Source organism: Ruminococcus sp. J1101004sp1_RTP21198st1_B9_RTP21198_201120 (assembly GCF_040924245.1).
Lineage (GTDB): Bacteria > Bacillota > Clostridia > Lachnospirales > Lachnospiraceae > Blautia_A > Blautia_A faecis.
The window spans coordinates 1-57,671 of the sequence record NZ_JBCOMI010000018.1 but is presented as its reverse complement, the minus strand read 5'-3'; the positions used below and the strand labels follow the sequence as shown (position 1 = coordinate 57,671).

General features: G+C 40.9%; 58 protein-coding genes, 1 tRNA gene and 1 riboswitch (1 of these 60 running past the window's edge). Of the genes, 48 read left to right on the top strand and 11 right to left on the bottom strand.

Translation table 11 applies throughout. From position 1 onward, the window contains the following. Positions 1 to 1,816, bottom strand: partial view of a glutamine synthetase III gene (locus AB5618_RS13305; protein ID WP_368366839.1) — the 5' portion only. It extends 284 nt beyond the left edge of the window; the window shows 1,816 of its 2,100 coding nt (coding positions 1-1,816); the start codon lies at positions 1,814 to 1,816; the stop codon falls past the left edge of the window. A gap of 418 nt (positions 1,817 to 2,234) precedes the next feature. Here AB5618_RS13305 and purF point away from each other — a divergent pair, with 418 nt between their 5' ends. The 16 genes from purF to AB5618_RS13225 all read left to right on the top strand — a co-directional run bounded on the left by purF (position 2,235) and on the right by AB5618_RS13225 (position 25,112). After that, the gene (gene purF / locus AB5618_RS13300; protein WP_173769738.1) at positions 2,235 to 3,659 is read left to right on the top strand and encodes an amidophosphoribosyltransferase; all 1,425 of its coding nucleotides are present in this window, start codon (positions 2,235 to 2,237) and stop codon (positions 3,657 to 3,659) included. Between the two features lie 262 nt (positions 3,660 to 3,921). After that, a complete protein-coding gene (locus AB5618_RS13295) occupies positions 3,922 to 4,149 on the top strand; it encodes an HPr family phosphocarrier protein (protein WP_148462805.1) in 228 nt (75 codons plus the stop codon). A 1,089-nt stretch (positions 4,150 to 5,238) separates the two neighbouring features. Then, positions 5,239 to 6,867: a CTP synthase gene (locus AB5618_RS13290; RefSeq protein ID WP_173718946.1), complete on the top strand. Its 1,629-nt coding sequence runs from the start codon at positions 5,239 to 5,241 to the stop codon at positions 6,865 to 6,867. Positions 6,868 to 6,881: 14 nt separating this feature from the next. After that, entirely contained in the window at positions 6,882 to 11,429 is a 4,548-nt protein-coding gene (gltB, locus tag AB5618_RS13285) for a glutamate synthase large subunit (RefSeq protein WP_173770059.1), read from the top strand. A 14-nt stretch (positions 11,430 to 11,443) separates the two neighbouring features. Next, complete coding sequence (locus tag AB5618_RS13280) at positions 11,444 to 12,928, top strand: glutamate synthase subunit beta (RefSeq protein ID WP_148462912.1); 1,485 nt, start codon at positions 11,444 to 11,446, stop codon at positions 12,926 to 12,928. 337 nt (positions 12,929 to 13,265) lie between these two features. Beyond that, the gene (gene glnA, locus AB5618_RS13275; protein ID WP_148462972.1) at positions 13,266 to 14,588 is read left to right on the top strand and encodes a type I glutamate--ammonia ligase; all 1,323 of its coding nucleotides are present in this window, start codon (positions 13,266 to 13,268) and stop codon (positions 14,586 to 14,588) included. 19 nt (positions 14,589 to 14,607) lie between these two features. Further along, positions 14,608 to 15,162, top strand: coding sequence for an ANTAR domain-containing response regulator (locus tag AB5618_RS13270; RefSeq protein WP_118578478.1), 555 nt, complete (start codon positions 14,608 to 14,610; stop codon positions 15,160 to 15,162). Positions 15,163 to 15,266: 104 nt separating this feature from the next. Then, complete coding sequence (gene aspS, locus AB5618_RS13265) at positions 15,267 to 16,598, top strand: aspartate--tRNA(Asn) ligase (protein WP_148462913.1); 1,332 nt, start codon at positions 15,267 to 15,269, stop codon at positions 16,596 to 16,598. A 78-nt stretch (positions 16,599 to 16,676) separates the two neighbouring features. Beyond that, on the top strand, positions 16,677 to 16,970 hold the full coding sequence (gene gatC / locus AB5618_RS13260; RefSeq protein WP_118578476.1) for an Asp-tRNA(Asn)/Glu-tRNA(Gln) amidotransferase subunit GatC: 294 nt from the start codon (positions 16,677 to 16,679) through the stop codon (positions 16,968 to 16,970). A gap of 11 nt (positions 16,971 to 16,981) precedes the next feature. Continuing rightward, a complete protein-coding gene (gene gatA / locus AB5618_RS13255; RefSeq protein WP_226837886.1) occupies positions 16,982 to 18,454 on the top strand; it encodes an Asp-tRNA(Asn)/Glu-tRNA(Gln) amidotransferase subunit GatA in 1,473 nt (490 codons plus the stop codon). Then, positions 18,451 to 19,890 (top strand): Asp-tRNA(Asn)/Glu-tRNA(Gln) amidotransferase subunit GatB, encoded by a 1,440-nt coding sequence (gene gatB / locus AB5618_RS13250; RefSeq protein WP_148462915.1) that lies wholly within the window; start codon positions 18,451 to 18,453, stop codon positions 19,888 to 19,890. Before gatA ends, gatB begins: the two co-directional genes overlap by 4 nt. Positions 19,891 to 19,910: 20 nt before the next feature. After that, positions 19,911 to 21,125, top strand: a complete 1,215-nt coding sequence (locus AB5618_RS13245) for an LL-diaminopimelate aminotransferase (protein WP_368366832.1) — start codon at positions 19,911 to 19,913, stop codon at positions 21,123 to 21,125. Between the two features lie 83 nt (positions 21,126 to 21,208). Then, positions 21,209 to 21,538, top strand: coding sequence for a cupin domain-containing protein (locus tag AB5618_RS13240; protein WP_118578473.1), 330 nt, complete (start codon positions 21,209 to 21,211; stop codon positions 21,536 to 21,538). Positions 21,539 to 21,732: 194 nt separating this feature from the next. Further along, positions 21,733 to 22,995, top strand: a complete 1,263-nt coding sequence (locus AB5618_RS13235; RefSeq protein ID WP_148462917.1) for a M18 family aminopeptidase — start codon at positions 21,733 to 21,735, stop codon at positions 22,993 to 22,995. Beyond that, positions 22,988 to 23,857 carry an HAD-IIB family hydrolase gene (locus AB5618_RS13230; RefSeq protein ID WP_202017106.1) on the top strand — a complete coding sequence of 290 codons (870 nt, stop codon included), beginning with the start codon at positions 22,988 to 22,990 and terminating at the stop codon, positions 23,855 to 23,857. Before AB5618_RS13235 ends, AB5618_RS13230 begins: the two co-directional genes overlap by 8 nt. A gap of 61 nt (positions 23,858 to 23,918) precedes the next feature. Further along, positions 23,919 to 25,112: a M20 family metallopeptidase gene (locus AB5618_RS13225; protein WP_148462918.1), complete on the top strand. Its 1,194-nt coding sequence runs from the start codon at positions 23,919 to 23,921 to the stop codon at positions 25,110 to 25,112. Between the two features lie 9 nt (positions 25,113 to 25,121). On the opposite strand, the gene AB5618_RS13220 is transcribed toward AB5618_RS13225, so the two are convergent. Then, on the bottom strand, positions 25,122 to 26,066 hold the full coding sequence (locus AB5618_RS13220; protein ID WP_118578470.1) for an AEC family transporter: 945 nt from the start codon (positions 26,064 to 26,066) through the stop codon (positions 25,122 to 25,124). A gap of 157 nt (positions 26,067 to 26,223) precedes the next feature. Here AB5618_RS13220 and AB5618_RS13215 point away from each other — a divergent pair, with 157 nt between their 5' ends. The 3 genes from AB5618_RS13215 (at position 26,224) to ilvC (ending at position 29,206) form a co-directional block, all read left to right on the top strand. Continuing rightward, complete coding sequence (locus AB5618_RS13215) at positions 26,224 to 27,303, top strand: tyrosine-protein phosphatase (protein WP_118578469.1); 1,080 nt, start codon at positions 26,224 to 26,226, stop codon at positions 27,301 to 27,303. 194 nt (positions 27,304 to 27,497) lie between these two features. Beyond that, complete coding sequence (gene ilvN / locus AB5618_RS13210; protein WP_118578468.1) at positions 27,498 to 27,995, top strand: acetolactate synthase small subunit; 498 nt, start codon at positions 27,498 to 27,500, stop codon at positions 27,993 to 27,995. Between the two features lie 191 nt (positions 27,996 to 28,186). Beyond that, complete coding sequence (ilvC, locus tag AB5618_RS13205) at positions 28,187 to 29,206, top strand: ketol-acid reductoisomerase (protein ID WP_118578467.1); 1,020 nt, start codon at positions 28,187 to 28,189, stop codon at positions 29,204 to 29,206. Between the two features lie 135 nt (positions 29,207 to 29,341). Here the strand turns inward: ilvC and AB5618_RS13200 are convergent, their stop codons facing one another. Continuing rightward, positions 29,342 to 30,217, bottom strand: coding sequence for a LysR family transcriptional regulator (locus AB5618_RS13200; RefSeq protein ID WP_368366831.1), 876 nt, complete (start codon positions 30,215 to 30,217; stop codon positions 29,342 to 29,344). Between the two features lie 266 nt (positions 30,218 to 30,483). Between AB5618_RS13200 and leuC the strand changes: the two genes are divergently transcribed. The 9 genes from leuC to AB5618_RS13155 all read left to right on the top strand — a co-directional run bounded on the left by leuC (position 30,484) and on the right by AB5618_RS13155 (position 40,207). Further along, positions 30,484 to 31,752 (top strand): 3-isopropylmalate dehydratase large subunit, encoded by a 1,269-nt coding sequence (gene leuC, locus AB5618_RS13195; protein ID WP_118578465.1) that lies wholly within the window; start codon positions 30,484 to 30,486, stop codon positions 31,750 to 31,752. A gap of 15 nt (positions 31,753 to 31,767) precedes the next feature. After that, on the top strand, positions 31,768 to 32,256 hold the full coding sequence (leuD, locus tag AB5618_RS13190; RefSeq protein ID WP_118578464.1) for a 3-isopropylmalate dehydratase small subunit: 489 nt from the start codon (positions 31,768 to 31,770) through the stop codon (positions 32,254 to 32,256). Between the two features lie 334 nt (positions 32,257 to 32,590). After that, positions 32,591 to 32,664: transfer RNA gene (locus tag AB5618_RS13185), tRNA-Pro, on the top strand. A 514-nt stretch (positions 32,665 to 33,178) separates the two neighbouring features. After that, positions 33,179 to 33,364, top strand: coding sequence for a hypothetical protein (locus AB5618_RS13180; RefSeq protein WP_148462920.1), 186 nt, complete (start codon positions 33,179 to 33,181; stop codon positions 33,362 to 33,364). A gap of 202 nt (positions 33,365 to 33,566) precedes the next feature. Next, positions 33,567 to 34,922, top strand: a complete 1,356-nt coding sequence (locus AB5618_RS13175; RefSeq protein ID WP_148462921.1) for a hypothetical protein — start codon at positions 33,567 to 33,569, stop codon at positions 34,920 to 34,922. A 12-nt stretch (positions 34,923 to 34,934) separates the two neighbouring features. After that, a complete protein-coding gene (locus AB5618_RS13170; RefSeq protein ID WP_148462922.1) occupies positions 34,935 to 35,285 on the top strand; it encodes a hypothetical protein in 351 nt (116 codons plus the stop codon). A 250-nt stretch (positions 35,286 to 35,535) separates the two neighbouring features. After that, positions 35,536 to 35,997 carry a Panacea domain-containing protein gene (locus tag AB5618_RS13165; protein WP_148462923.1) on the top strand — a complete coding sequence of 154 codons (462 nt, stop codon included), beginning with the start codon at positions 35,536 to 35,538 and terminating at the stop codon, positions 35,995 to 35,997. A 48-nt stretch (positions 35,998 to 36,045) separates the two neighbouring features. Further along, positions 36,046 to 37,092 (top strand): hypothetical protein, encoded by a 1,047-nt coding sequence (locus AB5618_RS13160; RefSeq protein WP_148462924.1) that lies wholly within the window; start codon positions 36,046 to 36,048, stop codon positions 37,090 to 37,092. A 370-nt stretch (positions 37,093 to 37,462) separates the two neighbouring features. Further along, complete coding sequence (locus AB5618_RS13155; protein ID WP_148462925.1) at positions 37,463 to 40,207, top strand: Ig domain-containing protein; 2,745 nt, start codon at positions 37,463 to 37,465, stop codon at positions 40,205 to 40,207. Positions 40,208 to 40,780: 573 nt separating this feature from the next. On the opposite strand, the gene AB5618_RS13150 is transcribed toward AB5618_RS13155, so the two are convergent. From AB5618_RS13150 to AB5618_RS13140, 3 genes are all read right to left on the bottom strand, one after another. After that, positions 40,781 to 41,260, bottom strand: a complete 480-nt coding sequence (locus AB5618_RS13150) for an SHOCT domain-containing protein (RefSeq protein ID WP_148462926.1) — start codon at positions 41,258 to 41,260, stop codon at positions 40,781 to 40,783. A 68-nt stretch (positions 41,261 to 41,328) separates the two neighbouring features. Then, on the bottom strand, positions 41,329 to 41,805 hold the full coding sequence (locus AB5618_RS13145) for a hypothetical protein (RefSeq protein ID WP_148462927.1): 477 nt from the start codon (positions 41,803 to 41,805) through the stop codon (positions 41,329 to 41,331). A gap of 96 nt (positions 41,806 to 41,901) precedes the next feature. After that, positions 41,902 to 42,132 carry a helix-turn-helix transcriptional regulator gene (locus tag AB5618_RS13140; RefSeq protein ID WP_148462928.1) on the bottom strand — a complete coding sequence of 77 codons (231 nt, stop codon included), beginning with the start codon at positions 42,130 to 42,132 and terminating at the stop codon, positions 41,902 to 41,904. Between the two features lie 591 nt (positions 42,133 to 42,723). After that, positions 42,724 to 42,804, top strand: a riboswitch (cyclic di-GMP riboswitch). 88 nt (positions 42,805 to 42,892) lie between these two features. Here AB5618_RS13140 and AB5618_RS13135 point away from each other — a divergent pair. The 5 genes from AB5618_RS13135 to AB5618_RS13115 all read left to right on the top strand — a co-directional run bounded on the left by AB5618_RS13135 (position 42,893) and on the right by AB5618_RS13115 (position 46,531). After that, positions 42,893 to 43,297 (top strand): hypothetical protein, encoded by a 405-nt coding sequence (locus AB5618_RS13135; RefSeq protein WP_148462929.1) that lies wholly within the window; start codon positions 42,893 to 42,895, stop codon positions 43,295 to 43,297. 39 nt (positions 43,298 to 43,336) lie between these two features. Beyond that, positions 43,337 to 43,861: a zinc-ribbon domain-containing protein gene (locus AB5618_RS13130; RefSeq protein ID WP_368366830.1), complete on the top strand. Its 525-nt coding sequence runs from the start codon at positions 43,337 to 43,339 to the stop codon at positions 43,859 to 43,861. Positions 43,862 to 43,897: 36 nt separating this feature from the next. Next, positions 43,898 to 44,305 carry a hypothetical protein gene (locus AB5618_RS13125; RefSeq protein WP_148462930.1) on the top strand — a complete coding sequence of 136 codons (408 nt, stop codon included), beginning with the start codon at positions 43,898 to 43,900 and terminating at the stop codon, positions 44,303 to 44,305. A 73-nt stretch (positions 44,306 to 44,378) separates the two neighbouring features. Next, on the top strand, positions 44,379 to 45,923 hold the full coding sequence (locus AB5618_RS13120; protein ID WP_178090690.1) for an Ig-like domain-containing protein: 1,545 nt from the start codon (positions 44,379 to 44,381) through the stop codon (positions 45,921 to 45,923). A 365-nt stretch (positions 45,924 to 46,288) separates the two neighbouring features. Next, on the top strand, positions 46,289 to 46,531 hold the full coding sequence (locus AB5618_RS13115) for a hypothetical protein (RefSeq protein WP_148462932.1): 243 nt from the start codon (positions 46,289 to 46,291) through the stop codon (positions 46,529 to 46,531). A 533-nt stretch (positions 46,532 to 47,064) separates the two neighbouring features. Here AB5618_RS13115 and AB5618_RS13110 read toward each other — a convergent pair. From AB5618_RS13110 to AB5618_RS13095, 4 genes are all read right to left on the bottom strand, one after another. Beyond that, complete coding sequence (locus AB5618_RS13110) at positions 47,065 to 47,823, bottom strand: hypothetical protein (protein WP_148462933.1); 759 nt, start codon at positions 47,821 to 47,823, stop codon at positions 47,065 to 47,067. A 47-nt stretch (positions 47,824 to 47,870) separates the two neighbouring features. Beyond that, the gene (locus AB5618_RS13105; RefSeq protein WP_148462934.1) at positions 47,871 to 48,368 is read right to left on the bottom strand and encodes a hypothetical protein; all 498 of its coding nucleotides are present in this window, start codon (positions 48,366 to 48,368) and stop codon (positions 47,871 to 47,873) included. Between the two features lie 1,099 nt (positions 48,369 to 49,467). Next, positions 49,468 to 50,316, bottom strand: coding sequence for a zincin-like metallopeptidase domain-containing protein (locus AB5618_RS13100; RefSeq protein WP_148462935.1), 849 nt, complete (start codon positions 50,314 to 50,316; stop codon positions 49,468 to 49,470). A 173-nt stretch (positions 50,317 to 50,489) separates the two neighbouring features. Further along, positions 50,490 to 50,669 carry a hypothetical protein gene (locus AB5618_RS13095; protein WP_148462936.1) on the bottom strand — a complete coding sequence of 60 codons (180 nt, stop codon included), beginning with the start codon at positions 50,667 to 50,669 and terminating at the stop codon, positions 50,490 to 50,492. A 373-nt stretch (positions 50,670 to 51,042) separates the two neighbouring features. Between AB5618_RS13095 and AB5618_RS13090 the strand changes: the two genes are divergently transcribed. The 15 genes from AB5618_RS13090 (at position 51,043) to AB5618_RS13020 (ending at position 56,521) form a co-directional block, all read left to right on the top strand. Then, entirely contained in the window at positions 51,043 to 51,321 is a 279-nt protein-coding gene (locus AB5618_RS13090) for a hypothetical protein (RefSeq protein WP_148462937.1), read from the top strand. 45 nt (positions 51,322 to 51,366) lie between these two features. Further along, on the top strand, positions 51,367 to 51,555 hold the full coding sequence (locus AB5618_RS13085) for a hypothetical protein (protein WP_148462938.1): 189 nt from the start codon (positions 51,367 to 51,369) through the stop codon (positions 51,553 to 51,555). 101 nt (positions 51,556 to 51,656) lie between these two features. Continuing rightward, positions 51,657 to 51,824, top strand: a complete 168-nt coding sequence (locus AB5618_RS13080) for a hypothetical protein (RefSeq protein WP_178090692.1) — start codon at positions 51,657 to 51,659, stop codon at positions 51,822 to 51,824. 73 nt (positions 51,825 to 51,897) lie between these two features. Beyond that, positions 51,898 to 52,218 (top strand): hypothetical protein, encoded by a 321-nt coding sequence (locus tag AB5618_RS13075; RefSeq protein WP_148462939.1) that lies wholly within the window; start codon positions 51,898 to 51,900, stop codon positions 52,216 to 52,218. 179 nt (positions 52,219 to 52,397) lie between these two features. Then, a complete protein-coding gene (locus AB5618_RS13070) occupies positions 52,398 to 52,640 on the top strand; it encodes a hypothetical protein (RefSeq protein WP_148462940.1) in 243 nt (80 codons plus the stop codon). Further along, positions 52,637 to 52,798 (top strand): hypothetical protein, encoded by a 162-nt coding sequence (locus AB5618_RS13065; RefSeq protein ID WP_173770042.1) that lies wholly within the window; start codon positions 52,637 to 52,639, stop codon positions 52,796 to 52,798. The genes AB5618_RS13070 and AB5618_RS13065 overlap by 4 nt, the downstream gene beginning before the upstream one ends. A gap of 14 nt (positions 52,799 to 52,812) precedes the next feature. Beyond that, a complete protein-coding gene (locus AB5618_RS13060) occupies positions 52,813 to 53,079 on the top strand; it encodes a hypothetical protein (RefSeq protein WP_148462941.1) in 267 nt (88 codons plus the stop codon). Between the two features lie 14 nt (positions 53,080 to 53,093). Then, positions 53,094 to 53,249 carry a hypothetical protein gene (locus AB5618_RS13055; RefSeq protein WP_173770040.1) on the top strand — a complete coding sequence of 52 codons (156 nt, stop codon included), beginning with the start codon at positions 53,094 to 53,096 and terminating at the stop codon, positions 53,247 to 53,249. Positions 53,250 to 53,353: 104 nt separating this feature from the next. Continuing rightward, positions 53,354 to 53,692: a hypothetical protein gene (locus AB5618_RS13050; protein WP_148462942.1), complete on the top strand. Its 339-nt coding sequence runs from the start codon at positions 53,354 to 53,356 to the stop codon at positions 53,690 to 53,692. Positions 53,693 to 53,701: 9 nt separating this feature from the next. Then, positions 53,702 to 53,980: a hypothetical protein gene (locus tag AB5618_RS13045; protein WP_148462943.1), complete on the top strand. Its 279-nt coding sequence runs from the start codon at positions 53,702 to 53,704 to the stop codon at positions 53,978 to 53,980. Beyond that, positions 53,977 to 54,489 (top strand): HNH endonuclease, encoded by a 513-nt coding sequence (locus AB5618_RS13040; RefSeq protein WP_227199917.1) that lies wholly within the window; start codon positions 53,977 to 53,979, stop codon positions 54,487 to 54,489. The genes AB5618_RS13045 and AB5618_RS13040 overlap by 4 nt, the downstream gene beginning before the upstream one ends. A gap of 12 nt (positions 54,490 to 54,501) precedes the next feature. After that, positions 54,502 to 54,729 carry a hypothetical protein gene (locus AB5618_RS13035; protein ID WP_148462944.1) on the top strand — a complete coding sequence of 76 codons (228 nt, stop codon included), beginning with the start codon at positions 54,502 to 54,504 and terminating at the stop codon, positions 54,727 to 54,729. Positions 54,730 to 54,813: 84 nt separating this feature from the next. Beyond that, on the top strand, positions 54,814 to 55,050 hold the full coding sequence (locus tag AB5618_RS13030) for a hypothetical protein (protein ID WP_148462945.1): 237 nt from the start codon (positions 54,814 to 54,816) through the stop codon (positions 55,048 to 55,050). Between the two features lie 104 nt (positions 55,051 to 55,154). After that, the gene (locus AB5618_RS13025) at positions 55,155 to 55,700 is read left to right on the top strand and encodes a Uma2 family endonuclease (RefSeq protein WP_148462946.1); all 546 of its coding nucleotides are present in this window, start codon (positions 55,155 to 55,157) and stop codon (positions 55,698 to 55,700) included. A gap of 14 nt (positions 55,701 to 55,714) precedes the next feature. Then, the gene (locus AB5618_RS13020) at positions 55,715 to 56,521 is read left to right on the top strand and encodes a Uma2 family endonuclease (RefSeq protein ID WP_306797028.1); all 807 of its coding nucleotides are present in this window, start codon (positions 55,715 to 55,717) and stop codon (positions 56,519 to 56,521) included. A gap of 56 nt (positions 56,522 to 56,577) precedes the next feature. Here the strand turns inward: AB5618_RS13020 and AB5618_RS13015 are convergent, their stop codons facing one another. Then, complete coding sequence (locus AB5618_RS13015; protein WP_148462947.1) at positions 56,578 to 57,588, bottom strand: helix-turn-helix domain-containing protein; 1,011 nt, start codon at positions 57,586 to 57,588, stop codon at positions 56,578 to 56,580. Positions 57,589 to 57,671: the final 83 nt, after the last annotated feature.

The following is a 57,671-nucleotide window of genomic DNA, read 5'->3' as shown; positions in this document are numbered from 1 at the left end:
GGCTTGCTGTGCTTGCAATTTCTTCAATATAAGACATAACAGATGGAAGAAGGTCTTTCTGAACCATTTCAACCATTGTATTAGATTCGATGTTGATGGTCTTGGAGTAGTTCTCAAGCCAGATTTCATAACGGGAGTGCAGCTCTTCGCTGGTGAAAATGCTGTGCTTTGTGAACAGGTCGATATTCTTCTGGGCAATCCACATTGGGAGAGCATCCGGGGTAGACTTCAGGTTGTAAAGACCACGTTTTTCAGCCTCTTCAATCCACTCATCTGTATAACCGTTACCGTTGAAGATCACACGTTTGTGTTTCTTAATGGCTCTCTTAATCAGTTCATGAACTGCATGTTCCATATCTTCCGGAGCTACACCATCAAGCTCTTTGGCAAACTGGTCAAGAGCTTCCGCAACAGCTGTATTCAATACAATATTCGGGTTTGCAACAGAAGCAGCAGAACCAAGCATACGGAACTCGAATTTGTTTCCGGTAAATGCAAATGGTGAAGTACGGTTTCTGTCAGTATTGTCTTTTACAAAGTGTGGCAGAACAATTGCTCCGATATCCATCTGTACAGCGCCGTGAGAAGTAAAGTAAGTATCATTTTCGATAGACTTCAGAACTTCTGTAAGTTCATCACCAAGGAAAATAGATACAACTGCGGGCGGAGCCTCGTTGGCACCAAGTCTGTGATCATTTCCTGCACTTGCAACGGAGATACGAAGAAGATCAGCATATTCATCAACTGCTTTAATAACTGCCATTAAGAAGACAAGAAACTGAATGTTTTCAGATGGTGTTTTTCCAGGATCCAGAAGATTTACGCCATCATCTGTGATCATGGACCAGTTGTTGTGCTTACCACTTCCATTGATTCCCTCAAATGGTTTTTCGTGAAGCAGGCAAACCAGATCATGTTTGTCAGCAACCTTTTTCATGATTTCCATTGTCAGCTGGTTGTGGTCAACGGCTACATTTGTGGTATCAAATACAGGAGCCAGCTCATGCTGTGCAGGAGCAACCTCGTTATGTTTTGTTTTTGCAGGAATGCCAAGCTTCCAGAGCTCTACATCAAGATCATGCATGTAAGCTGCAACCTTTGGCTTCAGAGTTCCAAAGTAGTGATCTTCCATTTCCTGTCCCTTAGGAGCAGGAGCACCAAGTAAGGTACGTCCGCAGAATACAAGGTCTTTTCTTTCTTTATAAAGTTCCTTTGGAACCAGGAAGTATTCCTGCTCAGGTCCTACTGTTGTGGAAACATGTTTAATTCCCTTGTTTCCAAGAACGTGAAGCATGTTTACGGCTGCATTATTTAAGGTATCCATAGAGCGAAGGAGAGGAGTCTTTTTGTCAAGTGCCTCACCGCTGTAGGAACAGAATGCTGTGGGAATGTAAAGAGTTCCGTCTTTAATGAAGGCCGGTGATGTTGGATCCCATGCTGTGTATCCTCTTGCTTCAAAAGTAGCACGAAGACCGCCGGATGGAAAACTGGAAGCATCCGGTTCACCTTTTACAAGTTCTTTTCCGGAGAAATCCATGATCACCTGTCCATCGCCTGTTGGGGAAATGAAGCTGTCGTGTTTCTCAGCTGTTACATTTGTCATAGGCTGGAACCAGTGTGTATAATGAGTAGCACCATTTTCGATTGCCCATTCTTTCATGGCTACTGCAACGGAGTTTGCAACATCAAGCTCCAGGTGAGTACCATTTTCGATGGTCTTTTTCAGTGCTTTGTACATGTCCTTAGGTAATTTACTGCGCATAATCCTGTCGTTGAAAACAAGACTTCCATAGATTTCGGGAATATTCTGTGTCATAACGGATACGCTCCTTTCACTTTTCATGTCTTTCTTCATCCTTATTTTTGATAAAAGAAAAAGGCGCCTTGGATACATTTCTGTATTCCAAAGCGCCTTTGCTTTATGTTCTGTAGTATACTCAAAAAAAAACAGATGTCAATAGTTTTTTTGAAAAAAATTCCAAAAAGATTTTGCGGTTGACTGAAAAAAGTTCTTGCTCAAATTAGGATAGGCATACTTGACAAATAGGTTTCTTCCATTATAATTTTTGTTCAGAGCCAGGCAAATTTACAGTAAGATATGTGAGCGTGCTTGCATAACGATACGTCCTTGGCTGTAAATTTATTTGGCGATACGCAAAATCGACGAAATGGGATGCATTTTTGAGATTGGATTTGATCATTAAAATAAAACTCAGTACCGAGGAGGAAAACAAATGGCAGAGATTAAAGAAGAGTGTGGTGTCTTCGGAATCTATGACCTGGATGGAAATGATGTGACGTCTTCTATTTACTATGGTCTGACTTCTTTGCAGCACCGTGGTCAGGAAGCCTGTGGCCTGGCAGTATCGGATACTAAGGGACCTATTGGAAATGTTAAGTTTCACAAAGATCTTGGTCTGGTAAGCGAGGTGCTTCGCGAGGATACACTCCATAAGATGAGTGGTGATATCGGAATCGGACATGTACGCTATTCCACAACAGGAGCATCCGTTGCAGAGAACGCACAGCCTTTGGTTTTATCTTATGTAAAAGGAAGTCTGGCACTGGCACACAATGGAAACCTTGTTAACACTGGGACACTGAAATGGGAACTGATCCAGAGCGGAGCAGTTTTTCATACCACCACTGACTCAGAAGTGATCGCATTTCATGTAGCCAGAGAGAGGGTACATACCACCTGTGTAGAGGAGGCAGTTCTGAATACAGCCAGGAAGCTGCAAGGCGCATACGGTCTTGTGATCATGAGTCCCCGTAAGCTGATCGGAGTCCGTGATCCCTATGGCTTAAAGCCTCTCTGCCTTGGAAAAAGGGACAATGCTTACGTGCTGGCTTCTGAGAGCTGTGCACTTACTTCTGTAGGTGCCGAGTTTATCCGTGATATCGAACCTGGTGAGATGATTACGATCAGCCGCAAGGGCGTGAAGTCAGACATGACTCTTGCAGATACTGTGAAAAAACGTGCTCACTGTGTTTTTGAATATATCTATTTTGCAAGACTGGACAGTACCATGGACGGTGTAAAGGTTTATGACGCACGTATACGTGGCGGTAAATCCCTTGCAAAATCTTATCCTGTGGAGGCAGATCTTGTCACCGGCGTTCCGGAATCCGGTCTTCCTGCAGCCAAGGGATTTTCTGAAGAATCTGGTATTCCATTCGGATTTGCATTTTATAAGAACTCTTATATCGGCAGAACTTTTATCAAACCTACTCAGAAGGAGAGAGAATCCAGCGTTCATCTGAAGCTGAGCGTATTGGATGCAGTTGTAAAAGGAAAACGCATTGTACTTGTGGATGATTCTATTGTCCGTGGAACCACCATAGCAAACCTGATCCGCATGCTGAAAGAAGCAGGCGCTCTTGAAGTGCACGTAAGGATCAGTTCCCCGCCATTTTTACATCCATGCTATTTCGGAACCGATGTGCCAAGCAATGACCAGCTGATCGCAGCACAGCACTCCACAGAAGAAATCTGTAAGATGATAGGGGCAGATTCCCTTGGTTATATGGAGATTGATTATCTGGAGGGCATGGCAGGTGGACTTCCTATTTGCAAGGCATGCTTTGACGGAAAGTATCCGATGGTAATTCCAGATGAGAATAATTTACAAAATGATTTTGAAATTCATAAGATATAAGAGAAATAATTTTGCCTGTGCAGGTTGTCTCAGAACTTCCACAATAATAAAATAGTGCATAACTACCAATATACCGGTTGCATATTTGTGCAATCGGTATATTTATTTCTGAAATGTTACAAAAAAGTGTGAAAGAAAAAACTTGACAAATATCGAGACTTGGTGCATAATTTGCCTCAATCAAGGGAAAACGTTTTCAAGAGCCTTTGATTTTGATAGAAAAGGAAACTATAATTCCTGTAAAACAGAAAGGGTGATAACGATGTGTCAGAAGCAGATTAAGCTGAATGCGAAGGAGGATGTTCAGGAATTCGTAAAGGCAGCGGGTAAATGTGATTTTGACATAGATGTTTTCTATAACAGAATCATCATTGATGCAAAATCCATTCTGGGAGTTCTGAGCATGGATCTTACAAGGGTTCTTACTGTACAGTGCCATGGCGAGAGCAAGGAATTTAACCGTACATTACAGAAGTTTGCAGTTGCCTGATTAAGCAGTTGTAAACTGGCACCTTTTAAGGTGTCCATAAAAATCGTAAAAAACAGATATTGCCGGGAACGACTTGAAATATGAGACAGCATGGTATCCCGACAGCATCTGTTTTTTTTAACCCCAAATTGCTATTTAATGTGTTGAAAGTTGTTCAAGGCGGACGCATTCGGACAATGGTGATTGCTCACTCGCCGGCGCAACGCTCCAGCGAACTAACTGCTAACTGCGACTAAATCGTTCAGGAGAGCCTTCACGATTAAGTCTCCGTAAGCAGTGGATTTCGCTTACGCTAAAACCGCGCCTGAAATGGCTCGCTAGAGCAATCACCATTGCCCGAATGCTGTGTACTGGCTGGGACTTATTTGTACATAGGAACTTTCAACAGGTGGGGTGGGTGAGTGATTGGTTTCCCTATACTGTATCGGAAACGAAAGTTTATGGGAATCTTGCCGGAAATTAGCGGCTTTTATAATTTCTATGAAGTATTTGCACATTCTTAGGGCTGTTTTGCAAACAAAGAACTTGACATATTATTTTATGTGTCTTCGATACCCCATTTAGATGGTTGATACTTCGCAGCTTTATTGGTTTTACCTAATCTATCATTGGCAAGAAAGTATCGGGAAACCAATCACTCCCCCTCCCCTCGTTAAAAGTTCCTAAATAACCTCAGTTCCAGCCGACACACAGCATTTGGGCAATGTGTATTACTCCAGCGAGCCATTTCAGGCGCGTTCTTAGCGCAGATGAAATCCAGCGCTTACGAAGACTTATGCGTGAGGGCTCTCCCGAACGCATTAGTCGCAGTTAGCGATTAGTTCATCGGAGCGTTGCGCCGGCGAGTGAGTAATACACATTGTACAAATGCGTCCGCCTTGAAGAACTTTTAATCCACTAAATAGCAAAAAAAGTGGATTGACAAAGCCAAAAAAATGATATATTATATAGCATATTTTTGAATAAGAATTTGTTTTGACAAAGGCGTCAAAGAGAAATGGATAGGTTAAGTGCCCCCTAATCCTCCTCTTTGACGCCTTTTTTACATATTAGAACACATTAAAAGCAATTGGAGGAGGAAATCGAAAGATGGCAGTAAAATACGTTTTTGTCACTGGCGGTGTTGTGTCAGGACTGGGAAAGGGAATCACAGCAGCTTCACTTGGGCGACTTTTAAAGGCAAGAGGTTTTCAGGTCACAATGCAGAAATTTGACCCTTACATCAATATTGATCCCGGAACCATGAACCCTATTCAGCATGGAGAAGTCTTCGTAACAGACGATGGAACCGAGACCGACCTGGATCTTGGCCATTATGAACGATTCATTGATGAAAGCCTGGATAAAAATTCCAATGTAACTACCGGAAAAATTTATTGGTCCGTTTTACAAAAAGAACGCCATGGAGACTTTGGAGGAGGAACCGTACAGGTAATTCCTCATATTACAAATGAAATCAAAAGCCGCTTCTATCGCGCAAAATCCCCGGATGAAAACAGGATTGCCATTATCGAAGTAGGCGGAACAGTAGGAGATATTGAAAGCCAGCCATTTCTGGAATCCATCAGACAGTTTCAGCATGATGTGGGGCATGAAAATGCAATCCTTATCCATGTAACCCTGATTCCATACCTGAAAGCTTCAGGAGAAATGAAAACAAAACCAACCCAGGCCAGTGTCAAGGAGCTTCAGGCAATGGGAATCCAGCCGGATGTTCTGGTATGCAGAAGTGAATATCCGCTGACCGACGATCTGAGAGCCAAAATTGCCCTGTTCTGTAACGTGCCGGTAAGCCATGTACTTCAGAATCTGGATGTAGAGTATCTGTATGAAGCCCCACTTGCGATGGAACGTGAAAAACTGGCAGATGTGGTCATGCAGTCATTGGGACTTGAAAAAAGAAAACCAGATCTTACGGACTGGGAGGCTATGGTAGAAAATCTCCGCCATCCGGATAAAACTGTAAACATTGCCATGGTAGGAAAATATACCCAGCTTCATGATGCATATCTCAGTGTGGTGGAAGCTCTGAAACATGGCGGAATCGCATGCAAGGCGAAAGTAGAGATTACCTGGATTGATTCCGAAGAGTTAAACGAGAAGAACCTGGATCAGAGGCTTTACCAGGTAGATGGAATCCTGGTTCCAGGTGGTTTCGGCGGAAGAGGAACAGAAGGAATGATCCTGGCTGCCCAGTATGCCCGCGTGCATAAGATCCCATACCTTGGAATCTGTCTTGGAATGCAGATGGCAATCGTAGAATTTGCCCGTCATGTACTTGGTTATGAAGATGCAAACAGCATTGAACTTGCACCAGAAACCACCAATCCGGTAATCGCCCTTATGCCAGACCAGGAAGATGTGGAAGATCTTGGAGGAACCCTGCGCCTTGGAAGTTATCCATGTGTGCTTGCAGATGGTTCTTTATCCCTGGAACTTTTCGGACAGAAAGAAATTCAGGAACGTCACAGACATCGTTATGAAGTTAACAATGCATATCGCAAAGAACTGGCAGAAAAAGGCATGACCATAGCAGGAACTTCTCCTGATGGTCACATTGTGGAAATGATCGAGATTCCGGCAAACCCATTCTTTGTAGGAACCCAGGGACATCCGGAGTTCAAATCAAGACCGAACCATGCTCACCCGCTGTTCCGTGGATTTATCCAGGCAGCTGTAGATAAAGTAAGCAAAGAGGAAACTCTTAATCAACAATAGAAAGGATGAGGAAAATGAAAGAAGTGATAAAGGAAAGGCAGGGACTTTACCGTCAGGAATTTGAACATGATAACTGCGGTATCGGTGCAGTTGTCAATATCAAAGGCAAAAAATCCCATGATACAGTTGCCAACGCATTACGGATTGTAGAGAATCTGGATCATCGTGCCGGAAAAGATGCAGAAGGCAAAACAGGTGATGGCGTTGGTATCCTCCTTCAGATTTCCCATAAATTTTTTAAGAAAGCATGTAAAAAAGAGGGAATCGAAATCGGCCAGGAAAGAGAATATGGTATTGGCCAGTTCTTTTTCCCACAGCATGAGATCAAACGTGCCCAGGCAAAAAAAATGTTTGAGATCATTGTGGAAAAAGAGGGATTGGAGTTCCTTGGCTGGAGAGAAGTTCCGGTAGTTCCGGAGGTTCTTGGACATAAGGCAAGAGAGTGCATGCCATGCATTATGCAGGCATTTATCAAAAAGCCGGATGATCTGGAAAAAGGCATCGCATTTGACCGTAAACTGTATATTGCCCGCCGTGAGTTTGAACAGAGTAATGACAACACTTACGTATGTTCTATGAGCAGCCGTACGATTGTTTATAAAGGTATGTTCCTGGTTGGACAGCTTCGTACATTTTTCTCTGACCTTCAGAGCCTGGATTATGAATCTGCGATTGCCCTGGTACATTCCCGTTTCAGTACCAACACAAATCCAAGCTGGGAGAGAGCACATCCAAACCGTCTGATCGTGCACAATGGTGAGATCAACACCATCCGGGGAAACGCAGATAAGATGCTGGCAAGAGAGGAAAATATGGAGTCCCCATACTTAGAAGGGGAAATGCAGAAAATCCTTCCGGTAGTCAACCGAAATGGTTCCGATTCTGCAATGCTCGATAATACGCTGGAATTCCTTACCATGAGCGGCATGGATCTTCCTCTTGCAGTGATGATCACCATTCCGGAGCCATGGGCAAATAACGATACCATTTCCCAGGAAAAACGTGACTTCTATCAGTATTATGCCACTATGATGGAGCCATGGGATGGACCTGCATCTATTCTTTTCTCAGATGGAGATGTGATGGGTGCAGTGCTTGACCGTAACGGTCTTCGTCCGTCCAGATATTATGTAACATCCGATGGATGCATGATCCTTTCTTCTGAGGTTGGAGTATTGCCGGTACCGGAAGAGAAGATCATATTAAAAGAGCGTCTTCATCCTGGAAAAATGCTTCTGGTAGATACGGTCCAGGGCAAGATCATCGATGATAACGAATTAAAAGAGATGTATGCAAAGAAACAGCCATACGGCGAATGGCTGGACAGCAATCTGGTACATTTAAAAGATATTAAGATTCCAAACGAAAGAATGGAAGAATATACAGAGGAACAGCGTTCCCGCCTTCAGAAGGCTTTCGGATACACTTACGAGCAGTATCGTACTTCTATCCGAAACATGGCATTAAACGGTGCTGAGAGCATTGGCGCAATGGGTGTGGATACACCGTTGGCAGTATTTTCCAAACAGAACAGACCGCTTTTTGACTACTTCAAACAGCTTTTTGCGCAGGTAACCAATCCGCCGATCGATGCGATCCGTGAGGAGATTGTCACCAGCACAAGCGTTTATGTTGGAAAAGACGGGAACCTTCTGGAGCAGATTCCGGAGAACTGCAAGGTATTAAAGATTAACAATCCGATCCTTACCAATACAGATATGCTGAAAATTAAGGAAATGCATTACGAAGGCTTTAAGGTGGCTGTTGTTTCCACTCTTTATTACAAGAGTACAAAGCTGGAGCGTGCTATTGACCGTCTGTTTGTAGAAGTTGATAAAGCATACAGGGATGGTGCCAACATTCTGGTGCTTTCCGACAGAGGTGTGGATGAAAACCATATGCCGATTCCGTCTCTGCTGGCTGTTTCTGCAGTACATCAGCACCTTGTAAAGACGAAAAAGAGTACTTCTCTTGCTATTATCCTGGAATCCGGCGAGCCGAGAGAGGTTCATCATTTTGCTACTCTTCTGGGCTATGGCGCAAGTGCAGTCAACCCATATCTGGCATTGGAGACAATCCATGAACTGATCGACACCCATATGCTGGATAAGGACTATTATGCAGCTGTAGACGATTATAATCATGCAGTTATCAGCGGTATTGTTAAGATCGCTTCCAAGATGGGTATTTCTACAATCCAGTCTTATCAGGGATCCCAGATTTTCGAGGCAATTGGTGTATCTCAGGATGTAATCGATAAATATTTCACAGGTACTGTAAGCCGTGTTGGAGGCATTACACTGGAAGATATTGAGGAGAACGTAGAAAAGCTTCATTCGGAAGCATTTGACCCGTTAGGACTTACCACAGACCTTACTCTGGACAGTGTGGGCGCCCATAAAATGAGAAGCCAGGGAGAAGAGCACCGTTACAATCCGGCAACTATTCATCTCCTTCAGCAGTCTACAAGAACAGGCAGCTATGAGATGTTCAAACAGTATACAGATCTTGTGGATAAGGAAAATCACGGTAATCTTCGCGCGCTTATGGACTTTAAGTATGCAGAAAATCCTATCCCGCTTGAAGAGGTGGAGAGTGTTGAAGAAATCGTAAAGCATTTTAAGACTGGTGCTATGTCCTATGGTTCCATTTCCCAGGAAGCACATGAGACACTTGCTATTGCAATGAACCATCTTCATGGAAAATCAAATACCGGTGAGGGCGGTGAAAGCAATGAAAGGCTGGATTCAGCAGGAACAAAAGATGACAGATGTTCTGCAATCAAACAGGTAGCCAGTGGTCGTTTCGGTGTTACCAGCCGTTATCTGGTGTCTGCAAGAGAAATCCAGATCAAAATGGCACAGGGCGCAAAACCTGGTGAAGGTGGACATCTTCCGGCGAAGAAGGTTTATCCATGGGTTGCGAAAACTCGTCACTCCACACCTGGTGTTTCCCTGATCTCCCCGCCGCCGCATCACGATATCTATTCCATCGAGGACCTGGCAGAGCTGATCTATGACCTGAAAAATGCAAATAAATATGCAGATATTTCTGTAAAGCTGGTTTCTGAGGCTGGCGTTGGTACGGTTGCAGCCGGAGTTGCAAAGGCTGGTGCACAGGTAATCCTGATTTCCGGATATGATGGAGGTACTGGTGCAGCACCCAGAAGCTCCATTCACAATGCAGGACTTCCATGGGAGCTTGGACTTGCTGAAACCCATCAGACACTGCTTATGAACGGACTTCGTAACCGTGTCCGCATTGAGACAGACGGTAAACTGATGAGCGGTCGTGATGTTGCAATTGCAGCACTTCTTGGTGCAGAGGAATTCGGTTTTGCTACAGCACCTCTTGTAACTATGGGCTGTGTAATGATGAGAGTCTGCAATCTGGACACCTGCCCGGTTGGTGTAGCTACCCAGAATCCGGAGCTGAGAAAGAGATTCAAAGGCAAACCGGAATATGTTGAGAACTTTATGAAATTTATTGCCCAGGAGCTTCGCGAATATATGGCAAAACTGGGTGTGAGAAGCCTGAAAGAGATGGTAGGACGTACGGATCTCCTGGTTGCTACAGATGCAGTTGATGAGCCGCACAAAGGTAAAGTAGACCTTAGTGCAATCTTGAACAATCCATATGCAAAAGCTGGCAGCGAGGTAACCTTTGATCCGAAAGCAGAGTACAATTTCCAGCTGGAGAAGACTCTGGATGAGAAAGTTCTTGTGAAGAAATGCAGTCGCGCAATTCATGGCGGTGAGAAGACCAGATTTTCGGTAGAAGTAAAGAACACAGACCGTGCATTTGGAACAATCCTTGGTGCGGAGATTACCAGAAATAATAAAAACGGACTGCCGGAAGACACGGTAGAGATTGATTGTACAGGAGCCGGAGGACAGAGCTTTGGTGCCTTTATCCCGAAAGGTCTTACTCTGAAGCTTACCGGCGACTGCAACGACTACTTCGGAAAGGGTCTTTCCGGTGGCAAGCTGATCCTGAAGACTCCGGAAAATGCCGGTTACAAAGCAGAAGATAACATTATTGTCGGCAACGTTGCTCTTTATGGTGCAACTAGTGGAACTGCCTTTATCAACGGTATGGCAGGTGAGCGTTTTGCAGTTCGTAACTCTGGTGCCAATGCAGTTGTGGAAGGAGTGGGAGAGCACGGCTGTGAGTACATGACCGGTGGTCGTGTGGTAGTTCTTGGAAGAACCGGTAAAAACTTTGCAGCAGGTATGAGCGGCGGTATCGCTTATGTTTTGGATGTGGAAAATGTTCTTTATAAGAACTTAAATAAAGCGATGATTTCTATTGAAAAAGTAGATAATAAATATGACAAAAAAGAACTGAAAAATCTGATCGAAGCACATGTAGCTGCAACGGGATCGGAGCTTGGACAGAAGGTTCTGGATCAGTTTGACATGTATCTGCCTCACTTCAAAAAACTCATTCCAAATGAGTACAAGAAGATGATCACATTAAGTGCAAAGCTTGAGGAAAAAGGTCTGAACAGTGAGCAGGCGCAGATGGAAGCATTCTACGAAAGCATAGGAGTTAAGCATTAAGGAGGCAGAAGATCGTGGGAAAACCGACTGGATTTTTAGAATATAACAGAGAGACGGCAAAGGTTCTGCCGCCAAAAGTAAGAATTGCCAATTTCAAGGAGTTCCGTACTCCTCTTAATAAAGAGAAACAAAAACTTCAGGGAGCACGCTGCATGGCTTGCGGCGTTCCCTTCTGCCAGGCAGGCATGATGATCGGCGGCATGGCTTCCGGATGTCCGCTTCACAACCTGGTGCCGGAGACAAATGATCTGGTATTTACCGGAAACTGGAAACAGGCGTTTCTTCGTCTGAACAAGACACACAGCTTCCCGGAATTTACCTCCCGTGTGTGCCCTGCACTTTGCGAGGCAGCCTGTACCTGCAACTTAAATGGAGAGCCTGTTTCCACTAAGGAAAATGAACGTGCCATCATTGAGACTGCATATGCAGAAGGCTGGGTTGTTCCACAGCCTCCGAAGGTTCGTACAGGAAAGACCATAGCAGTTATCGGAAGCGGTCCTTCCGGACTTGCAGCAGCACAGCAGTTAAACAGAAGAGGTCACAATGTAACTGTATTCGAAAGAAGTGACCGGATCGGCGGACTTCTTCGTTACGGCATTCCAAATATGAAGCTGGAGAAATCTGTGATCGACAGAAGACTGAAGCTGATGGAAGCTGAGGGTGTGAAATTTGTGACAAATACAAATGTTGGAGTGGATATTACAGCAGAGGAACTTTTGAAGAAATATGACCGTGTAATCCTTTGTTGCGGAGCTTCCAATCCCCGTGATATTAAAGTGCCGGGAAGAGATGCAAAGGGAATTTATTTTGCAGTAGACTTCTTGAAAAAAGTTACCAAAACTCTTCTGGACAGCGATTTCACCAAAGCTCCCTATGAAGAGGCAAGAGGCAAACATGTGCTGGTAATTGGCGGTGGTGATACCGGAAATGACTGTGTGGGTACTTCCGTACGTCTCGGCGCCAAATCTGTAACACAGCTGGAAATGATGCCAATGCCGCCGACAGAGCGTGCTGCTTCCAATCCATGGCCGGAATGGCCAAAGGTCTTAAAAACAGACTATGGCCAGGAAGAAGCAATTGCAGTGTTTGGACATGACCCCCGGGTTTACCAGACAACCGTTACTGATTTTATCAAAGATAAAAACGGAAATGTCTGCCAGGCCCGGATCGTAAAGCTGAAAAGCGAGAAAGATGCCAAAACAGGCCGTATGATGATGGTTCCGGTAGAGGGGACGGAAGAAGTGATCCCTGCAGACCTGGTACTGATTGCAGCTGGTTTCCTTGGAAGCCAGAAATATGTGACTGATGCATTTAAGGTTGCAACAACTGCAAGAACCAACGTTGAGACAAAACCGGAAGCCTATGAGACCAGCGTACCGCGGGTTTTCACAGCAGGAGATATGCACAGAGGCCAGTCTCTGGTAGTATGGGCAATCCGTGAAGGAAGAGAAGCCGCAAAGGCAGTGGATGAATCCCTGATGGGATATTCTTATCTGTAAGTTGGCAAAAAAATGCTTTGTGGAATAATACCTGCTGAATCGCTGTCGGGAAAATAAAAAAGAGAGTATATAAAAAGTATGGTCGGGGGCAAACTAAATTTGCTCCCGATTTTCCGTTCTGATACAAAATAATTATTTTGTACATCATTTTATACAACGCTGATATGGTAAAGTGGTAAAAAATAAGTTGACAAAGCATGACCTCATTGCTATAATTACCTCCATGAACAAGGGCGTTCTTCAGAAGGGTATCTTTTTGAAGTGCGCCTTTTTTGTTTAAATAAGTCATGCGTAATGGATGGATGAGGGCATGAGAGTGAAAGAAGGAGAGAACACCATGGGGAATTACACCAGAGAAGAAGTGTTACAGATGGCAGAAGACGAGGATGTAGAATTCATTCGTCTTCAGTTTACCGATATGTTCGGTACTTTGAAAAATATTGCGATTACAGCTCGGGAGCTCCCCCGGGCACTGGATAATGAATATGTAGTAGACAGCTCCTACATTGCCGGAATAGCAGGGGAGAAAGAGCCGGATATGTATTTACATCCGGACTATAATACTTTCACCATTCTTCCGTGGCGTCCGCAGCAGGGAAAGGTAGCCAGACTGCTCTGTGATATCTACCGCTCAGATGGAACGCCGCTTGAGAAAAGCCCGAGATATATTCTGAAACAGGTGGTAGAGATGGCTGCTAAGGAAGGCTATGTTTGTGAAGTGGATCCGGAATGTGAGTTTTTCTTATTTCACACAGATGATAACGGAGTTCCCACTACACTGACTCATGAAAAAGCCGGATATCTGGATATCAGCCCGCTGGATCTGGGAGAAAATGCAAGACGTGATATGGTTCTGAATCTGGAAGATATGGGATATGAAATTGAATCTTCCCATCATGAAACCGCTCCGGCACAGCATGAGATTGATTTTAAATTTTCCGGTGCAAATGAAATGGCTGACTGTGTGATGACTTTCAAAATGGCAGTCCGCACCATTGCAAAACGGCATGGACTTCATGCAACCTTTATGCCAAAGCCGAGAGCTGAGGTGAATGGTTCCGGTATGCACATTCATTTTGCATTGTATAAAGATGGAAAAAATATATTTGCTGATCCTGATGATGTAAATGGTCTCAGCGAGGATGCTTATCATTTTATCGGTGGTCTTCTTGCACATAGTGAAGAGATGGCCGCCATTACCAATCCGCTTGTGAATTCCTACAAGAGACTTGTACCTGGCTATGATGCTCCTACAGAACTGACCTGGACAAAGAATAACCAGAACTCTCTGATCCGTATTTCCAATTTAAGATCAGACAGCCTGGCAATCGAGCTTCGAAGCCCGGATGCATCTGCAAATCCTTACCTTGTGTTTGCTGTTTGTATTGCAGCCGGTCTGGATGGAATTCAGCAGAAATTATATCCTACCAAGGCATCGGATCGTTCTTTTTCCGAATCTGACCAGAAAGCTATGAATATTGGAAATCTTCCGCTGAACCTGGATGATGCCCTTACACATTTCGAGAATAGCACCTGGATCCAGAGTGTACTTGGTAAAAAGTTCTGTGAGGAATATGCAGCTGCCAAGAAGGAAGAATGGCTGAATTATATGAGACAGGTAAGCGAGTGGGAAATCAGCCAGTATTTATACAAGATTTAAGATAAGAGAGTAGCATGGTATGAACAGCAGCATTGTAATTGCATTACCGAAAATCGATGACGCAAAGAAAATACGTACCATATTGAACCGGCACGGTTTTTCTGTAGCTGCGGTATGTTCAACTGCTTCAACAGCACTTGCCAGCATGAGTGAGTTGGACGGAGGTATTCTGATCTGTGGTTATAAGCTGACGGATCGGTATTACCGGGATGTGCTGGAAGATATTCCTTCATATTTTGAAATGCTGTTGCTGGCATCTGGAAGAGTGATTGCGGAAGCGCCTACATCCGTCCTTACTGTGGAAATGCCAATGAAAGTCAGCGACCTGGTAAACACGGTGGATATGATGTTGTCCCAGATCGAGCGGCGGCTAAAAAAAGAGAAGAAGAAACCGAAAACGCGTTCCTGGAAAGAGCAGAATTACATTTCCAACGCAAAGTTTCTTCTTATGGAGCGAAACCATTTAAGCGAAGAAGATGCATACCGGTACATTCAGAAATGCAGTATGGATTCCGGGACAAATATGGTAGAGACAGCTCAGATGGTTCTGATGCTGTTATATGATGAGGTATAGTCTAAGGCAGAATTCTAATCCTGTTGTATAGGATTTTTCAGAAATTCTGGCTGGGGTTTTTATAAGATATATTTTTATGATTTTAGGAAATGGAGGATGAGGAAATGGAGTTTTTGGATGGAAGCTGGAAAAAAGAAGTGAGCAGCTGGGATGCACTGATGGGAGAAGAACTTCTGAATCAGGAAGCCATCCTGGAGGGCGCCATTCACAGTATCCGCAACATGGGAGATGTTGCATTTGTAATTATCAGAAGAAGAGAGGGTCTGTTTCAGACCGTTTTAGTAAATGAGGATGTTGATTTTTCCATTCATGATCTGAAAGAAGGCATGACAGTAAGAGTAAAAGGTGTTGTAAATAAAGAAGAGAGAGCGCCTCATGGCAGAGAGCTTCACATTCGTGAAATTCAGGTGCTGTCTTCTCCGGCTGAACCTCTTCCTCTTGCAATCGATAAATGGAAGCTGAATACTTCTCTGGAAGCCAAATTAAATTACCGTTCCCTTTCCCTCCGCAATATTCAGGAGCGCGCAAGATTTAAAATCCAGGAAGCTTTGACAAGGGCTTTTCGTGATTATCTCTATGAAAATGGATTTACGGAAATCCATACGCCGAAGATCGGAGCCAGAGGTGCTGAGGGAGGCGCGAACCTGTTTAAACTCAGCTATTTCCATAAACCGGCTGTTCTGGCTCAGAGCCCACAGTTTTACAAACAGATGATGGTGGGAGTTTTTGACAGAGTATTTGAGACCGGACCTGTTTTCCGTGCTGAGAAACATAACACCAAGAGACATTTAAATGAATATACGAGTCTTGATTTTGAGATGGGCTATATTGATAGCTTTGAAGAGATCATGGCTATGGAGACTGGCTTTTTGCAGTATGCAATGAAGCTTTTAAAAGAGGATTATGCAAAAGAACTGGAGATCCTGAAGGTTGAGCTTCCAGATGCTTCCAGGATTCCGGCAGTTCGTTTTGATGTGGCAAAAGAGCTGGTTGCGAAGAAATACAACCGTCAGATCCGTAATCCATTTGATCTGGAGCCGGAGGAGGAAGCCCTGATTGGTCAGTATTTTAAAGAAGAATATAATGCGGATTTTGTTTTTGTTACCCATTATCCATCTAAGAAGCGTCCGTTCTACGCAATGGATGATCCAGAGGATACCAGATTTACGTTAAGCTTTGACCTGCTTTTCCATGGCCTTGAGATCACAACAGGAGGACAGAGAATTCACGATTACAATGCCCTTCTGAAAAAGATAGAGGACAGAGGTATGGAGACAGAAGGAATGGAACAGTATCTGGATACATTTAAATACGGTATGCCTCCTCATGGTGGTCTTGGAATCGGTCTGGAGCGTCTTACCATGCAGCTTCTCGGGGAGGAAAATGTCCGTGAGGCATGCCTGTTCCCAAGAGACCTGAACAGACTGGAGCCATAAAAAAGCTGGATATCCAGAAAAGATTTTGGTATGGATCCAGAGTGGAGCGTAATAATTTCTGTGCAGGAGGATGAGAAAATGGCAAAACAGATTGACGATGAAACCATGGAAAATGTCTGCATTCTTGCAAAACTTTCGCTTACAGAAGAAGAGAAGGAAAAGGCAAAAAAAGATATGCAGGAAATGCTTGATTATGTAGATAAGCTGGATGAACTGGATACATCCAGTGTTGAACCAATGTCCCATATTTTTGGCGACCAGAATGTATTTCGTGAGGATGAAGTTACAAATGGTGACAACAGCGAGGCAATGCTTGCAAATGCGCCAAAAGCCAAAGAAGGACAGTATCAGGTTCCAAAGACCATAGGATAGGAGACATTCACATGGAATTAGAAAAATTAACAGCCTTACAGCTGGCTGATAAGATTAAAAAACATGAGGTCAGTGTTCTGGACGGCGTCAAGGATGTCTTTTCTAAAATAGAGAAAAAAGATAACAGAATCCACGCATATCTGGACACTTATAAAAAAGAAGCGTATGCAAGAGCAAAAGAGGTGGAAAAGGGCATTGAGGACGGAACTTATACCGGTCCTCTTGCCGGTGTTCCCATTGCCATCAAAGATAACATTTGTGTGCAGGGAAAACCTACTACCTGTGCGTCAAAAATTCTGGAAGGATTTGTTCCCCAGTATCAGGCAGAGGTAATCAGCCGGCTTGAAAAAGCAGGAATGATCATTATCGGAAAAACAAATATGGATGAGTTTGCCATGGGAAGTACGACGGAAACTTCTGCCTATGGTATTACCAGAAATCCATGGAATACAGAGCATGTTCCAGGCGGCTCCTCAGGCGGCTCCTGTGCAGCCGTAGCAGCAGGAGAGGCTTATCTGGCACTGGGCTCTGATACAGGAGGTTCCATCCGTCAGCCAAGCTCTTATTGTGGTGTAACAGGAATGAAGCCTACTTATGGTACGGTTTCCCGTTATGGGCTGGTTGCATATGCCTCTTCTCTGGATCAGATCGGACCGATTGGAAAAGATGTGGCAGATTGCGCAGCACTTCTGGAAGTGATTGCTGGCCATGATCCGAAAGACAGTACTTCCATTGACAGAAAAGACCTGGATTTTTCCAGTGAGATGACAGATAAGATTACAGGAATGAAATTTGGTGTTCCGAAGGAATATTTGTCAGAGGGAATTTCACCAGAGGTAAAAGATGCCTTTATGGAAACCCTGAAGGTACTGACCCAGATGGGAGCAATTGTAGAATTTTTCTCTGTCAAAACTATGGAATATATGATTCCGGCATACTATATTATTGCCAGCGCAGAAGCAAGCTCCAACCTGGAGCGCTTTGATGGCGTAAAATATGGCTATCGTGCAAAAGAATATGACGGTCTTCATGATATGTATAAACGTACGAGAACGGAGGGCTTCGGAGAAGAAGTAAAACGTCGTATCATGCTTGGTTCCTTCGTCTTAAGCTCCGGTTATTACGATGCTTATTATCTGAAAGCCCTGCGCACCAAAGCTCTTATTAAAAAAGAGTTTGATCAGGCTTTTGGAAAATATGACGTGCTTCTTGCCCCGGCAGCTCCTTATACAGCGCCGAAGATCGGAGAAAGCTTAAAAGACCCTATGGCAATGTACCTTGGGGATATTTATACAGTTGCCGTAAATCTTTGCGGACTTCCAGGAATTACAGTTCCCTGCGGGAAAGACAGTGCCGGACTTCCAATCGGAATCCAGATGATTGGAGACTGTTTTATGGAAAGGAAGATCCTTCGTGCTGCCCATGCCTATGAAAGCGTAAGAGGGGATTTTGGAACACCAGAGGAAGGAGGTAAGAGAGCATGAAACAGTATGAGACTATTATCGGACTTGAGGTTCATGTAGAACTTGCCACCAGAACAAAGATTTTCTGCGGCTGCTCCACAGCATTTGGAGGGGCACCCAATACCCACACTTGTCCGGTGTGTACTGGTATGCCAGGTTCTCTTCCGGTATTAAACAAAAAGGTGGTAGAATTTGCCCTGCGCGCAGGACTTGCCACAAACTGCAGCATCAATCAGTATTGCAAATTTGACCGTAAGAACTATTTTTATCCGGATAATCCGCAGAACTACCAGATTTCCCAGCTGTATCTGCCAATCTGCCATGATGGATTTGTGGAGATCGAGACAGAAGCTGGTAAGAAAAAAGTCCGGATCCATGAGATGCATATGGAGGAGGACGCAGGTAAGCTGATCCATGATGAGTGGGAGGACTGCTCTTTGGTAGATTACAACCGAAGCGGTGTTCCTCTGATCGAGATCGTTTCTGAGCCGGATATGAGAAGTGCAGATGAGGTTATCGCTTATCTGGAGAAGCTTCGTTGTACCATGCAGTATCTGGGTGTTTCCGATTGTAAGCTTCAGGAGGGCTCCATGCGTGCTGATGTGAACCTTTCTGTGAGAGTGGCAGGAAGCGATACACTTGGAACCAGAACAGAGATGAAGAACCTGAACTCTTTTAAGGCCATAGCACATGCTATTGAGGGCGAAAGAGAGCGTCAGATCGAGCTTCTGGAGATGGGTAAAAGCGTTACCCAGGAGACCAGAAGATGGGATGACAATAAAGAGTCTTCTCATGCAATGCGTTCTAAGGAGGATGCAAAGGATTACCGCTATTTCCCGGATCCAGATCTTCCGCCGATCCATATTTCTGATGAGTGGATCGCAAAAATCAGAACTGAGCTGCCGGAGTTCCGGGAGGAGAAGGCTGCCCGTTATCAGAGTGAGTTTGGTCTTCCGGAGTATGATTCCCAGATTCTTACAGAGTCCAGACATCTGGCTGCTTTGTTTGAAGATGTGGCTACGCTGAGCGGCAACCCGAAAAAGGCGGCAAACTGGTTTATGGTGGAAGTGCTTCGTCTTATGAAGGAAAAAGGCATTGAGGCTGAGAAGTTAAGATTTACACCGCAGCATCTTGCAGATCTTCTTACAATGGTCGATAAGAAGGAGGTAAGCCCACAGAACGCCAAGAAGGTATTTGAAAAGGTATTTGATGAGGATGTTGATCCGATCGCTTATGTGGAAGAGCATGGCTTAAAGATCGTGGAGGATACCGGGCTTCTTAGCAGCACCATCAGCAGGATTCTGGATGAGAACCCTGGACCGCTGTCTGAGCTTCTTGGAGGTAAAGAGAAGGTTATGGGCTTCTTTGTCGGTCAGATCATGAAGGAAATGAAGGGCAAGGCAAATCCGGCAAGCGTGAGAGAGGCGTTGCTGGCTGAGGTTGAGAAGAGAAAGTAGATTTACAGGAGGATAATCAGATGGTTACCGTTAATCATAATTATTTAAAACTGCCAGGAAGCTATCTTTTTTCTACAATTGGAAAAAAAGTGCGTGCCTACAAAGAAGAGAATCCGGATAAAGAGGTGATCAGCCTTGGTATTGGTGATGTGACACAGCCGCTGGTTCCGGCTATTATTGATGCTCTTCACGGGGCAGTCGAGGAGATGGCTCACGCAGAGACTTTTCACGGTTATGCGCCAGATCTGGGGTATGAATTTCTAAGAAGGGCAATCGCAAAGAACGATTACCAGGACAGAGGATGCGATGTTGCAGCAGATGAGATTTTTGTTTCTGATGGTGCAAAAAGTGATTCCGGTAATATTCAGGAGATTTTCGGAACAGATAATAAGGTTGCTGTGTGTGACCCGGTTTATCCGGTTTATGTGGATACCAATGTTATGGCGGGCCGTACCGGAGAGTATAATAGGGTTCGTGAAAATTTTGACGGTGTGATCTATATGCCATGCCGCAAGGAGAATGGATTTTTGCCGGAGCTTCCATCAGAAGTGCCGGATCTGATCTATCTTTGCTTTCCAAATAATCCGACCGGTTCTGCTATTACAAAGGATGAACTGCAGAAATGGGTGGATTATGCCAACAAAAATGGCTGTGTGATCATTTATGATGCAGCTTATGAGGCTTATATCTCTGAGGAAAATGTACCGCACAGTATTTATGAGTGCGAGGGTGCGAGAACATGCGCGATTGAACTTCGAAGCTTTTCTAAGAATGCCGGATTTACTGGTGTTCGTCTTGGATTTACGGTTATTCCGAAGGAACTGGTACGAGATGGGGTATCACTTCACAGTCTGTGGGCAAGACGTCACGGCACCAAGTTTAACGGTGCTCCTTATATTGTACAGAAGGCAGGAGAGGCTGTCTATTCTGAGGCAGGTAAGGCTCAGCTGAAGGATCAGGTTGGCTATTATATGAGAAATGCAAAGCTGATCCATGATGAGCTGACAAAAGCTGGCTTCTCTGTTTCCGGTGGTGTGAACGCGCCTTATATCTGGCTGGAAACACCGGATAAAATGACTTCCTGGGAGTTTTTTGATTATCTCCTTAAAAATGCAAATGTGGTTGGTACGCCAGGTTCTGGTTTTGGTTCTCATGGAGAGGGCTATTTCCGTCTGACTGCGTTTGGAACTTATGAGAATACTCTGAAAGCCATTGACAGGATCAAGAGTTTGTAATTATAATTGAAGAAAGCTGAAAAACAGGGCGCATCTCTGGCGAAAGCTGGGGATGTGCCCTTTTACGAAGGAGGAGTCTGGATATGAAGATCAATCGTATTGAGCATATGTGTGAGGGGAATGGACATGTGATTATCAAGGAGCTGCTGGATGAGCAGCAGTTAAATGGGAAGTGCGGGCTTTATGCAGAGGTGACTCTGGAACCGGGATGTTCTCTTGGCTTTCATATGCATTATGGGGAGAGTGAGACCTATTATATTCTGACCGGGGAAGGGGAATATAATGACAATGGGACTTCCTGGAGACATGTGAAAGCAGGCGATATTACCTTTACACCAGATGGAAGAGGTCATGGACTGGCGAATACGGGGAATACGGATCTGGTGTTTATGGCGTTGATTATTAAAGATTGAGAGTGTTGCTATGCTCGCAAACCTGCCGAAAATCCCCAAGCCCCACAAGCAGTACCCGCTGCCACCTCCCCTGTGTATCGGTTGGAACTGGTTCAAATGTGGTATGACTTATCACTTTGGAGAGCGGGGCTCGCAAAACGATTGCGGGAGTGTGGCAAAGGGAAAAGTATAGAAAAATATTTAGGAGTTTAGAAATGAATCATACAGCAGAGAAATTACTTACATTTATCAAAGAGAGCCCTACTGCATTTCAGGCAGTGGAGATGATGAAAACAAGATTTACGGAGAATGGATTTACAGAGTTAAAGGAAGATGAGCACTGGGAGATAAAAAACGGTGGGAAGTATTTTGTGATCCGGAATCATTCGGCAATCATTGCATTTACCGTGCCAGAGGTTTCCAGCGACGTGTTCCATATTATTGCAAGCCACAGTGATTCCCCGTCTTTGAAGATCAAGGAGAATCCAGAGATGGTGGAAAATGGGTATGTGAAGCTTAATGTGGAACTTTATGGTGGTGCGCTTCTGGCTCCCTGGTTTGACCGCCCCCTTTCTGTGGCTGGACGTCTGATCGTGAAGGAGGATGAACAGATTTGTGAGAAGCTTGTGACTGTGGACAAAGATATGTTGATGATCCCGAATCTGGCTATCCATATGAATCGTGAGGCGAACAGCGGTTATAAGTATAATGTGCAGAAGGATATGCTTCCTCTTTATGGCCTGGAGAGCGCTAAGGGATCTTTCTTTAAAACTGTGGCAGAGGCAGCAGGGGTGAAAGAAGAGGACATTCTGGGACATGATCTGTTCCTTTATAACCGCATGCCTGGTACGGTTTGGGGCAGTGAGGAGGAATTTGTCTCTGCGCCAAGACTGGATGATCTGCAGTGCGCTTTTTCCTCTATGGAAGGACTGATTGCTGGAAAAAATGAGAAGAGCATCTGTGTACATATGGTAATGGATAATGAAGAGGTGGGAAGCGGCACCAGGCAGGGGGCTGCATCTACTTTCCTTCGGGATACCCTCCTTCGCATTAATCTGGGGCTTGGAAGAAGCTACGAGGATTATCTGATCTCTCTGGCAAAGAGCTTTATGATCTCTGCGGATAATGCACATGCGATTCATCCGAACTACCCTGAGAAGGCGGATCCGGTGAACCGACCGCATATTAATGCCGGAATTGCGGTGAAGTATAATGCGAACCAGAAGTACTGCACAGATGGTATTTCGGCAGCGATGTTTAAGGAACTCTGTAAAGAGGCAGGGGTATCCTGTCAGGTTTACGTGAATCGTTCGGACGTAGCCGGCGGCTCCACTCTGGGAAATATTTCCAATACGCAGGTGGCTTTAAATACAGTAGATATTGGACTGCCGCAGCTGGCTATGCATTCTCCTTATGAGACTGCCGGTGTGAAAGATACCTGCGACTTTGTAAAGCTTGCGGGGGTATTTTATGCCTGATAACATTTTCAAGGGAAGCTATGAAGGTGCTTCTTCTACAGGAAGTGGACAGCAGATTCACAAAAAAGCAGTGTTTTTTGATGCTGATGGTACGATCTGTGATATTGAAAAGGGGACACCGGCCAGTGCTGTAGAGGCGATTACAAAACTGGTGAAGAATGGCCATCAGGCATGGCTGTGTACAGGAAGAAGCAGGGCGTTTGTGCCTGATTATCTGGAACAGATCCCTTTTACGGGAATGATCAGTGCCTGTGGATGTACCATTGAGAAAGATGGCAAAAGGCTTTTTAACAAGGAGATGACCACGGAGGAGGCATGGCATTCGGTGGAGGTCCTTCGGAAATACGGCATGATTCCGGTGATGGAGGGTGCCGACTGGATGTACTACGATAAGGATGAGTATAATACAGATATTAACTGGTATGCTGATCTGATCACAAAGGCTCTGGGGGGTAAGTGGCGTCCTGTTAAGGGGTATGAACACGACCTTCATATTAATAAGATCAGTTCTAAGATCGTGCCGGGAAGTGATCCTGAGAAGGCCTGTGCGGAGCTTGAGGACTATTATGAGTTTATTGGCCATGTAGGGGAAGGTCTTGCCGGGGATACCATTGAGATGATCCCGAAAGGCTTTTCCAAGGCTGTTGGCATTGCGGCTGTATGCAGGATTTTTGATATTGCACATGAGGATACCATTGTATTTGGTGACAGCAATAATGACCTGTCTATGTTCGAATATGCAAAGACGAAGGTGGCAATGGGAAATGCGGCACCCGGAATCAAGAAGCTGGCTGATTACGTGACAACGGATATTTTTCATTATGGAATTAAAAACGGGTTGGAGCACCTGGGATTGATTTAGCTGTTACTTTAGATCATTTCAGACAATTTGCGTACTCCGAGATAAGGGTAAAGGATAAAATATGGCAGAGCGATTAAATTACCAATGTAAATTTGAAAAATACAAAGAAGAGCTGATCAGATTGCGGCGTCATTTCCACAGGCATCCGGAACTGGGGCTTCAGGAGTTTGAGACATCTGCTTTTATACAGGAGTATCTGGGAAAATTAGGCTATCGGTTTCGGATTGTGGAGCCTACGGGGATCATTGCGGAGCATCCCTGTCAGGATGAGGCAGCTTTTGCCGGCAAAAAGAAAGTTGTGCTTCGCGCAGAGATGGATGCACTTCCTATACAGGAACAAACCGGACTGTCTTACGCATCGGAAAATGCCGGAGTCATGCATGCCTGTGGTCATGATGGCATCGTGGCTTCGGCGTTGGTGCTGGCGAGGATTCTGGCGGAAGAGGGAGAGGTTTTTCCAGTGCGGATGCGGTTTCTTTTTGAACCTGCCGAAGAAATCGGTGAAGGTGCAAAGCGAATGCTGGCAGCAGGTGCCCTTGATGGAGAACCAGATATTTTTCTCATGTTTCATTACGCAGTGGATCAGTCTTTTGGAATGGCAGTGCATGAGGGACAGGCTTCGGCTATGATCAATGGCATGGAAATCCGTGTTCATGGAAAATCCAGCCACTGGTGTGAGGCTCATAAAGGAATTGACAGTATTTATGCGGCTTCTCTGGTGGTAAAAGCCCTTCATGATCTTAATGAAACGTATAAAGGAAAAGGTCCCTGCCTGATCGGAATCGGAACCATTCATGGTGGAGAATACTCTAATATTATTACAGATCTTGTGACTCTTCGGGGAAATATCCGGGCTGCTTACGAAGAAGATTACCAGGCGCTGGATAAGCGGCTGAAGGAAACCTTGAATGAAATAGAAGCAAAGACGGGAACAAGGATCGAGTTGGAATATCCAAAGCCTGCAGTTCTGCCTTTTGCAAATGATCCGGAGCTTACCAGGATTGCGGAAACTGCAGGAAGGAAGATATTTGGAGAGCAGTTTCTTCTGGAAGGCGAGGAGCAGCTGTTTTTGTCCGGAGACAATGCCTATCGGTATTTTTTACATACAAAGGGCTTGTTCAGTGTATTTCTGGCAGGAATTCCTGATAAGGGTTATCCGCTGCATCATCCGAAATTTCAGATTGATGAGGATATTTTGCCATATAGCCTGGAGGCATTGTATGAAATACTGTCTGGCATTGACAAGGATATGTAACAGAATCCATTAAATCAATCCTAAACTTTTGCAAATGAACAGCCAGATAGTGAGAGTAAAAGCACTGAATAATGTAGTGAGCATAATGACACTGGAGGAAAAAGACCCTTCGTGCCCCATGTTTTTTGCCATGATATAACAGCTTACTGTGGTAGCAGAACCAAGCATGATCAGAATGGCAACCAGCTTGTCATGGGTAAATTCAAGTCTGACAGCAACTGGAAGAAAAATGGTGCAAAAGCCGATCAGCTTCATAAAAGTGCAGGCGATAGTTGCTTTTAATCTGGAAAAAGCTTTTCCAAAATGAAGGGCACCACCCATGGCCATCAGTCCAAGAGGTGTGGCTGTTTTTCCGAGGTTATTGACAGTACTGGAAAGGATCGTTGGAAGAGGCAGACGAAGGACAGACCAGATAAGACCTGCCAGGATTCCAAGAATAATAGGGTTGCTGGCAATTCCTTTTAAGGTTTTTAGGAGCATCTGTTTGTTCATTCCCTGATTGTCAGGCTTCATAAAAGAGAGAACCATGACTGCCATTACATTATAGAGAGGAACGCTTGCTATGATCATAAGAGGTGCCATACCGGCATCTCCATAAAGGTTCTGGATGATAGCAATGCCGAGGATTGCCGCGCTGCTGCGGTAAGAGGCCTGGACAAATTCTCCCTGTATGTCCCTTGGATTCAGCAGGAAGGAAAGACCGATAGAAATGGCAATGCTGCAAAACGTAGCGCCAAAACAAAAGAGAACAAACTTTGTATCCCAAACTTTAATAAAATCTGATTCAGCCACATTCATAAACAAAAGTGCGGGTAAGGCTGCCTTGAATACAAATTTGTTCATCTGTGCAACAAAGGAATCATCATAAAGATTAATTTTTCGAAGAAAATAACCCAGCATAAGGGTCAAAAAAATAGGAATGGTTGCATTGAGGCAAAAAATCAGATTATCCATAAAAAATTCACCTTTCTAAGTTTGTCAACATGTTGCTGTTCATTCTGTTCACAGTAACCCCGACATATCTTTTTTGATTATAAACTTTTTCCAATAATTGTCAAATTTTGTTTTCTGTGGTATCGTAAGAATGAAAGGCAACGAATGGAGGAGAAATATGAGATACGGTAAGATTCGCGTAGAAGATGGAAACCTGATCTTTTTCAGACATATGATACAGAATAATCTTCCTTGCAGAGATATTGTCTGGGCGTATATCCATCGGGAAGGCGAAAACGCAGAAGAAGCAGTGAAGCAGATGATCTCTAATTATCTGGTGATCATTACCAGGAGAAAGAAGCGATATCAGTTTGAGATGACGGAGCATGAGGCACAGGACTGCCTGCGGATTCTGAAACTTTTCAATCCGGAAATGGCTACCGGATTTCCTAAGGGCGGACGGATTACGATGCAGAGTCTTTCCAATACAAGAGATCTTGGGGCAATCGCCACAAAGGATGGGCGTCATATCCTTCCCAGAAAGCTTATTCGAAGCGGAAATCTTTATCATGCTTCTATGGCTGATCAGCATGTTTTGCAGGAGGACTGCAAGCTGAAGACCGTGATTGATCTCAGAGACCAGCTGGAACGAAATGAAAGACCGGACATTGTGGTAAAGGGAGTGGAATATTATCACATCCCCATGATCGATGAAGAGACTATCAGTGATTCTCCGAAAAGTGTTTTGGGAATACTGCAGACAAATGATATGTTGAAAAAGGTTCTGGAGTATGATGGCGATATAGAGAGTCTGATCGAGCAGCAGTATGAGAATTTTGTAAAGGATCAGTATTCAGTGAAACAATGTGCCAGATTTATGGATGTACTGCTGCATCACGAAAATGGTGCTGCTCTCTGGCACTGCAGCTTCGGAAAAGACAGAGTGGGGGTAGTGACAGCCCTTCTTCTTTGTGCTCTTGGAGTTCACAGAGATGTGATCCGGGAGGATTTTATACGTTCCAATGTGTGCCTGGCAGGAGAACTGGATTATATGCTGCGTTACCTTGAGGCAAACAGACTGGACAGTATTGCAAATGTAAATAAAGTATCAGCGCTTTTCAGGGTAAAAGAGGAATATCTGGACAGAATGTTTCGTACGATTTATGCGGAATATGGAAATGTGGAGCGTTTTTTGAGAAGAGGACTTTATCTGAACCAAAAGACAGTGACAGACCTGCAGAGTAAATATCTGATATAAAATATTTACGTAAAATATAGATACTTCATACTGTGTAAATATGTTAATAGTGAAATGAAAGTGTGTTATATGAATAAAAATGCTTTAATGCTATAAAACATTAAAACTTTTTTGAAGTGTAGCATTGACAAAATAAATTATGTTGTTATAATGATAACCATATCAATCTGAAGCACGAAAGCAGGATTATATTTATGCAAAATAAGATTTTATCTTTACTAGTTGACAACACGTCAGGTGTACTCAGCCGGATCGCCGGAATGTTCAGCCGTCGTGGTTATAATATTGACAGTATCACTGCCGGAGTTACAGCGGATGTGAATTATACTCGCATTACAGTAGTGTGCAGCGGAGATGACGCAATTCTTGATCAGATTGTGAAACAGCTTGCGAAGCTTGTTGATGTAAGGGATATCAAAGTCCTGGATCCATCTGACAGCGTAGTTCGTGAGACTGTTCTTGTGAAGGTTGCAGCCGCACCGGAGCAGAGACAGGGAATTGTTTCCATTGCGGATATTTTCCGTGCCAAGGTTGTAGATGTGAGCAAGGATTCTCTCATTGTAGAAATGACAGGCAGCAAGACCAAGCTGGAGGCATTTATTAATCTTATGGGAGATTACGAGATTCTGGAACTGGCACGTGCCGGTGTTATGGGTCTTGAGAGAGGCTCTCATGGGGTGAAATTTTTGTAATTGCGGAAGCGCTGATCAGGCAGATGCCGCAAGAGTCAATCCGCCACAGGCGGAGAATTCTGAAGGCAGGATTATTTATTTGGTTTGCTAAGGGGCGTATTTCTGGAATGAATAATCATACACAGGATATGCATATATATTCCCTTAACGATATATATTTTTAAGTTTTAACACAGTAGGAGGAAACGAAAATGTCAGCAAGAATTTTTTACCAGGAAGATTGTAATCTCTCTTTATTAGATGGAAAAACAATCGCAATTATCGGTTACGGCAGCCAGGGACATGCTCACGCACTGAACCTGAAGGAGTCCGGATGTGACGTCATTATCGGTCTTTATGAAGGCAGCAGATCCTGGAAGAGAGCTGAAGAGCAGGGATTTAAAGTATATACAGCAGCTGAGGCTGCAAAGAAGGCTGATATCATCATGATTCTGATCAATGATGAGAAACAGGCTGATATGTATAAGAAAGATATCGAGCCAAACCTTGAGGAAGGCAATATGCTTATGTTTGCTCATGGTTTCAACATTCATTTCGGATGTATTGTTCCGCCAAAGAATGTAGATGTTACCATGATTGCTCCAAAAGCACCAGGACATACAGTAAGAAGCGAGTATCAGGCTGGCAAAGGAACTCCTTGTCTGGTAGCTGTTGAGCAGGATTACACAGGAAAAGCACTTGACAAAGCACTTGCATACGGACTTGCTATTGGTGGTGCAAGAGCAGGACTTCTTGAGACTACATTCCGTACAGAGACAGAGACAGACCTTTTTGGAGAGCAGGCAGTACTTTGCGGTGGTGTTTGTGCACTTATGCAGGCTGGTTTCGAGACTCTTTGCGAGGCTGGTTATGACCCAAGAAATGCATACTTCGAGTGTATTCACGAAATGAAGCTGATCGTAGACCTGATTTATCAGTCAGGCTTCGCTGGAATGAGATATTCCATCTCCAACACAGCTGAGTACGGTGACTACATCACAGGACCGAAGATCATTACAGAAGATACAAAGAAAGCAATGAAGAAAATCCTTTCCGATATCCAGGATGGTACTTTCGCAAAAGACTTCCTGCTTGATATGAGCCCAGCTGGACGTCAGGTTCATTTCAAAGCTATGAGAAAGAAAGCTTCTGAGCATCCATCTGAGAAAGTTGGCGAAGAAATCCGTAAACTCTACAGCTGGAACGGCGAAGATAAGCTTATTAATAACTAAGCAAAAAAAATCCGGGGAAACCCGGATTTTTTTTGCGCTACTTCGGTGTAGCGAAGCGGAGCCGAAGGGACCCGTAAAAATCCGGGGAAACCCGGATTTTTTTGCGCTACTTCGGTGTAGCGAAGCGGAATTTCTCTAGATTTCTGCCAGTTGTGTCAGAAGCTTCTGATTTTCGCTCCCTTTCTTGCATACAAATCCGATTTCCCTTGATGGGAAAGTCAGACCCAGAGGCGCTTCCACAAGTATTTTTTTATCAAGATCATTTTGCACAAATTCTTTGATCACACAGGCAATTCCCAAGCCCACCTGTGCAAACTGGATTAAAAGATCCATGGAACTGACTTCCAGAATGTGACCAAGCTGCATCTGGTGCTCATGAAGCATGGTATTGACGGACTGTCTGGTTATATTCTGTTCGTCAAGAAGCATGAAAGTAGCAGTGTGCTGAAGGGGTTCTGATGGAAAAAGCTGGTGCTGATTCTCCAGGTATTGATGTGTAGCGACAAAGGTATCCTGGATCTGCAGCAGAGGCAAAAATTCGTATCCGGATAGCTTCTGCGGTCGTCCGATCAGGCCGATGTCTATTTTGTCTTCTTCAAGAAGTTTCAGGGTCTGGTAGGTGGACTGGCAGGAGATTGTAATACGGATTTGCGGATTGGCAGCTATGAAATCTTTCAGCCTGGGCATAAGTACATATTTGCATAAAGTGGTGCTGGCACCGATGCGCAGCCTGGGAATCTCTCTGGAACGATTGTGAAGAATGGAATCCTCTCCTTCGGAAAGAAGGTCGAAGGCTCCTTTTACTTTTTCATATAGAATCTGGCCGTCAGGGGTGAGGGTTACGCCTCTGGAACTGCGCTTGAAAAGAGTGGTGTCCAGATTATTTTCCAATTTCTTAATGGCGCGGCTGATGGCAGGCTGGCTGATGTACAGCTCCTTAGCAGCAGTTGAGATATTGCCAGTGCGGCTGACTGTGTAAAATATATGATAAAGAGACAGATTTTCCTGCATAAATTCCTCCTGAATATATAACAATATTGCTTACCCTTGTCCATGACAACATATCTTACAATGTACAAAAATCACGCATTCGAATGATTTTTCGCCAAGTTTCTCAGGTTTTTGTGAACTACGCTCAAAATAATATCTTACAGAATAGCACCAGTAAACAGTGATATATAACTACAAATTATAATAACTATGATTAATATGTATTTTTATTATAACAGAAAGTGTGCTAAAATATCAACATACAATGAATCAGGAGGAATACTAAAATGGGAATGACAATGACTCAGAAGATCCTGGCAGCGCATGCAGGTCTGGATCATGTAGAAGCAGGACAGCTTATAGAGGCACAGCTTGACCTTGTTCTTGGAAACGATATCACTTCTCCGGTAGCTATCCATGAGATGGATAAGATGACAGTAGATACCGTATTTGACAAAGATAAAATTGCACTGGTAATGGATCACTTTATTCCGAATAAGGATATTAAGTCTGCTGAGCACTGTAAATGTGTTCGTGAATTTGCCTGTCGCCACGATATCACCAATTATTTTGATGTAGGACAGATGGGAATTGAGCATGCGCTCCTTCCGGAAAAGGGTCTTACAGTTGCAGGCGATGTGATTATCGGAGCTGATTCACACACCTGTACATATGGAGCTCTTGGAGCTTTTTCCACTGGTGTCGGAAGTACTGATATGGCAGCTGGCATGGCTACAGGAAAAGCATGGTTTAAGGTACCGTCTGCCATTAAATTTAACATCGTTGGCAAACCGAAAAAATGGGTAAGCGGTAAGGATGTGATCTTACATATCATTGGAATGATCGGCGTGGACGGAGCTCTTTATAAATCTATGGAGTTCGTGGGAGAGGGAATTAAAAACCTGTCTATGGACGACCGTTTTACTATTGCTAATATGGCAATTGAGGCTGGCGGAAAGAATGGAATTTTCCCGGTTGATGATCTTGCAATCGAATATATGAAGGAGCATTCCAAGCGCCCGTATACAGCATACGAGGCTGATGAGGATGCTGTTTATGAAGCTGAGTACACAATTGATCTTAGCACATTGGAACCAACCGTTGCGTTCCCTCATTTACCAGAGAACACTAAGACCATTTCTGAGATTGGAGAGCCGGTTGTTGTAGACCAGTCTGTAATCGGATCCTGTACGAATGGCCGTATTGACGACCTTCGTGTTGCAGCTCAGATTCTGAAGGGACGCAAGGTTAAGAAAGGGCTTCGCTGTATTGTGATTCCTGCGACTCAGGCAATTTATCTGCAAGCAATGGAAGAGGGGCTTCTTAAGATTTTCATTGAGGCTGGAGCAGTTGTAAGTACACCTACCTGTGGACCGTGCCTTGGTGGATACATGGGTATTCTGGCCGCTGGTGAGCGCTGCATTTCTACTACTAACCGCAACTTTGTAGGACGTATGGGACATGTGGAGTCTGAAGTTTACCTGGCAAGCCCGGCAGTAGCTGCAGCAAGTGCAGTAACCGGTTATATTTGTGCACCGGAAGAATTAGGATTATAAGGAGGAGTACTTATCATGCAGGCAAAAGGCAGAGCTTTTAAATATGGAGATAATGTTGATACAGATGTTATTATTCCGGCACGTTATCTGAATTCTTCAGACCCGGCAGAACTGGCAACTCATTGCATGGAGGATATTGATAATACTTTTGTAAAAAGAGTACAGAAGGGTGATATTATTGTAGCAACTAAGAATTTTGGCTGCGGTTCTTCCCGTGAGCATGCGCCGATCGCTATTAAGGCAGCTGGTGTCAGCTGTGTTATCGCAGAGACATTTGCCAGAATTTTTTACAGAAATGCAATCAACATTGGACTTCCGATCATTGAGTGCCCGGAAGCAAGCAAGGGCATTGATGAGGGGGATGAGGTAGAGGTGGATTTTGATTCTGGCATGATCTACAATCGCACCAAAGGAACTGAATTTAAGGGGCAGGCCTTCCCGGAATTTATGCAGAAGATCATTAAGGCGGAAGGACTTGTTAATTATATTAATGCACAGCATTAATATAATTGTTAACAGGCAAAGTAAAATATCCTGTTAAAGGGCAAATCGCCCAATCAATAGAAATTTGTCCAAGCATAAAAACTGACCTTGATGGACTGGGAAAACCAGCTGTCAAGGTCTTTTGGTATATGGGCGAAAACCTTGATTTCTGTGATTTTTCTCAATAAAATTGCAGTTTTACCTACGTTCAAGGTTCTTTTATAATTGGATAGGAGAGTTATACATGGGTTACCCGTCTATTCCGTTCACAGTAACACTTACAGACGATTTTAATTTGTTTTTTGAAAAAACTGTTGATTTTTATTATAACATTTGATACAATATCAACTGTTCGCGGGGTATGGCGTAGCTTGGTAGCGCGCACGGCTGGGGGCCGTGAGGTCGCAGGTTCAAATCCTGTTGCCCCGATTAATGCAGTAAAATCAAGGGTTTGCGGACTTTCTGTTTTAATGAAAAATAGAAAGGTAATCAAAAAGGCAATCAAAAGTAAAAAAAGGTAATCATTTCTTATAAGTGACAAAATATATTTATAGGAGGATGAGCCTGCAAATGTGGTAAATTTAATAAGATTTCACAGAAAATTCACAAAATCACAGAGATTTTATCTGTGGTTATTTTTTTTGTTTAAAATTAAATATGAATACCTGAATAAGTCCATGAGTTTTTGATGTGTTACTCGTGGGCTTATTTTAGTGTTCATTTATGAGCACAAATATGTGTCATCCTCTTTTATTAGCCTATGCACAGTAAATAACGCTGTGTATGGGCTAAATTTCGTTTATTTCATTTCAGACAACAATTTCCCTACTATTAGAATTAAAATCGAAATTTGAGCCGTATAATGCGTTTTAAAGCATTGCTATAGAGCGAAATGTAAAATCGTGATTTTATGGGACAATTTCAGAAAGGAATAAGACCAGATATGGATAAAAATGTAATACGCCGGGGCGAAATCGTATCAGACTCTGGTAAGCTGTATTCTGTGATTGGTGTACTGGGAACAGTGATGTACATTCAAGAGACAGATGCAGGAAATAAAAAGGTGGACTATCAGCTGAAAGAGATAGAGCCACTGTTTAGAAAAATTGAATATGTGAAAAAGGCTTAGAGGGGTCTTTATTTTGGAGATACCTTACAAAGGGTGTCGAGGAAATAGACTTCCTTGTAATGCAAGAAATCGCAAGCCCTTAATTGGGGTATGTGTTTTTATATTATGTATCAGTGCCACCTGGCAGCACTCATAAATAAAGTCAGGGCAGAAGGGCAGTCAAGATATGACTGTCTTTTTTGCTTAGAACGAAAGGAGACTTATGTTAGATGATAAGACAGTTACAGAACATAATATTGAAGATAAGAGCGTACAGGAGGTTACAGCAGAAGCTACTAAGGTTTGCTGCCAGTGTGGGAAAGAATTACCTTTAAGCAGATTCCGTATGGAGATCAGACCAAATGGTAAGAAAGCATACAGATCAAAGTGTAAGTATTGTACTTGGTTGGATCACAGGGAGAAGAAATTACAGAAGAAAACAGTAACAGATACCTTTGATCCCAATATGGTTATATTACAGAAACGGCAGTATAAGCAGATTAAGCCTGAAAGAATTCTTGATTTATCTCAGACTGGGCTTGATATTGAATTACTGGGCGAGAATGAAATATTTGTAAAATTACTGAATTGTAAGGACACCTGGCTTTCCTACTATGGAAGAATGATACGAAAAAGTAAAGGTAAGTATAATTTGCTTAATGGTATCACGTATAAAAGAAGTAAAGATGGTGGTTTGGTATATTCTTTCAGCAAGAACATATTCAAAGACGGTAAATGGCAATTTCAACAAGTATTTATAGGTGCAGAACGTCTGATTGTTGATACTTTTATAGAAAATCCTGATTGCGTGAACAATACTTATATTTGGCATAGGGGCAATGATAAGTCAAATCTTTATTATAAAGACCTTTATCCACTTACCAGAGAGCAGAATGCACAGGTACGAGATCATTATAAAAGAACAGGTGATGATTCGGAAGAGTATATTGTACAGGTAATGAACGATATTCGATATAAAAATAAGGAATGGTCTGCTAAAAGGTATAAGCCGACTGTATGTGGAGTTGGTTATTGGGGCTGTGAAGATGTGGACACGGATTCTACAGCATATAATAAATGGCATGGTATATTACACCGTTGCTATAGCACTAAAGTACATGAAAAATATCCTGAATATATAGGATGCATAGTTTCAGAAGAGTGGAAAAACTTCAGTAATTTTAGGTACTGGTATGAGAAGAATAATTATGGAGGCAGTAATCTGAATCTTGATAAGGATATTCTTTATAAAGGTAATAAGATATACAGCCCTGATACTTGTTGCTTGGTTCCAGGATTTATCAATACACTGTTTACGAATAGAAAAGCGAACAGAGGTGAACTTCCTTTAGGAGTATATAAAGAAGAAAAGAATGGAAAGACTTGTTATCGAGCAGGTATGGAGGTAAATGGACAGAGTATTAAACTTGGTACTTTCAAAACACCGGAAGAAGCATTCCAGAAGTATAAAGAGTACAAGGAACAATATATCAAGGACACTGCAAAGAGATACAAGGACAAGATTCCATACAGTGTGTATGAAGCTATGATGAACTGGAAAGTTGAGATAACAGATTGAGAGGGAGATATTATGGAACAAAATGATGAATTACAGGGCTGTGTATTTGCAGTACCGTCCAAGACACCCTGGATTACAAGTAAGCCACTTGTACATAAGAAAAATCAACATTCTGAAGAGTATTTGCGGATGAAACGAATTTTTAGAGAAAATGACTTTTCTGTGTATACCGATCCGGAAACAGGAGAAATTGTTTGCAAGGTGATTCCTAAAGACATGGATGCAGAGCGGAAGAAAGCCGAACGTGCAGCGCAGCTTACAGCTCTTGCAGATCTCATGGATTCCAACGGTTACACAATTGATGAGCTGAAGGAGCTTATATCCACTCCGAAGCCAACGGTAGAAGTAGCTGATGAGGAATAGTAAACGAGGGATAGTAAACGTATCGTTAGAAATGTAGAAGAGTAGAACAGAAGAGTAATACACCATAAAAGCCTGGGCGAGTGCCTGGGCTTTTGCTGCGGAAAGTTAGAACAGAATTTATAGTGGCAGAAGAGGAAAAAATAAAGTATAATATAAGTGAAGAAAACTTGATAAAATAACAATTAAGACTAGTAAAACAGAAAATTTGGGGGTATAATATATAAATACTTACGAAGGGAGGATTAGAATTATGGCAAACACTTTAGCTGTTGCAAAGGAGTTGTATGATTTATATTACAAAAAACATAATAGCAATATGGATCAAATGAAAATGCATAAGATGATGTATTTATCACAAAGAGAGTCTTTAATGATCTATAACCGTCCTCTGTTCGACGATGAATTTCAAGCATGGAAATACGGACCTGTTTTAACAGTGGTAAGAACTGAATATATGGATGATAATCCATTTTCCAGCGAATACGGAGAGTTGTGTGAATGCGAAGAGAAATTAGTTAGTTCGGTGTTTGAACGATACGATCATTATAGTGCTTGGGAATTGAGTACACTTTCACATGCAGAGTATTCATGGAAACAGGCTAGAGAAGGCTTAAAGGCGAACGAGCAGGGACATAGAAAATTGAGTTTGAGTGCTATCAAGGTTGATGCCACACGAGAATTTTTGAGAAGGCAAGGTGTTGTATTAGCTTAAAAATTAACCACAGGCAGAAGTCTGTGGTTTTTTTTCAAGGAGAGAAATATGGAATATGCAATTGAAGCGCAAAAAAATTATTTAAAAGAAAATTTAGAAATAGAACCTCTTAGAAAATTTGATAGTACAAAAGATGAGTTGTATAAATTTAAGCAAGCGGCAAAGGGCAGTAATATTTCAAGTTATTTGAGAAATAATGCTTGGAGTGACGATTGTGAACGGAATACAAAGGTTTTTTTAGTTCGAGATAAAACTTCCAAACAGATTGTTTTTTATTTTTCACTTAACTGTGGGATTTTATATGAGGATTTTTTGGACGATAAATTAAAAGATGAGGAAAAAATTGTATTTAAAAAATATGTAGAAGCTTTAAGCAGACTAAAGGAGTGCGATGAGAAGGAACAAAATCAAGTAAATGAACAACTCAATAAAGCTATGGGCGATATTTGGGAAGTTGTTGAAGAGCCGGATAGAGTGTCTAAATTAATGAGTTTGGCAAAAGATAAGGTTGAAATATTAGAAGAAAAAAATAAAGAAGCTGAGGACACCCATGATAAAGAGCATACACAAGCTGTCAAGGAAACATTTCCAGCAATTGATATTAAGTTTTTATGTAGAAATAAAGATTATGTTCCGCAGATTAGGTTGGATTTTAAGCTGGGTGTATATGTATTTTGGGAAATCATAGTTCCACATATACTTGAAATATCAGAGTTAGTTGGTTGCAAATACGTGTATTTATTTGCAGCAGATAGAACAAACGAAGATACAAATATTAACGTACCTATGTGGACTCCAGATTATGATCCTGATGAGGAATATGAAGGAAAAAGTGAAAATGATGTTCGAAAGCTCGTTGCGTACTATATAAATGAATTAAAATTTGAAAATATTTCAAAATATACGATTTTAAAACCTAGCTTTGAAAGAACCTGTTTTACTTTAGTTCAAGAAGTATCAAAACTAGAAGAGAACAGAGAAATGATTTGGCAGAGCCACATGTTAGACATAGAGGCTAACTATCAGTCAGATTTAACTATTGCCGCAACCACAGACCATCCATCATCCGATCAGTCAACATCCGATAAGGATTAACATACTTAATACATAACTATACAAAATAGAGTCTGGCTCACGCGGCTTGGCTTTTAACATTTTAATCTCACACAAAATCCATAAAAGAGAGTTTACATATGCTTGAATGGGAAGCTTAAATGTTCTTTGTATACTTCTTGGATCAAGACCTATATGCGTACTCTCTTTTATGGATTTTTTGGAAATGTGTTTTAGGGTGTCTGGTGGTACCGGAGTGTTGCAACTGGGTATAGAATAATAGGGTAGTTATACAGGAAACTGTGTAATTGCCCTATTTTTTTGCTTGTGATGGATTGACTTCTGCATTGTAGAGATTTACTATTATAGTACAATTAGTTCGATACTATAAAATATTGGGAGGACACAAAGTATGAGAAAGAAGATGTTGGCGACAATTTTGGCAGCAGCTGTAGTTGTTACGGCAGTTCCGTTAAGTGGGATTGGAGTAATGGCTGAAGAAAATAGGGGAAAAGATGAATTTGCTACGGAAATAACTGATGAATTTGAAAGTGAAACTGATTTTATTATTGATGAACAGATTGCAAATGGTTTCTATGATGAAGAAGCACAGGAAATGGATCAGGATGGATTTGGAAGCAGTGATGCAATCGAGTTTATGATGGAAAATGCTGAGCCTATTCCTCCTGCTGAAAATTCTGGATTGGTTATTGTAAGAGCAGCAGATGGAACCCAGACATCCTATTCCACATTAGCAGAGGCAATTGCGGCAGCACCGGTTAATATTGGCAAGGATGGTGAAGTTACCCAGATCCTTGTAACCGGAACTGTAGAAATCAGTGAGACTGTTGTGATCGATCAGAATAAGAATATCTCTATTGCAGCAGCTGCGGATGGAACTACTATTAAACGTGCAGCCGGATTTTTAGGAGATATGTTTAAAGTAAAAGATGAAAATACATCTTTCCGGTTTGATACATGTAAAAATGAAGATTCTGTTTTAAGTCTGACTGTAACAGGAGCTCTTGACCAGGGGGATGCAACAGGCTCCATTATTTCTGTGGAGGGTGGTTACTTCGGAATGTCCAATGGTGTAACCCTGACAGGAAACAGAACCAGTGCGCCGGGAGCTGCAATCTGTAATGCTGGCGGAAGCATCGGACTGGCAGGTGGTACTATTACAGGAAACCAGTCTGCAGGTATTGTAAATGAAGCTGCTGAAATTACAGGTGGAGCTATTTACAGTCAGGGCGAGATCCGTGTTTCCGGTGCTGTAATTGTAAAGGATAACAAGGATGATGGTCTTAATGATAACAGTATTGTTTTAGGCGGTGATAACGCATGTATCGCAGCAATTGGCCAGCTTGCTGAAACAGCCGACCTTCAGGTAAGAAGAAGTGACGCAGCTGCCGGAAAGATTATTGTAAAGGTCGGTACGGATGCGAATGGTACTGCACTTACTACTATGGAGAATATTCTGGCACATGTTCATTATCTGGATACTACAGAGTATACCATTAACAGCCAGACTGGAGCACTTGAGTCTGTTACAGCTCCTGTTAGTACTATGACGTTAACCGCAGATTCTATTTCCTGGAACAAGGCGTATGAGCATACTGTTGATCTGACCTTCCATACCAATGATGCTGGTGTTGGAGGAAGATATTATGTGACCTGGGTGAAGAAATCTGATTCTACACCTGGATTCGAAGCAGTAAAGAGCAATTATAAGAGCTCTGGAGATATTGCAAGCTCTGCAAGTGTACAGTTGACAGATGTAGCTTATGATACAGCCATTAAAGTAGTTGTATATGCTGAGGATTCCAAGGGACTTGAAGCAGTTGCACCACTTGTACTCACATTAAAGGCGAAAGCAAGTACTCCCACAGAATCTCCGGTTACTACTACACCGACTCCAACTACTCGTGCAACCATTAACCCGTCTGTCAGCGAAAGCAAGGTAACTGGATTGGAAGAGCCTTTAGCATTTTATCCGAAACAGATGTACGATTTCACAGTAATTGGTGCAGGGACTGACAATACAAACCCGATTAAAGGTGATACCAAGTGGATTCCATATGGCTGGTCAATGGAGAAAAATAATATTGATGGAGGATATCAGAAGAGCTGGTCTATTGGAAATGTAAATGGTATTGAACATGAAGAAACATTTACAATGTATATATTTTTCCAGAAGTTCATATACAATGGCTCTGAATGGGACGCTACTTTTATAAGAGATTCGCTTCCAACAACTTTTAAATCAAAAGAAATACAGTTGATTGCATCACCGATACCAACGCCTGCAGTCAATCCAACCTCAACGCCAGCTCCAACGACAACGACACCTATTCCGGTCTATACTCCAAGCGTATCTCAAAGTACGGTAAAAGGTTTGGAAGAGCCGCTTACCTTTACCTCTGGAAAAACATATCAATTTATAGTTACTGGAGTTGGAACTCAGAACACAAATCCTGTTAATGGAGACTGGCAGTGGAGACCATTATATTGGAGCTTAAATGCGAATCCAACAGCAAGCCAGAGACAGACAATAGGTAGAATTGGAAACAATAATGGTATTACCAAATCTGGAACATATGATATGTACATATTCTTCCAGAAGTATTTGTATGATGGTGTTCGTAAAATGTGGCTTCCATCAGATGATATTCAGAGTATGAAGTACCAGTTCTCAGTTAAGGCAGTATCTCTAATTCCGTCTTCACTTACATTGAAAAAAGGTAAAACATCTACTCTGAAACCAGCTTCCTCATGGAAGAATGTTAAGTATTCTACTTCCAACAAGAAAATTGTAACAGTTAATAAAAAGGGCAAGGTTAAAGGTATTTCAGCAGGCACTGCGAAGATTACAGTAAAATCAGGTTCTAAAAGGGCTGTGTGCACAATAACAGTACCAGGCACGACAGCAATTAAGAACATTAAATCCTCTATAAATGTAAAGAAGGGTAAGAGCACGACATTGAAACCTAAACTTTCATATGCTGGAAGCCCAGATACAGTTACATATAAATCCTCAAACAAGAAGATTGCGATTGTTAGTAAATATGGAAAAATAACAGGTAAAAAGAAAGGCACTGCAACTATTACGATTAAGTCTGGAAAAATTACAAAGAAGTGTAAAGTGAAAGTTAAGTAATACATATAGGGTATACTGGATATTATCTGGTATGCCCTATTTTTTCGCTCTGTTGCCAGATTGGAAAATAATTTTTGGTTTATATACCGCCATGTATCTGACCAGGCATGTAAAAATTCCAGAGTTTATAAGTACCCACTGGGGGAGCAGTGGTAGTGTTTTTATGGCTAGTAAAAAGTACCCCCATCCACCTTTAAATATATATTGTTAAAAAAATAACAATATAATCACATTTTGAAGTGCTGAGATAGCAGTATTTATAAGGGATTGCATGTACTTGCAAGTGTTTCAAGGTATCGACCATGGTATCGTATAAATCCTTATTTTTAAAGGGTTTGTGCAAAATTAGATTGTTAAATAAATAACAAAAATTGCACAAAATTTCATGTCTCATAGTCCGTAAACCATTATAAACATTGACTTTTTTCGATACCATTCGACTATATTTTTGACTCTCTGAGAAGCCAGTAAAATAAAGGGTTTGCAAGGGGTGATTTTTATACCTTATCGCCTTGGGTTTATCGTGGCTCTGTGTAGCTGATATATAATATTCCTGGAATCCGAATCTATATATTACATCACCTGATCCAACAATTTTTTCTTAATGGTATTAAACTCTTCTGAAGATATTATCCCATTATCAAGTAATTTTTTGGCAGATAATAATTCTTGTTCTACGTCTGTAATATTTTTCTTGTTTTGGGATTCTTTATTGGTATATTTATTTGACATCTCAGCCATTCTTTCTAATGTCATTTTCATGCCATTTACGGTTCCCCAAGCAATGCGTACATCATCAGAATTAAGAATCCTGGCGTGTCTGGTAATGAGATTTTGCTGGAGCTTATATCCGTTATATTCTGCTAAGGTATCCCAGAATGTATGACCACCAAGTGTTGGCATAGGAATATTAGGCATACATAATTCAGACTGAAAAAATTTTATTCCTTCAGAGTAATTTCCCATGAGAAAGTCCAGAGCGCTTTTGAATGTTTCGAGCTTTATATTATTGTCATCTTGTTTATTATTTCCATTAGTATTTTCGCTGCTCATTTTTTATATCCTCCGTTATTTGCTTCACGCTAGTATATTTTTACCGTTCTGTAACATAAGCATCATATTTAAAAATTATATTTTAGAATTCCGAATTTTTCTAGAAGATATATAATGCCAATAACAACAATGAAGCATACGATAAGTGCAATAATAAAAGTCATTATAGCCTTGAATATGCTTTTTAAACGTGTTCCTTTTGGTTCTTTTAGAATAAAAGGAGTAAAAAAGAATATACATTCAAGAATTATTTGTGATAACTGGTTAGGAATAAACTTATATCCCCAAAGCAATGTTATTACAAAGAGAATGGGGCAACTAATGTTAATAAGCTGGAGTAAAGAATCATCCTGCTTTTTATTTGTGTTTTGGTAGGCTGAATTTCGGTAGGTTGATTCTTGATAAGTTGAATAATTTTTTGCCTTATCAGCTTTTTTCTTTTGATGTTTCTTCTTAGGCTTACTATGTAAACTGAAATCCCCGCCGTATTTTTCTTCTTTTTCTTTGTAGGACTCTCGGTACCAGTCACGATCATACATACCCATAGGCTTCATACCTCCAATAGTATTATAAATCCAGTATAAGACTATTTCAGTCAGAATACAACAAAAAGCTACCGGATCACATCATACCCGATAGCTTTAATCTTTGAAAAATTCCTCATATTCAACATCAAACAGTAATCGCAGCGCTTTCAGGTCACTGGCTTTTATGTTCCTGCGCCCCACTTCAATATTAGCAAGAGTGCTTCGGGAGATACGACTTCCCATAAGCTGTAGTTTTGCAACAACTTCTTCTTGTGTCATACCTTTATTCATGCGTACTGTCTGGATATTATGTCCAAGTGGAAGATCAGTTAAGATATATTGCATAGTAGCACTCCTGCGTCAAATAATACGACGAATTGTCACCTATTAGAAACATTTGTATTGATTATATCCAGATTTAGTGCTATTATTGTGACCAGATAGAAACAATATATTAAAAATGAAAAAGATTTTTGGAAGGAGAGTTTAGTATGGCGGGGAATAATAATAACGGATTAAGTTTCTGGGGCGTTGTTGGAGCTGTACTTTTAGCATTGATTATTTTTTCAATTGATGGTTAATGAAGAAAAATTTGAGAATCATGTTAATGACATTAGTTGCAGTATTAGTAAATAAACATCTAAAAAATTATATTTCAATACCGTGGCTTAAATGGTTTATGACATGTTATTTTAATGATTTAGTAGGTGGAATTACTTTTATAGCATATTGCAACAGTGTTTTTTATTACTATAAGGGTATGATATATAGATTATGGCAAATAGAGTTACTTTTATTTTTATGTGGCGTATTCTGGGAATATATTACACCTTTATTTAGAACGGATACTGTGTCTGATCCGTATGACATAGTGGCTTATATGTGTGGTGGTTTTATTTATTGGATAATAATGTTTGGCTATAAAACAAGCACTAATTGAATACAGGGCATAGCCGGAGAAATCCGGTGGCGCAAAACTACAGGGTCTAAGCATATGTATGACAGCCAGTTGCAATTTTTACATGATAGGAGAGCATTGCTTTTCCGTGGCGAGCGAGTCAGGAGAGGAATGCTTTTTATATTTTGAGGGAAAGAAGGCAGTCTAATGAAAAGAAAAATTGTTACATTATTGTTTGTATGCTGCTTAGGTATAAGTGTAGCAGCTTGTGGAAATGAAACCACAGATACTAAAGAGTATGGTGAAGCATCTGACAATGAATTAACAATTGATGAAGATGATTCGGAGGATGAGGATTACGCAGAAACTTTAGGCAATTCTTCAAGTGTAAGTAGCTCTACTTCAAGCACAAGCAGATATAAAAGTTATTCGAGCAGTAGCTCAAATAGTACAAACAATAATTCATCGGAAGAAACTCATGGATATGATCCAAGTGATCCATATTATTCGGCTCATGATACAGATGGTGACGGACAACTAACAGATGAAGAATGGTCAGCTGCTATGGGTGATTTTATTGATGATTTGGCAGAACAAATGGGAGTAGAGTAAGAAATAAAACAACAAACATGTAAAGAGAGGAAATACATTATGGCACTTATAAAATGTCCTGAATGTGGGAAAGAAATATCGGATAAAGCAGGAGCTTGTCCTCATTGTGGTTGTCCAATCGGAAATGCGACACAACCAATACAGAATAATGACGGAAAGAGTAATAAAGGAAGCAAGAAAATCCTTATTGGCGTAGTAGCAGTAGTTGCCATTGCTGGAACTGGTTATTATTTTGGCATTGCAAAACCACAGCAGCATTTAGCAGAGCAGAAAGCTGTATATGAAGAAGCACAGGATCTTATTGATGAGGGAAAGTATGATAAAGCAATTGAGAAACTGAACTCTATTATAGATTATGACGGCGCACAAGATGCTATAAATGAAGCAGAGACAGGCAAAGAAAAAGCAACTTATGAAGAAGCGGAGAATTTGTTAGAACAGGGTAAATATGATGATGGAATCGAATTACTGAATACTATTCCTGATTATCCAGATTCAGCAGAAACGATTGAGCAGGCAAAATACGAATCTTACGCTTATTCTGCTGTTAAGGCAGTTAAATGAATTTTAAAAAATCCAGATTCTTTAAGTGTTTATGATGTGAAGTTTTATGATGGACTTAATGAAGATGATGATAACAGTGAAAGTGAAGACACAGAAACAGAATCTTCTGATGGTGAGAGCAAGGATCAAAGTTCAGATTCTCCAAAATATCCTACTGTTGTAATGCACTGTGGAGCACAAAATGGATTTGGTGGAAATACAGAAGATTATGCTTTCTGCGTTTATAGTGAAGACGATGGAGAATATATATTAGGTGGTATTACAACTGAGCTGGATCTTGAAGATTTAGATGAAGATGATGATATGTATTTTTACTATGCAGTTACTACAAGGATGATAAATGAATATTACGATAATGGTATAGAAATTGGTTCAATAAATGCTGAGAGATTTAATGCTGTTTTAAAGAATGCGGCATATGGATCAGTAAAGATCATCCAGTAAAATGTATATGATTACCCATGGGAATGTGGGCGAAAATATAAATTCACATGAAGCGTTCAAGGAGGAAAAACGCATGGAAAAGAAGCAAGGATTTCTGAAGAAGTTTTTGGCGGTAATGATCGCAGTGTTCTCACTGACATTGTTATCACCAGAAGTAGCAACACAGTTAGGAACAATGCAAACGGTACAGGCTGCAGTAAAAATTAATTCTAAAAAAATTACTTTGACAAAAGGCCAGAAAAAGACTTTAAAATTAAAAGGGACAAAGAAAAAAGCAAAATGGAGTAGTAGTAAAAAGTCTGTAGCAACAGTATCTTCTAAAGGTGTGGTTTTTGGTAAGAAAAAAGGTACAACAGTGATTACTGCAAAGGTCGGTAGTAAAAAATACACTTGCAAAGTTACTGTTGAAACACCAAAGCTTAATAAAAAATCTGTTACTCTGAGTGTTGGAAAGTCAAGTACATTAAAAGTTACAGGTACTAAACAGAAAGTTAAATGGACAAGCAGTAATATAGCTATAGCTGCTGTAACCAGAAATGGAAAAGTTGTTGCGAAAAGTGCAGGAACAGCAGATGTTATAGCAAATGTTGGTGGTGTAAAATATATTTGCAAAGTAAATGTAAAAGGTAGTCAGAAACCAGCACCTAAACCAACAGAGGCACCTAAACCAACAGCGATTAATAAACCAATTACAGGTGTATCCTTAGATAGAGATAATGTAATTCTTGAAATTGGAAAATCATATACATTAAACGCTTCTATTTTACCTGTTGATACGACAGCTGATAAAACATTGGTTTGGACTAGTTCTAATCCGATGATTGCTGCGATTTCTAATGGAACAATAACTGCGTTAAAAGAAGGAAATGCAATTATAAGTGTAAGCGCTGGAAATAAATCCGCAAATTGTAAGGTTATAGTAACTCCTATTGATGTAAAAGAAATTAGTTTTGCTTCATCAGAAACGACTATCAGAAAAGGACAAAATTGTCAATTAACAGTAGTATTCCAGCCGATTAATGCAACACTTACTAAAAAAATTACCTGGGAAACAAGTAATAGTGATGTAGCTATTGTTCAGGATGGAACAGTTTATGGCAAAGGTGTTGGAACATGTACAATATCTGCTAAATATGGTGATTTAGTTGCAAGTTGCAATATAATTGTTGACAACGATAAAGAGACTTTAAGAAAAAATGCAGAAGAAGAGTATAACAAAAAGGTAAAAGATACTAATGAAAGCACTGATAAAATTATAAGTGAATGTAATTTAACTATATTTAAATTAGAAAAAGAAGGATATTATACAGAAACAGATTCTCAATATAATTCTGAAGTAAGAAGTTTGTCCAATGAAATTAGAAATTTGCAAAGGCAATCAGCAGCTCTGGCAACTTCAACTGATAGTGCAAGTAAAGCAAGGAAGGCTAGAATAGATTCACAAATAGAAACAAAACAAGCACAAATGGATTCCTTACAAGCAAGACATACTAATACTGTACTTATCAGAGGACAAAAAGATCTTATTAACGAGATGAATGCTAGTAGAAAAGAACTTTTAGCAAAATATTATGAAGAATATCAGAAACAGTTGGAGGAAATTGAAAATCTATATTAGAAATAATATATTATATTTTAGAATATAATAATCATTAGAGAGCAAGGATTATACTAGTGGGTCAATTTACACACAATAGGGATGTAACCTCACACCGGGGCTGCATCCCTATTTTTTCGCTTCCAGATCATCAAATTTATTGTGCAATATGACGAAAACAGTCTAAAACGTCCAAAAACACTGGTTTTTACTGAAATCCGTATTCAGAAACCCTTATATTTACTGGGTTTTAAAGGGGTGATTTTTCCGATAAAACTTAAATTTTATAGGTGTGTATTCTGCTGCCATTTTTATGCAAATTTATACTCCATAATATCAAATTGTGCTATAATCAGCTTATATTTATGATCGGGAGGAAGGTAAAAATGACAGTTGTTGAGCTTGGGAATAAGTTACGTGAAATGAGTGAGATTAAGAATGCAAAGAGAACAACTATGATACATCTTTTTGGTGTACTCTATGCAGATGAAATGAGGATAGCAGGAATATCCCCAGCAGCAGTGATTAAAGCCGCAGGAATACAACCGTCCTATGTGGTTGAAATTAATAAGGGAATAAATCTTGCAAAATACTTGGAGCTGAAACCGGAATATAAAGATCAGTTCTGATATCTTAATTGTGCATAAAGAAATCCCCAGACTGCCTATATCTGGGGAAATCCGTGTTGTTACTCCTATACCGGCACGGAAAGGAGATGTTCATTGTGATCTGGCGTTATCCTTTTGCCTTTATAAGAATAGCACATACAGTTCTAAGAATCAATATAAGAAATGACGTTCCAAGTCCGTTATATCGTGCTGTGAGCATGATATAGTAATAATGTTGCTGAATCTCACTCTCGCAACAGAGAGGAGGTGATGGCGTTTGGATTTGATTACTTCTTTTATTCTCTCTGTTACGGCAAGTGTAGTTGCCTACTACATTTGCAAATGGTTAGACAGTGAGAAATAAACAGCAACTAGCCTAAACGGATTAGCTCACCGCAACGAGCAAGAAAGCCCTCAGAGATGCGACCTCTGGGGGCTTTTGTCTTGCGTTTGGATTTAATTTACTTCTTTGCCTATGGCAATTATAGCATATGCTTTTCTTGATTACAATATGCAAAATCAGCAGCCGATTCCGTTATTTTGGGATGGATTACTTACATTTCTATAGTTTCCTGTTGGTATTCATGGGCTTGGCGTAAGGCTAGATCCAATTCTTCATACAATCCGTGAAAAGGAGCCAGCGTTTCTTTTGTTAGATTAATTCCGTACTCTATGTCACTAGGTGTCTTAACTCTGATAAAGTAAGTTCCAGGTTCTCTATCTTTTTCACCAATATTAGTAGCAGTGCGGTAAATAGGATATATTGATTCTTTTGGCCTTTGCGGAATATCAAATAAAGGAATTGAGAGGTTTAACGCATTCCAAGTAAAAATATTGTTGGGAGTAATAGCGTAAGTAACAAGGATTGGAGCTATTTTTATACCAGCATTTGAAAAAAGAATATTCTTTTCTTGTACATAGTTAAGGAGAGGAGCTGTAAGATCCGCGCCAATTTGATACACACAGCTGGTGTGCCGCATATTACGCATTATTAATATACAAACAGAGAGCAAAATACCATCCTTAGAAATTTCATAATAACATTTTCCATCTCTGGTATGTGGTTTAAGAACATAGCCCTTATCACTGAATACCGTGGTTAAAATATAGATAAGTTGTTTTCGTGTTAAGCTAATAGGTCGATTTACAGTTTGAAGTGTTTGTTTTTTCTCAACTTTATAATGGCCGTCTACAAATCCAGAAAGTAAATGTTCAATCAGTTGGCTAACTGACATTTTTAATTCATTTTTGGCAATATAAGCAGCGGCAGAGTAGAGATCTTCTTCGACTGTAAAAGATTTGATTTTTTTCATAAATACCCCTTTTTATGAGGGGGAAATTGTTTCCCCCTCCATTTTCATCAAACCATTTGATCGATTGCTTTCCAGGTTTTTCGACCGAAAAAGTTGATCCCGTCGAAGTCGAAAGAAAGCTTATCAACATCCCGCGTGTGGAGATACAGATGTCCGTTTTGCTGACCGATGAATTTTCGCTCACCACCTAAAAGGGTAGGATGAAGCGGAAGATTATTGATTGGTACGATCCCCCAAACACGCGGATGCTTATTGACCCCATTGTTCACCGCCTGAGAATGGAAGATAAGAACTGGCTCGTATCCGTTGCGCTCAGCAACGTTACAAAGGCGCTCCACTGTTGACGAGTTCACTCTCATCACAGGAGAAGAGCCATTACACCGTGTTGCTACTGCAGCGAGGTATTTTTGGTTGTTACAATTTAACTCGATAAACCCCAGTGGCTTGTTAAAAGTAGCAAGACCATTAGATTTTAACTCAGTAACAACTGGGTTATGGCTTGCGGTACGCTCGTTTACAATGCTAACTCGTGTCTGATGTGCCATAGTTGCACCTCCTTAATAATTAAGATGAGAATATCATAACATATTAATTGTAACAAGTCAACATATCTTTCTGAAAAATAATAGTATTTCAAAAAATATCGTATCGGACTATTTTTCAAGTCAGTGTGCAATTGAACCACATTCACCCATTCCGACAAAACCGAAACGGCGCAAAGATTAAAAGTACCCCCACCCCACCTATACCATACTAAAACACTAGGATATATCAGCAGCAACACACACAAGCCCGATAGACCACACAATCAAAGGATCATACACGACCAACAACATATATCAGAAAAAAAGTGTTCTGCATAGCTTCAGGACTGGCAGACATAGAAAAAGACATTCCCACAGCTTACCCAGGTATAACCGACTGTACAATATCAGCCCAGATCACCACAAACCAGATAACCATACATCTCATAGCAGACAAAAACCATATAACGTTATCATGTCAGAGTAGATCACAGTACAAGTCCCAGAGTCCAACATAGTCAATCAATCCACCCAAACAATCACAGCTTATCACACCATACAGCCCGATTATTACACAACCACATTCCCATTTTAGGAATCTGCTTTAGTCTGGTATAACATTCTGCACTACTCAGTAATAAGCCCTACAATCAAACAAAATCCCACTCTTAGCAGAATACCACACATCAAATCATCATATTGCACCACAGCCCCTTTTTCATTCACTAGGATTTTCCCAGTGAGTACCAGACAACCTGATATAACAATTTGTTCTATCAGCTCACATTACTTGGCACAGCTCACACCAGGTACACGGAGCACCACACACCAGATCACAGCCCGATACAATAAAAAAGCCCATAGGACAATATAAGCCTATGGACTGTATAACTCATGGATTATCACAGATAACACCATGTTATTGTATTGTATATCTCTTGTTATGGTCTGCATTATATCAACAGTATAAACCATATCATCACACCACATTCACGGCAAATACTACAATCATTTTCTTCTGATCGGACACAGCGCAAGCATAGCAGACCAACAGAAGCGGAAGCCAACACCGGAAACCATAACGCAAAAAAAGAAGCGGTATATTTCAACCGCCTCTTTATCATTCTATACCCAGTATGTAATTGACTGCTTTTTCTGCTTTACTTGAAGCCGATACAATAAACTTGTTATCGTTCCTGAGAACTTGAAGCCAACTTTCAATGTATGAAGCACTGTTTTGAAATGTTCCTTTTGTTTCAATTCCCAGATAGTTAAGGATGGAAGCTGAGCCAATTTCTGCAACTAATTCCTCTTTGCTGTATGTCTCAGAACCAAATGAAGCAAGGTTACTTGTTTCAAGTCTGTTTAATCTGTTCTTACTGCCCGAGCTATGCACTAATTCATGGAAAGTTGTGCTGTAATATTCCGATATGTTGCTATACTGTTCTTTAAGCGGTACAACCACTGTGTCAATTAATGGCGCGTAATATGCTTTATTGCTTTTGCATTCGTTGAAAACAAGTTGTTCCCGATCCACATAATTTTTTATAATTCTGTCTGCTTCCTCAATCGGTTCAATTTCTGTATTGAGCTTTTCTTTCAGTGGCTCAACGCCTTCAATTTGTGATATATGGAATACATTGTAATATCTGAGAAGTGGGAGCTTCTTCTTTTCAATCTCGCCTTTATCGTTTTTCTCTTCTACATCAATGATCTTCCAGAAGACTACTATTTCAGATTTAGCACCTTTTTTGATGTGACCGCCTAAATTTTTCCATTGATGAAAAGTGGCGTACTCTCCGGATTTTTCCAATATAGCTTGATTTATAAGGCTGTAAGGCTTTTTGCTAACTCTGTTGAATGCACCAGACCGAACACCAGTCCAAGGCTTTTGCCATGGAATTGTTCCCTGTTCTAACTGTTTAATGATTCTTTCTGTTACCATTTCGTATACGTTTAAGCTTGCCATATGCTTGACCTCCTATTGTGTGGTACTGTAGTTCCTTTGTTGAGGTCAATTATATAACACGATATCGGTATATACAAGATGGAATACTGCATAAAAATAACACGATATCGTATAACGAAAATTGTATAAAAAGTATAACGATATCGTGTTCTATAATTTGCATCTATATATAGTTAATTATCGAGCTTATCTAATACAGCTTTTACAACAAAGCCGTTTACAGAATCACCTGTTTCTTTGATCCGTTCTTTAGTTCCTTTGGGAAATCTTACAAGGACTTTATCATAATTTTCTTTTTCCCATTTTTCTGTTGCACGAATATGTGCCTCCGTGACCTTTTTCTTTTCTTCCATATAATCACCACCTTTTATATATTTATAAGCAATTCTCTATATAACACGATATCATATTTTTACAAAAATGTCAAATATAGCGATATCGGTATACAAAGTCAACAAAAACATATAACGATATCGGTATAAAACTTGTGAAATATTCCGACTTGAAATAACACGATATCGTGTTATGCTAGAGCCATAAACAAAACAGCAACACACAAACGAAGAACAACAGCGAAGGGTGAAAACGAAGTAGCACACGCACACCGGAGACACCCACATAATACCGGAAAGAGATAAGCAAAGATGCCTAGTAATCGAGATTGGTTTAAAGCTCACCGGAGCTGAGTTCTTCCAATAAGAATAAAAGGACATGGAGGAAAAACATATGTGCACAACAATGAACGAATTAGAAAAAGTCGTAGCAGATTACAGATCACTTAAAGCAATGAAAGAAGAGCTTGACGCACAATTAAAAGACGCAGAACGTGAAATGATCTCCTATCTGGACAATAACAACAAGCTTTCAGAATCAGGCAAAGACTTCACTATAAAGGTTTCAACTTGTGAGCGTAGAACACTGGACAGTAAACAGCTTGAAGCTGACCTCGGATCACTGGCAGATTACCAGAGAGTAAGCCAGTACCGCAGATTATATGTAAGATAAATTCCTTATCCTTGCGGTGGAGGTCAACCGCAGAAAGGTGAGAACATGAAACTTCAGGATTTAACATTTGAAAGAATTGAACACTATGATCCTTTAAATTCAAGAGCTAAAAAGAACGGTACCGTCTCAGAGTGGGTCGCAAGAAATGATTGGGGTAATGCTGTAGCTTTTGGAAACACTAAAGCAGAATGTTTGCAGGATGCTCGTAGATACATAGCACTTCAGAATAGTTAATCATCAAAGTGGTCACAGCCACTATAAACAGGGCTTCAAGCTGTGAGCGTTGACCGTCAGAAATGGCGGTCAGGTAACCAAACATAAGGAGGAACAACAACATGAAAGAAACAAAATATATCAGCTATGAAGATCCGATAAATGGCAGAAGTTTTACATACGAGCAGATGCAAGAAGTATACCGTGATCTGGCTAATAAAGAAGAATATCCAGATTTTGACTGTTGGTTTACAGATATGTTGAAATCTGGCGTGTTTGAAACAATTTAATAGTAACAAGTGGGCTATCAATTAGGCAGTCCCGACAATATAAAATCAATCAACCAACAGGAGGAAAACAACAATGATGTATTGCGAGTTTATTGACATTTCCGAATACGGAGAAAACTATATCACATTCACAGAGTATCACGATTATATTGAGCCCATTTACATGGAATGTGACATGTCCAAACAGGATTTTGTAGCATTACTGAAAGAAAACATGCACCAAATGGTAAGTCCGGTTGTAGAAAGAGCTATTCATAGCTTACCTTTACCGGATAAGTTAGCAATCGCATTCAGTGACGAAGAGCCGGTTGAGCTTCTGGATCGTATTGCAAAGATTGACTTCGAAGCGCGAAAACTTGTGTATCAGTATTTGAAGCTGATGTTAACAATCTAGTATTAAATAGCTGTCCTATCGGCTGATCGGGGAGAAAGGTATAGCCCATGTATAGAGTATCATTCAATAAGCCTGGTTGTGAATATACCAGATCATTTGACACGGCGACAGAGCGTAATAAATTTGCTGAGAGTATGAGAAAAGCTGGATATCATGTTACGACATGGGAGGTGTAGCACATGAGGGACGCAATAAAGACCTTGTATGAACACTGGATAAACGTACATACCACATCTTCAGCAGAGAAGTTAGCTTTTGAAGCAATCAATAAAGCTGCTAAAGGTCAAGCAGAACATGATCCGTTGTACACAGCCATTGTGGAGTATTCAGAAGTAATCCAGTATGAGGCTTTCAAAGAGGGTGTTCTTACAGCCTTGAGCTTGCTACACCCATTATCAGAACAGGGGGACAATAATATATGAAGGAATACGGTTTATCTGATGAAGAATTAAAAGCACTTGGAGAAAAAACAGTAGCGAGCGGAAAAAATCTATTGTTGGGTGGAAAGTCAGAGCCTAAGCAAGAACCGCAAGAAATGTGGGATGGAGATTTTGATTTCTTGATGGACTTCTGGTTTTAGAAGGGGGCAGAGCATTGACGGACTTAGGAAATAAAGTAATGGAATCCATGTTTGATGCCTGGTGTGATGATGAATGCAAAGAGTTCACACCGGACCATAACGATTACGGTCATAGCTTACCAGAAGTTGTTGGTTATATATGTGAGCTAACCGGAGCTTCCAGAGAGCAGAAATTCCGCATTGAACATGAGCTTGAAGATCTTGTAAATCGTACTGAAAAGAACACTTTTGCAGATGGATTTTACATAGCAATGGCAGTAGCAACAGGAAAAATATTTTAAGCGAGGTGGTAGATATGACGCAGAATGTAAATATTGCAGTAAAAACAGAGTCAGGACAGGTAAAGAAGATAAGCCATGGTGTGATCTTCCAGCCTGAGACACAGTTTAAGGGTGGATCTGTTAAATGGTTTGATGATTCTAAGCTTATTAAGCCAGAATACAGAAAATAGAACAGTCGTTTGAGCGACTATAAATAGGACTTTAGGCTCAAAGCGTTCCCATCTACATAAGGTGGGAGGTAGTCGGCTAATACATAAGTAGGAGGGAATTAAAGATGGAAGCGGTAAGAGAACCCGAAGTAATCCGGTTATACAGAGAAGATGAAGTTGTTGAGCTTGTTGCAAATTATCTTCTGTCAAATAAGAAGCATGAGCAAGAGAGACAGCGTAAACAGAAAGTAAAGCAGATTGTAAGCAGACAACGTAAACGTCAGCTATTAAGGGAATTGTTGATCTCATTTCTGAAGCAGATCATAGCTATTGTTTTTATTGCACTGTTTCCGTGGGTTATCTGCAAAGTAACCGGCGATTCAGAATATTACAATATGTATTTGATGGCTGCGCCGATTGCGCTAGGAATGATTTATCAGTTAATCAAGGGAAGTTGGAGGTAATAAGGCAAAATGAGAAGATTACATTGTGTATTTCAGGACGGATTGATTCTTGGAATCTGGATGTGTCCTGATGAAAGATTCTATTACCATATTGCAGAGGCAGACGCAACAGAACCACTCACAAAAGAAGAGATATGGGAAATGCTTGATTATGCAGTGGCATTCCACAAGGGAACTGGTACAGTCAACTATTTCTGGGATATGATGGCAGAATTGGTTAAGCCTGAAGATTTACAGATATTAAAGGAACGAGCAGAAGCAATTGTTGAAGGGGGAGCAGACAAATGATAGTTATTACAAATGGAACAGAGTACATATATTTAGACGAAGAGCACCAGATCCAGAAGACAACAGATATAAGTAAAGCAAAGACATTTACATTCAAGGGATGCAGTATTTTCATAAGGGAAAACGTCAAGGCAACCAAGGGCTTTTATGCCTATGACACGGAAACACAGCGTATCTGTTACAGACGAAAGAAGAAAAAGTGTTTCCCAAAGACCACAAGAATGATGATTTACAATCAGGCAGACGGACGTTGTGTATTATGCGGAAGAAAAATCAAATATGAAGATATGACTATAGACCATATCAGACCTACGTCATTGGGTGGATCAGATTCAGTGGAAAATCTTCAGTGCACATGTCGAACATGCAACACCTTCAAAGACAAGATGCTCCCGGACACATTCTTTGATCGGATCAACGAAATCTATCTGTATCAGATGCAGAGAAAGTATGGCAAGAAACTTAAATGGAAACTGGCGAATAAATTAATTAAGAGTATGGCACGGTAGGAGGACAAGACAATGTGGACGAGAGAGATTTTAGATTATATAGAATACAATAAATGGAAAGATGAGCTTGTACCTGAGAGACTGAAGTGCTTCTTCACAACCTGGGCGTATGAGTATAGAATCGGGAAAGATCAGGACGAATGCGAAAGCTTACTGAAGAGAATCTATGAGAATGCAGAGGTAGCAGGATTTATGGACTACGAAGAGTTCAAGGAATACATGCTTCAGTTTGTGAAGTAGGATTGCACAGGGGAGTAGAAATTATCGACTCCCCTATTGAACTAACAGACAGGTAGCAGGACATAATAAAGGAGCAGAAGCACAATGAGCGGAAAACTTGATAGACGAGATGAAGTCCGGTTTATTGCCTGTCTGGAAGCAAACCATTATATTCCAGATAATAAAAAAGGCAGTGGCGGTAGCCATTACAAGTACATATCAACCCTGACTGGATATCATGTAGAGATCAAGCATAAGCAGAATATTATGATAACCAAAAGGCTGATAAGGGAAGTAAGACAAGATTTAGAGCGGAACGGCTACAGCTGTATTCCATACTGATCCACTGCTGCCTGGGCGAAATTCATTGATAATACAATGGAAAACAGCTATAATGGGAGTAGATTAAAATAAATGTTGGAGGACAAAAAGGAAGGTGACTGTAAATGCCAGCTTTAAAGGAAAATAAAAAGTATACTATAGAGGATATCATGGCATTGCCAGAGAATGAACATGCAGAACTGATTGACGGTCAGATTTATTATCAGGCAGCTCCAAGCCGTAAACATCAGGATATATCAGGTGAACTGTATGCAACTATCCATGATTATATCAAGAGAAATGGTGGACAATGTAAGGTATATCATGCTCCATTTGCAGTATTACTTAATGATGATGATTCTGTTTATATTGAGCCTGATATTTCGGTAATCTGTGACCGTAACAAATTATCAGATCGTGGCTGTGAGGGTGCGCCCGATTGGATCATTGAGATAGTTTCACCAGGAAGCCGCCGTATGGACTACATGATTAAATTGTTTAAATATCGTACAGCAGGAGTCCGTGAGTATTGGATTGTGGACTATGCAAAAGACATGGTAATGGTATATAACTTCGAGCAGAACGAAATGGAAACCTATACCATGGCAGATAAAGTACCAGTAGGTATTTATGATAATCTGGTAATTGATTTTGCGGAAATGGATATATAAGGGAGTTGGTTTGTATGATGTACCCATATATTACATTGCCAGATGAAACAGAGATTGTACATTCGCAGATTGTAACTGAATCTGGAAAACAGAAAGTAATTGTTAATTTTGAACGTCCGACAGAAACAGGATTTGACTCTGCTAGGTGTGAGATTCCAGGGAATACGTGGATTTCTGTTGTAGGATATTCTTCTGAGGAGATCAGAAGATTTGAGGAATTTCTACAAGACAATGTGGAGAATATTATGGAGAAAGCAAAAGCTAAACAGAAATCTTACTGCGACAGCAACATCAAAGAAGAGAAGATAAATGGTGTGACTTACACAATTCCAAAATCTGAAGCATACCAACATGGTATTGTAGCCGGGAACATTAGCACAATAATACACTATGGACTTTCAAAAGGAAGCTTGGTCTTTACTGGCAATTTGGATTACCGATATCATCCAGCCGTAAATGATGATTATGTTGTCCCTGATGTGCTTGTGGTACATGACCGTAAAAACCTTAGAGACACATATTATTGTGGAATCCCAAAGTTTGTTGTGGAGATTGTAAGTCCGGCTACAGTTCTACACGATCGGAAGGACAAGCTGAAGATTTATCAGGAAGCAGATGTTCAAGAATATTGGATTATATCATCAATGGAACGGTCTGTTGAGATTTATTATCTGGTAGCAGGACGGTATGTGTTACAAGATTGTTATATTCTTCAGGATGATTCGGAAGAAGATTATTACAATGCAGATCAGGTGATTACATTGAGGGAATTTCCGAATATCAGTCTGACGCTGGCAGAGATTTTTGAGAATAGGGATTGAGCATAAAAAGAGGGCTGCCGGGATGATCGGTAGCCCATAGTGGGTAAATGTAAATATTAAACAGGATCGTTTATTTTGGAGACATTTTCTAAGACTTCTTTAGCAGAATTGTATAAATCTTTAGGAATATATTTCTCAACATTAGGGAGTGCTAATTCCTCTTGTCTGTCGGATAGCCAATAATAGCATATAGTAATTAGATGGCTAAAAGCTCTTCCGGTGTTGATTTCTGGGAGGTATGGTATGCCATCACCAAGTGTATGAGGTTGAATTTCATTGATTAGATAGACAACAGAAGAATAAAACAAATTGCGGAGACTTTCTAAGTTAGGATCTTGCATATCTTTTAAGTTTGAGATAACTCCTAAAATTGATTTTAAATTATCCAAAGCAATTTTTCCTGTTTTTTTATTTCTTTCTATTTGTTTTTTCTCTTCGTCCAAATAAACAGCAACAGTTTCAAGACTGTTATTTTTTACTACTAAATCGTTGAATTTTGCAGCAAGTTGGAGTAAATCACTGAGAACAGAATTAAATTCTTCTGGGTGCATAATACTTGTACAATATGTTGGCAAATATAAGGTAGAAAAAGCAAGTTCAGGATTGACAACGATAGAGCGCTGAAAATGCAAAAGAGAAGTTAGTATTGCCTGTTGATGATGTGTATTTGCCCAATTAAATTGTTGGGTAATTCGATTTCGTATATCCTTCAGTAAGTCATCTAATTCTGATTCCAGATATAAAAAGTCCAACATATCTTCATATTGATCTTCAATATCAATTAGTTCATACCAATTTTTTATTTTTCCAGCAATAGGTTGATTGATAATTCTTTCCACATAGTCAAGTATATTTTCCTCGTCATCATCATCTAACAGAATTTTGTAAATAGAAATTAAATCCTCTTTGCTAATCTTTTTAGTTTTACCACTTTCAATATTGGCAAGCCAATACTTAGAATGTCCACTTTCTTCAGAGAGATCAGAAGCTGTATATTCGATTTCTTTTCGTTCTTCTATAATATTATTGCGTAACTGGTCAGTAATAGTAATTTTTTCTGTAGCCATGTTATCCCTCCTCATATAATCAAGTGTTTTTTATTGAAAATTCAAGGTTTTTCAACCTTTCATATCTCAGTGAATAAGCCACA

Coding starts and splice junctions, on each gene's coding strand:
- purF (WP_173769738.1), top strand. CDS start 2,235: ATGGCAGAGATTAAAGAAGAGTGTGGTGTCTTCGGAATCTATGACCTG.
- AB5618_RS13295 (WP_148462805.1), top strand. CDS start 3,922: ATGTGTCAGAAGCAGATTAAGCTGAATGCGAAGGAGGATGTTCAGGAA.
- AB5618_RS13290 (WP_173718946.1), top strand. CDS start 5,239: ATGGCAGTAAAATACGTTTTTGTCACTGGCGGTGTTGTGTCAGGACTG.
- gltB (WP_173770059.1), top strand. CDS start 6,882: ATGAAAGAAGTGATAAAGGAAAGGCAGGGACTTTACCGTCAGGAATTT.
- glnA (WP_148462972.1), top strand. CDS start 13,266: ATGGGGAATTACACCAGAGAAGAAGTGTTACAGATGGCAGAAGACGAG.
- AB5618_RS13270 (WP_118578478.1), top strand. CDS start 14,608: ATGAACAGCAGCATTGTAATTGCATTACCGAAAATCGATGACGCAAAG.
- aspS (WP_148462913.1), top strand. CDS start 15,267: ATGGAGTTTTTGGATGGAAGCTGGAAAAAAGAAGTGAGCAGCTGGGAT.
- gatC (WP_118578476.1), top strand. CDS start 16,677: ATGGCAAAACAGATTGACGATGAAACCATGGAAAATGTCTGCATTCTT.
- gatA (WP_226837886.1), top strand. CDS start 16,982: ATGGAATTAGAAAAATTAACAGCCTTACAGCTGGCTGATAAGATTAAA.
- gatB (WP_148462915.1), top strand. CDS start 18,451: ATGAAACAGTATGAGACTATTATCGGACTTGAGGTTCATGTAGAACTT.
- AB5618_RS13245 (WP_368366832.1), top strand. CDS start 19,911: ATGGTTACCGTTAATCATAATTATTTAAAACTGCCAGGAAGCTATCTT.
- AB5618_RS13240 (WP_118578473.1), top strand. CDS start 21,209: ATGAAGATCAATCGTATTGAGCATATGTGTGAGGGGAATGGACATGTG.
- AB5618_RS13235 (WP_148462917.1), top strand. CDS start 21,733: ATGAATCATACAGCAGAGAAATTACTTACATTTATCAAAGAGAGCCCT.
- AB5618_RS13230 (WP_202017106.1), top strand. CDS start 22,988: ATGCCTGATAACATTTTCAAGGGAAGCTATGAAGGTGCTTCTTCTACA.
- AB5618_RS13225 (WP_148462918.1), top strand. CDS start 23,919: ATGGCAGAGCGATTAAATTACCAATGTAAATTTGAAAAATACAAAGAA.
- AB5618_RS13220 (WP_118578470.1), bottom strand. CDS start 26,066: ATGGATAATCTGATTTTTTGCCTCAATGCAACCATTCCTATTTTTTTG.
- AB5618_RS13215 (WP_118578469.1), top strand. CDS start 26,224: ATGAGATACGGTAAGATTCGCGTAGAAGATGGAAACCTGATCTTTTTC.
- ilvN (WP_118578468.1), top strand. CDS start 27,498: ATGCAAAATAAGATTTTATCTTTACTAGTTGACAACACGTCAGGTGTA.
- ilvC (WP_118578467.1), top strand. CDS start 28,187: ATGTCAGCAAGAATTTTTTACCAGGAAGATTGTAATCTCTCTTTATTA.
- AB5618_RS13200 (WP_368366831.1), bottom strand. CDS start 30,217: ATGCAGGAAAATCTGTCTCTTTATCATATATTTTACACAGTCAGCCGC.
- leuC (WP_118578465.1), top strand. CDS start 30,484: ATGGGAATGACAATGACTCAGAAGATCCTGGCAGCGCATGCAGGTCTG.
- leuD (WP_118578464.1), top strand. CDS start 31,768: ATGCAGGCAAAAGGCAGAGCTTTTAAATATGGAGATAATGTTGATACA.
- AB5618_RS13180 (WP_148462920.1), top strand. CDS start 33,179: ATGGATAAAAATGTAATACGCCGGGGCGAAATCGTATCAGACTCTGGT.
- AB5618_RS13175 (WP_148462921.1), top strand. CDS start 33,567: ATGTTAGATGATAAGACAGTTACAGAACATAATATTGAAGATAAGAGC.
- AB5618_RS13170 (WP_148462922.1), top strand. CDS start 34,935: ATGGAACAAAATGATGAATTACAGGGCTGTGTATTTGCAGTACCGTCC.
- AB5618_RS13165 (WP_148462923.1), top strand. CDS start 35,536: ATGGCAAACACTTTAGCTGTTGCAAAGGAGTTGTATGATTTATATTAC.
- AB5618_RS13160 (WP_148462924.1), top strand. CDS start 36,046: ATGGAATATGCAATTGAAGCGCAAAAAAATTATTTAAAAGAAAATTTA.
- AB5618_RS13155 (WP_148462925.1), top strand. CDS start 37,463: ATGAGAAAGAAGATGTTGGCGACAATTTTGGCAGCAGCTGTAGTTGTT.
- AB5618_RS13150 (WP_148462926.1), bottom strand. CDS start 41,260: ATGAGCAGCGAAAATACTAATGGAAATAATAAACAAGATGACAATAAT.
- AB5618_RS13145 (WP_148462927.1), bottom strand. CDS start 41,805: ATGGGTATGTATGATCGTGACTGGTACCGAGAGTCCTACAAAGAAAAA.
- AB5618_RS13140 (WP_148462928.1), bottom strand. CDS start 42,132: ATGCAATATATCTTAACTGATCTTCCACTTGGACATAATATCCAGACA.
- AB5618_RS13135 (WP_148462929.1), top strand. CDS start 42,893: ATGAAAAGAAAAATTGTTACATTATTGTTTGTATGCTGCTTAGGTATA.
- AB5618_RS13130 (WP_368366830.1), top strand. CDS start 43,337: ATGGCACTTATAAAATGTCCTGAATGTGGGAAAGAAATATCGGATAAA.
- AB5618_RS13120 (WP_178090690.1), top strand. CDS start 44,379: ATGGAAAAGAAGCAAGGATTTCTGAAGAAGTTTTTGGCGGTAATGATC.
- AB5618_RS13115 (WP_148462932.1), top strand. CDS start 46,289: ATGACAGTTGTTGAGCTTGGGAATAAGTTACGTGAAATGAGTGAGATT.
- AB5618_RS13110 (WP_148462933.1), bottom strand. CDS start 47,823: ATGAAAAAAATCAAATCTTTTACAGTCGAAGAAGATCTCTACTCTGCC.
- AB5618_RS13105 (WP_148462934.1), bottom strand. CDS start 48,368: ATGGCACATCAGACACGAGTTAGCATTGTAAACGAGCGTACCGCAAGC.
- AB5618_RS13100 (WP_148462935.1), bottom strand. CDS start 50,316: ATGGCAAGCTTAAACGTATACGAAATGGTAACAGAAAGAATCATTAAA.
- AB5618_RS13095 (WP_148462936.1), bottom strand. CDS start 50,669: ATGGAAGAAAAGAAAAAGGTCACGGAGGCACATATTCGTGCAACAGAA.
- AB5618_RS13090 (WP_148462937.1), top strand. CDS start 51,043: ATGTGCACAACAATGAACGAATTAGAAAAAGTCGTAGCAGATTACAGA.
- AB5618_RS13085 (WP_148462938.1), top strand. CDS start 51,367: ATGAAACTTCAGGATTTAACATTTGAAAGAATTGAACACTATGATCCT.
- AB5618_RS13080 (WP_178090692.1), top strand. CDS start 51,657: ATGAAAGAAACAAAATATATCAGCTATGAAGATCCGATAAATGGCAGA.
- AB5618_RS13075 (WP_148462939.1), top strand. CDS start 51,898: ATGATGTATTGCGAGTTTATTGACATTTCCGAATACGGAGAAAACTAT.
- AB5618_RS13070 (WP_148462940.1), top strand. CDS start 52,398: ATGAGGGACGCAATAAAGACCTTGTATGAACACTGGATAAACGTACAT.
- AB5618_RS13065 (WP_173770042.1), top strand. CDS start 52,637: ATGAAGGAATACGGTTTATCTGATGAAGAATTAAAAGCACTTGGAGAA.
- AB5618_RS13055 (WP_173770040.1), top strand. CDS start 53,094: ATGACGCAGAATGTAAATATTGCAGTAAAAACAGAGTCAGGACAGGTA.
- AB5618_RS13050 (WP_148462942.1), top strand. CDS start 53,354: ATGGAAGCGGTAAGAGAACCCGAAGTAATCCGGTTATACAGAGAAGAT.
- AB5618_RS13045 (WP_148462943.1), top strand. CDS start 53,702: ATGAGAAGATTACATTGTGTATTTCAGGACGGATTGATTCTTGGAATC.
- AB5618_RS13040 (WP_227199917.1), top strand. CDS start 53,977: ATGATAGTTATTACAAATGGAACAGAGTACATATATTTAGACGAAGAG.
- AB5618_RS13035 (WP_148462944.1), top strand. CDS start 54,502: ATGTGGACGAGAGAGATTTTAGATTATATAGAATACAATAAATGGAAA.
- AB5618_RS13030 (WP_148462945.1), top strand. CDS start 54,814: ATGAGCGGAAAACTTGATAGACGAGATGAAGTCCGGTTTATTGCCTGT.
- AB5618_RS13025 (WP_148462946.1), top strand. CDS start 55,155: ATGCCAGCTTTAAAGGAAAATAAAAAGTATACTATAGAGGATATCATG.
- AB5618_RS13020 (WP_306797028.1), top strand. CDS start 55,715: ATGATGTACCCATATATTACATTGCCAGATGAAACAGAGATTGTACAT.
- AB5618_RS13015 (WP_148462947.1), bottom strand. CDS start 57,588: ATGGCTACAGAAAAAATTACTATTACTGACCAGTTACGCAATAATATT.